The 57,671-nt window shown below is 69.5% G+C and carries 47 protein-coding genes (2 of these 47 only partly in view); 30 read left to right on the forward strand and 17 right to left on the reverse strand.

What is annotated here, in order from left to right; all coding sequences use genetic code 11:
* The 16 genes from ACLJO0_RS25830 to ACLJO0_RS25905 form a co-directional block, all read left to right on the forward strand.
* Nucleotides 1-506, forward strand: the 3' portion of a protein-coding gene (locus ACLJO0_RS25830) for a carbohydrate ABC transporter permease (protein ID WP_396564935.1). 334 nt of this gene lie to the left of the window's left edge; only the last 506 of its 840 coding nucleotides appear in the window; the start codon falls outside the window, past its left edge; its stop codon occupies nucleotides 504-506.
* Between the two features lie 32 nt (nucleotides 507-538).
* On the forward strand, nucleotides 539-1,876 hold the full coding sequence (locus tag ACLJO0_RS25835; protein ID WP_410580997.1) for a GH1 family beta-glucosidase: 1,338 nt from the start codon (nucleotides 539-541) through the stop codon (nucleotides 1,874-1,876).
* A gap of 612 nt (nucleotides 1,877-2,488) precedes the next feature.
* The gene (locus ACLJO0_RS25840; protein WP_410580998.1) at nucleotides 2,489-3,964 is read left to right on the forward strand and encodes an amidohydrolase family protein; all 1,476 of its coding nucleotides are present in this window, start codon (nucleotides 2,489-2,491) and stop codon (nucleotides 3,962-3,964) included.
* Nucleotides 3,961-5,103: a M20 family metallopeptidase gene (locus ACLJO0_RS25845; protein ID WP_410581000.1), complete on the forward strand. Its 1,143-nt coding sequence runs from the start codon at nucleotides 3,961-3,963 to the stop codon at nucleotides 5,101-5,103. The genes ACLJO0_RS25840 and ACLJO0_RS25845 overlap by 4 nt, the downstream gene beginning before the upstream one ends.
* A gap of 31 nt (nucleotides 5,104-5,134) precedes the next feature.
* Entirely contained in the window at nucleotides 5,135-6,019 is an 885-nt protein-coding gene (locus ACLJO0_RS25850; RefSeq protein ID WP_410581001.1) for a GNAT family N-acetyltransferase, read from the forward strand.
* Nucleotides 6,016-7,122, forward strand: a complete 1,107-nt coding sequence (gene menC / locus ACLJO0_RS25855) for an o-succinylbenzoate synthase (protein ID WP_410581002.1) — start codon at nucleotides 6,016-6,018, stop codon at nucleotides 7,120-7,122. The genes ACLJO0_RS25850 and menC overlap by 4 nt, the downstream gene beginning before the upstream one ends.
* A gap of 76 nt (nucleotides 7,123-7,198) precedes the next feature.
* A complete protein-coding gene (locus ACLJO0_RS25860) occupies nucleotides 7,199-8,869 on the forward strand; it encodes a PucR family transcriptional regulator (protein WP_410581004.1) in 1,671 nt (556 codons plus the stop codon).
* Nucleotides 8,870-9,009: 140 nt separating this feature from the next.
* A complete protein-coding gene (locus ACLJO0_RS25865; protein WP_410581006.1) occupies nucleotides 9,010-10,278 on the forward strand; it encodes an MFS transporter in 1,269 nt (422 codons plus the stop codon).
* Between the two features lie 143 nt (nucleotides 10,279-10,421).
* On the forward strand, nucleotides 10,422-11,333 hold the full coding sequence (locus tag ACLJO0_RS25870) for a serine hydrolase (protein ID WP_410581007.1): 912 nt from the start codon (nucleotides 10,422-10,424) through the stop codon (nucleotides 11,331-11,333).
* Between the two features lie 121 nt (nucleotides 11,334-11,454).
* On the forward strand, nucleotides 11,455-12,843 hold the full coding sequence (locus tag ACLJO0_RS25875) for a serine hydrolase domain-containing protein (protein WP_410581008.1): 1,389 nt from the start codon (nucleotides 11,455-11,457) through the stop codon (nucleotides 12,841-12,843).
* Nucleotides 12,840-13,727, forward strand: a complete 888-nt coding sequence (locus ACLJO0_RS25880) for a serine hydrolase (RefSeq protein WP_410581010.1) — start codon at nucleotides 12,840-12,842, stop codon at nucleotides 13,725-13,727. Before ACLJO0_RS25875 ends, ACLJO0_RS25880 begins: the two co-directional genes overlap by 4 nt.
* 24 nt (nucleotides 13,728-13,751) lie before the next feature.
* Nucleotides 13,752-15,350 (forward strand): ABC transporter substrate-binding protein, encoded by a 1,599-nt coding sequence (locus ACLJO0_RS25885; RefSeq protein ID WP_410581011.1) that lies wholly within the window; start codon nucleotides 13,752-13,754, stop codon nucleotides 15,348-15,350.
* A complete protein-coding gene (locus ACLJO0_RS25890; RefSeq protein WP_125795571.1) occupies nucleotides 15,350-16,330 on the forward strand; it encodes an ABC transporter permease in 981 nt (326 codons plus the stop codon). The genes ACLJO0_RS25885 and ACLJO0_RS25890 overlap by 1 nt, the downstream gene beginning before the upstream one ends.
* Before the next feature lie 24 nt (nucleotides 16,331-16,354).
* Nucleotides 16,355-18,253 carry a dipeptide/oligopeptide/nickel ABC transporter permease/ATP-binding protein gene (locus ACLJO0_RS25895; RefSeq protein ID WP_410581013.1) on the forward strand — a complete coding sequence of 633 codons (1,899 nt, stop codon included), beginning with the start codon at nucleotides 16,355-16,357 and terminating at the stop codon, nucleotides 18,251-18,253.
* Nucleotides 18,250-19,242, forward strand: a complete 993-nt coding sequence (locus ACLJO0_RS25900; protein ID WP_410581014.1) for an ABC transporter ATP-binding protein — start codon at nucleotides 18,250-18,252, stop codon at nucleotides 19,240-19,242. The genes ACLJO0_RS25895 and ACLJO0_RS25900 overlap by 4 nt, the downstream gene beginning before the upstream one ends.
* Nucleotides 19,239-22,550 (forward strand): serine hydrolase, encoded by a 3,312-nt coding sequence (locus ACLJO0_RS25905; RefSeq protein WP_410581015.1) that lies wholly within the window; start codon nucleotides 19,239-19,241, stop codon nucleotides 22,548-22,550. Before ACLJO0_RS25900 ends, ACLJO0_RS25905 begins: the two co-directional genes overlap by 4 nt.
* Here ACLJO0_RS25905 and ACLJO0_RS25910 read toward each other — a convergent pair.
* From ACLJO0_RS25910 to ACLJO0_RS25925, 4 genes are all read right to left on the reverse strand, one after another.
* The gene (locus ACLJO0_RS25910; protein ID WP_125782913.1) at nucleotides 22,547-22,741 is read right to left on the reverse strand and encodes a hypothetical protein; all 195 of its coding nucleotides are present in this window, start codon (nucleotides 22,739-22,741) and stop codon (nucleotides 22,547-22,549) included. The genes ACLJO0_RS25905 and ACLJO0_RS25910 overlap by 4 nt on opposite strands.
* A 482-nt stretch (nucleotides 22,742-23,223) precedes the next feature.
* Nucleotides 23,224-23,871 carry a response regulator gene (locus ACLJO0_RS25915; protein ID WP_410581018.1) on the reverse strand — a complete coding sequence of 216 codons (648 nt, stop codon included), beginning with the start codon at nucleotides 23,869-23,871 and terminating at the stop codon, nucleotides 23,224-23,226.
* On the reverse strand, nucleotides 23,859-25,058 hold the full coding sequence (locus ACLJO0_RS25920) for a sensor histidine kinase (protein WP_410581019.1): 1,200 nt from the start codon (nucleotides 25,056-25,058) through the stop codon (nucleotides 23,859-23,861). Before ACLJO0_RS25920 ends, ACLJO0_RS25915 begins: the two co-directional genes overlap by 13 nt.
* Nucleotides 25,059-25,087: 29 nt before the next feature.
* Entirely contained in the window at nucleotides 25,088-25,801 is a 714-nt protein-coding gene (locus ACLJO0_RS25925) for a TSUP family transporter (RefSeq protein WP_410581020.1), read from the reverse strand.
* 178 nt (nucleotides 25,802-25,979) lie between these two features.
* Here ACLJO0_RS25925 and ald point away from each other — a divergent pair, with 178 nt between their 5' ends.
* The 5 genes from ald to ACLJO0_RS25950 all read left to right on the forward strand — a co-directional run bounded on the left by ald (nucleotide 25,980) and on the right by ACLJO0_RS25950 (nucleotide 32,048).
* Nucleotides 25,980-27,095: an alanine dehydrogenase gene (ald, locus tag ACLJO0_RS25930; RefSeq protein WP_410581022.1), complete on the forward strand. Its 1,116-nt coding sequence runs from the start codon at nucleotides 25,980-25,982 to the stop codon at nucleotides 27,093-27,095.
* Between the two features lie 65 nt (nucleotides 27,096-27,160).
* Nucleotides 27,161-28,624, forward strand: coding sequence for a PLP-dependent aminotransferase family protein (locus ACLJO0_RS25935; protein WP_410581024.1), 1,464 nt, complete (start codon nucleotides 27,161-27,163; stop codon nucleotides 28,622-28,624).
* Nucleotides 28,625-28,735: 111 nt separating this feature from the next.
* A complete protein-coding gene (locus ACLJO0_RS25940; protein WP_410581026.1) occupies nucleotides 28,736-30,400 on the forward strand; it encodes an amidohydrolase in 1,665 nt (554 codons plus the stop codon).
* Nucleotides 30,397-30,609: a DUF3311 domain-containing protein gene (locus ACLJO0_RS25945; RefSeq protein ID WP_125795579.1), complete on the forward strand. Its 213-nt coding sequence runs from the start codon at nucleotides 30,397-30,399 to the stop codon at nucleotides 30,607-30,609. Before ACLJO0_RS25940 ends, ACLJO0_RS25945 begins: the two co-directional genes overlap by 4 nt.
* A complete protein-coding gene (locus tag ACLJO0_RS25950) occupies nucleotides 30,609-32,048 on the forward strand; it encodes a sodium:solute symporter family protein (RefSeq protein WP_410581028.1) in 1,440 nt (479 codons plus the stop codon). Before ACLJO0_RS25945 ends, ACLJO0_RS25950 begins: the two co-directional genes overlap by 1 nt.
* A 483-nt stretch (nucleotides 32,049-32,531) precedes the next feature.
* Here the strand turns inward: ACLJO0_RS25950 and ACLJO0_RS25955 are convergent, their stop codons facing one another.
* Both ACLJO0_RS25955 and ACLJO0_RS25960 read right to left on the reverse strand, forming a co-directional pair.
* Nucleotides 32,532-33,755 carry a polysaccharide pyruvyl transferase family protein gene (locus ACLJO0_RS25955; protein ID WP_410581029.1) on the reverse strand — a complete coding sequence of 408 codons (1,224 nt, stop codon included), beginning with the start codon at nucleotides 33,753-33,755 and terminating at the stop codon, nucleotides 32,532-32,534.
* Nucleotides 33,752-34,267 carry an OmpA family protein gene (locus ACLJO0_RS25960; protein WP_125782931.1) on the reverse strand — a complete coding sequence of 172 codons (516 nt, stop codon included), beginning with the start codon at nucleotides 34,265-34,267 and terminating at the stop codon, nucleotides 33,752-33,754. Before ACLJO0_RS25960 ends, ACLJO0_RS25955 begins: the two co-directional genes overlap by 4 nt.
* A 419-nt stretch (nucleotides 34,268-34,686) precedes the next feature.
* Here ACLJO0_RS25960 and ACLJO0_RS25965 point away from each other — a divergent pair, with 419 nt between their 5' ends.
* Nucleotides 34,687-34,986, forward strand: coding sequence for an antitoxin (locus ACLJO0_RS25965; protein ID WP_410581030.1), 300 nt, complete (start codon nucleotides 34,687-34,689; stop codon nucleotides 34,984-34,986).
* A gap of 34 nt (nucleotides 34,987-35,020) precedes the next feature.
* Here the strand turns inward: ACLJO0_RS25965 and ACLJO0_RS25970 are convergent, their stop codons facing one another.
* The 3 genes from ACLJO0_RS25970 to ACLJO0_RS25980 are packed head-to-tail and all read right to left on the reverse strand — an operon-like array spanning nucleotide 35,021 to nucleotide 38,448.
* Nucleotides 35,021-36,709, reverse strand: a complete 1,689-nt coding sequence (locus ACLJO0_RS25970; protein ID WP_410581032.1) for a cobaltochelatase CobT-related protein — start codon at nucleotides 36,707-36,709, stop codon at nucleotides 35,021-35,023.
* A complete protein-coding gene (locus tag ACLJO0_RS25975; RefSeq protein WP_410581033.1) occupies nucleotides 36,706-37,638 on the reverse strand; it encodes an AAA family ATPase in 933 nt (310 codons plus the stop codon). The genes ACLJO0_RS25970 and ACLJO0_RS25975 overlap by 4 nt, the downstream gene beginning before the upstream one ends.
* A 9-nt stretch (nucleotides 37,639-37,647) precedes the next feature.
* Complete coding sequence (locus ACLJO0_RS25980) at nucleotides 37,648-38,448, reverse strand: IclR family transcriptional regulator (protein ID WP_410581035.1); 801 nt, start codon at nucleotides 38,446-38,448, stop codon at nucleotides 37,648-37,650.
* A 143-nt stretch (nucleotides 38,449-38,591) separates the two neighbouring features.
* Here ACLJO0_RS25980 and xsc point away from each other — a divergent pair, with 143 nt between their 5' ends.
* From xsc to ACLJO0_RS25995, 3 genes are all read left to right on the forward strand, one after another.
* Nucleotides 38,592-40,400 carry a sulfoacetaldehyde acetyltransferase gene (gene xsc, locus ACLJO0_RS25985; protein WP_410581036.1) on the forward strand — a complete coding sequence of 603 codons (1,809 nt, stop codon included), beginning with the start codon at nucleotides 38,592-38,594 and terminating at the stop codon, nucleotides 40,398-40,400.
* Between the two features lie 258 nt (nucleotides 40,401-40,658).
* On the forward strand, nucleotides 40,659-42,023 hold the full coding sequence (locus tag ACLJO0_RS25990; RefSeq protein ID WP_410581037.1) for an aspartate aminotransferase family protein: 1,365 nt from the start codon (nucleotides 40,659-40,661) through the stop codon (nucleotides 42,021-42,023).
* Between the two features lie 70 nt (nucleotides 42,024-42,093).
* Nucleotides 42,094-43,083: a phosphotransacetylase gene (locus ACLJO0_RS25995; RefSeq protein WP_410581038.1), complete on the forward strand. Its 990-nt coding sequence runs from the start codon at nucleotides 42,094-42,096 to the stop codon at nucleotides 43,081-43,083.
* Here ACLJO0_RS25995 and ACLJO0_RS26000 read toward each other — a convergent pair.
* The gene (locus tag ACLJO0_RS26000; protein WP_410581040.1) at nucleotides 43,080-44,075 is read right to left on the reverse strand and encodes a YeiH family protein; all 996 of its coding nucleotides are present in this window, start codon (nucleotides 44,073-44,075) and stop codon (nucleotides 43,080-43,082) included. The two genes, ACLJO0_RS25995 and ACLJO0_RS26000, sit on opposite strands and share 4 nt — an antisense overlap.
* 72 nt (nucleotides 44,076-44,147) lie before the next feature.
* On the opposite strand from ACLJO0_RS26000, the gene ACLJO0_RS26005 reads away from it, so the two are divergent.
* The 4 genes from ACLJO0_RS26005 to ACLJO0_RS26020 all read left to right on the forward strand — a co-directional run bounded on the left by ACLJO0_RS26005 (nucleotide 44,148) and on the right by ACLJO0_RS26020 (nucleotide 50,130).
* Nucleotides 44,148-45,035, forward strand: a complete 888-nt coding sequence (locus tag ACLJO0_RS26005; RefSeq protein ID WP_410581041.1) for a LysR family transcriptional regulator — start codon at nucleotides 44,148-44,150, stop codon at nucleotides 45,033-45,035.
* A 194-nt stretch (nucleotides 45,036-45,229) separates the two neighbouring features.
* Nucleotides 45,230-46,618 carry an amino acid permease gene (locus ACLJO0_RS26010; RefSeq protein WP_410581253.1) on the forward strand — a complete coding sequence of 463 codons (1,389 nt, stop codon included), beginning with the start codon at nucleotides 45,230-45,232 and terminating at the stop codon, nucleotides 46,616-46,618.
* A gap of 196 nt (nucleotides 46,619-46,814) precedes the next feature.
* A complete protein-coding gene (locus ACLJO0_RS26015; RefSeq protein WP_410581042.1) occupies nucleotides 46,815-47,555 on the forward strand; it encodes an ABC transporter ATP-binding protein in 741 nt (246 codons plus the stop codon).
* Nucleotides 47,556-47,559: 4 nt separating this feature from the next.
* Nucleotides 47,560-50,130 (forward strand): FtsX-like permease family protein, encoded by a 2,571-nt coding sequence (locus ACLJO0_RS26020; protein ID WP_410581043.1) that lies wholly within the window; start codon nucleotides 47,560-47,562, stop codon nucleotides 50,128-50,130.
* 18 nt (nucleotides 50,131-50,148) lie between these two features.
* Here ACLJO0_RS26020 and ACLJO0_RS26025 read toward each other — a convergent pair whose 3' ends face one another.
* The gene (locus tag ACLJO0_RS26025; RefSeq protein ID WP_410581044.1) at nucleotides 50,149-51,498 is read right to left on the reverse strand and encodes a DUF2252 domain-containing protein; all 1,350 of its coding nucleotides are present in this window, start codon (nucleotides 51,496-51,498) and stop codon (nucleotides 50,149-50,151) included.
* A 51-nt stretch (nucleotides 51,499-51,549) separates the two neighbouring features.
* Nucleotides 51,550-52,317: a DUF1206 domain-containing protein gene (locus ACLJO0_RS26030; protein ID WP_410581046.1), complete on the reverse strand. Its 768-nt coding sequence runs from the start codon at nucleotides 52,315-52,317 to the stop codon at nucleotides 51,550-51,552.
* A 341-nt stretch (nucleotides 52,318-52,658) separates the two neighbouring features.
* On the opposite strand from ACLJO0_RS26030, the gene ACLJO0_RS26035 reads away from it, so the two are divergent.
* On the forward strand, nucleotides 52,659-53,012 hold the full coding sequence (locus tag ACLJO0_RS26035) for an antibiotic biosynthesis monooxygenase family protein (protein WP_410581048.1): 354 nt from the start codon (nucleotides 52,659-52,661) through the stop codon (nucleotides 53,010-53,012).
* Here the strand turns inward: ACLJO0_RS26035 and ACLJO0_RS26040 are convergent.
* The 5 genes from ACLJO0_RS26040 to ACLJO0_RS26060 all read right to left on the reverse strand — a co-directional run.
* Nucleotides 52,970-54,316: a DJ-1/PfpI family protein gene (locus ACLJO0_RS26040; RefSeq protein WP_410581049.1), complete on the reverse strand. Its 1,347-nt coding sequence runs from the start codon at nucleotides 54,314-54,316 to the stop codon at nucleotides 52,970-52,972. The two genes, ACLJO0_RS26035 and ACLJO0_RS26040, sit on opposite strands and share 43 nt — an antisense overlap.
* A 2-nt stretch (nucleotides 54,317-54,318) precedes the next feature.
* Complete coding sequence (locus ACLJO0_RS26045) at nucleotides 54,319-54,717, reverse strand: hypothetical protein (RefSeq protein ID WP_410581050.1); 399 nt, start codon at nucleotides 54,715-54,717, stop codon at nucleotides 54,319-54,321.
* Between the two features lie 98 nt (nucleotides 54,718-54,815).
* Complete coding sequence (locus tag ACLJO0_RS26050) at nucleotides 54,816-55,463, reverse strand: response regulator (RefSeq protein WP_410581051.1); 648 nt, start codon at nucleotides 55,461-55,463, stop codon at nucleotides 54,816-54,818.
* Nucleotides 55,460-56,563: a sensor histidine kinase gene (locus ACLJO0_RS26055; RefSeq protein ID WP_410581052.1), complete on the reverse strand. Its 1,104-nt coding sequence runs from the start codon at nucleotides 56,561-56,563 to the stop codon at nucleotides 55,460-55,462. Before ACLJO0_RS26055 ends, ACLJO0_RS26050 begins: the two co-directional genes overlap by 4 nt.
* 389 nt (nucleotides 56,564-56,952) lie before the next feature.
* A protein-coding gene (locus tag ACLJO0_RS26060; protein ID WP_410581053.1) for a LacI family DNA-binding transcriptional regulator crosses the window boundary here: on the reverse strand, nucleotides 56,953-57,671 show its 3' portion. Its footprint extends 280 nt past the window's final position; only the last 719 of its 999 coding nucleotides appear in the window; its start codon lies beyond the right edge, outside the window; its stop codon occupies nucleotides 56,953-56,955.

Genomic DNA, 57,671 nt, shown 5'->3' on the forward strand with positions numbered 1-57,671 from the left:
CGCAGATGTTCCCCGGCATCCTGTTCCTGCTGCCGTTGTTCCTCATCTTCGTCAACATCGGCAACACCACCGGCATCGTCCTGTACGGCTCGCGGCTCGGGCTGATCATCACCTACCTGACCTTCTCGCTGCCGTTCGCCATCTGGATGCTCGCCGGCTACATCGACTCGATCCCCAAAGAGCTCGACGAGGCCGCGATGGTCGACGGCACCGGGCCGCTCGGCGCGCTGATCCGGGTGGTCATCCCGGCGGCGATGCCGGGCATCGTGGCGGTGGGGATCTACTCGTTCATGACGGCCTGGGGCGAGGTCCTGTTCGCGTCGGTGATGACCGACTCGGGCACGCGGACCCTCGCCGTCGGGCTCCAGGAGTACTCCACCCAGGTCCAGGTCTACTGGAACCAGGTCATGGCCGCGTCCCTGATCGTCTCCGTCCCGGTCGTCGCCGGATTCCTCCTGCTCCAGCGTTATCTCGTCGCCGGGCTCACCGCCGGTGCCGTGAAATGACCCGCCCGTCGCTCCGTACAGAGAGGTCCGCCTTGAATCTGCACCTGCCCGCCGATTTCCTGTGGGGTGCGGCCACCGCCGCGTACCAGGTCGAGGGCGCCGTCGACGCCGACGGCCGCCTCCCGTCCATCTGGGACGACTTCGTCCGGGTCCCGGGTGCCGTCCTGAACGGCGACACCGCCGACGTCGCGTGCGATCACTACCGGCGCTGGCCGGAGGATCTCGCGATCATGAAGGGGCTCGGCCTGGACGCGTACCGCTTCTCGGTCGCTTGGCCGCGGGTGATCCCCACCGGCCGCGGCGAGGTCAACACGCTCGGCCTCGACCATTACGACCGGCTGGTCGACGCGTTGCTGGAAGCCGGGATCCGGCCGTTCGTCACGCTGTTCCACTGGGATCTGCCCTCGGCGTTGCAGGCGGACGGCGGCTGGCCCGAGCGCGACACGGCGTACGCCTACGCGGATTACGCGGCGGTCGTGGCGGCTCGGCTGGGTGACCGGGTGAAGGACTGGAACACCGTCAACGAGCCGCTGTGCTCGGCCTGGCTCGGCTATCTCGAAGGCCGGTTCGCCCCCGGGATCAAGGATCTCAAGCAGGCGATCCACGCGTCGCACCATCTTCTGCTCGCGCACGGTCTCGGGGTGCGGGCGATCACCGCGAACGCCGCCCAGCCCGCGAACGTCGGCCTGGTGGTCAACCTCAGCGGGATCGAGCCCGCGTCGGATTCCACCGCGGACGTCGAGGCGGCGGCCCGGATGGACGGGCACGTCAACCGCTGGTGGCTCGACCCGTCGAACGGGCGTGGCTATCCGGCGGACATGATCGAGGTCTACGGCGTCGAACCGCCCGTGCTCGGGGACGACCTCGAGGTGATCTCCGCTCCGGTCGGTTTCCACGGGCTGAACTACTACTTCCGCCAGATCGTCGAGGACGACCCGGACGGTCCGGCGCCCCACGCGCGGCAGGTGCCGGTCGAGGGAGCGGCGACGACCGCGATGGGCTGGGAGATCCACGGGCAGGGCCTCGCGGATCTGATCCACCGGCTCGCCAACGAGTACGGCGCCCGCGCCATCTACGTCACCGAGAGCGGGGCCGCCTTCGACGACAAGGTCGCCGAGGACGGTTCGATCGACGACGCCGACCGCATCGCCTACCTGGAAGAACATCTCGGCGCGGTAGCGGGCGCCGCCGAAGCGGGCGCGCCGGTGAAGGGGTACTTCGCGTGGTCGTTGCTCGACAACTTCGAATGGGACAGCGGGTTGAGCAAACGGTTCGGGCTCGTCCGGGTCGACTACGACACCCAGGTGCGCACGGTCAAGGCGAGCGGCCACCGGTACGCGGAGATCATCGCCGAGCACCGGAGCCGCTGACACGGGCCTCGTGAGTGGCAGGGACGGTTGTTGAGGGGTACGGCAAAGGTGGCAGGTGCGACAGGCGAGGTGAAGGGGACTTTCCCCTCATCGCATGCGAGGAAAGTCCCCTTCACCTCGTGGGCTAGCAGTCCTTATGGCTGACGGAGAATCGATGACGCCGCGAAGTGGCTTTCGCGACGCCCGAGGTCGATGCGTGGACGAGCGAGGCAACCCCGCCACCTTTGCCTCACCTCTCAATAACGGGGGTAAGGCAAAGGTGGCAGGTTGCGAAAGTGGCTTTCGCAACGTCGGGGGCAGGGTGCGGTAGCAAAGGAACCTTCGCTACGTGACCCCTCGCTGAACCCCATGGGGCCGAGATGTGTCGCGAAAGCCACTTTCGCGACGCCTGATGTCCCGAAAGTGGCTTTCGCGACACGGTCGCCCCAGGGCCACGAGCGAATCCCCGCGACCCGACACCTTTGCATCACCCCTCTTTAACCGTCCTCGCCACTCACGAGCGGTTCGTGCGGTCGGATGGACCGAGGGGGCCGGATTCGTCGCGCGGTACGAACGGACGTCCGCCGAAACCTCCTAGGGTCGCCATGAAGAGGCGATCCTAGGAGGCGAAGTATGCGGACAGTCTTGCGTGGCGGTCGTGTCATCGACCCGGCGACGGGCTTCGACGGCACGGCGGACGTGCTGGTGACGGACGGGGTGGTCACCGCCGTGGGGGAGGGTCTGCCTTCGGAAGCGGGCGACACGGAGATCGACGTCACCGGACTCGTCGTCGGACCGGGTTTCATCGACCTGCACAGCCACGTGCACACCATCGCGGGCCAGCGGCTGCAGGCGATGGACGGCGTGACGACCGCGCTCGACCTCGAAGCCGGGCTGATGCCGATCGAGCGGGCCTACGCCGAGGCCGCCGCGGCGGGACGTCCGCTGCACTACGGGTTCTCCGCGTCCTGGGGCGCGGCGCGGGCGCAGGTGCTGGCCGGGATCGAGCCGGACGCGAATATCGACAGCGGGCTGGCGGTCCTCGGAAACCCGGCCTGGCAAAGGACTTCGTCGCCGAAGGAACTGGCGGCCTGGCTGTCCCTTGTGGACGGTGAGCTGGCCGCGGGCGCGCTCGGCGTCGGTGTGCTCCTCGGTTACGCGCCCGACACCGACCCCGCCGAGTTCCTCGCGCTGGCCCGCCTGGCCAAGGAGGCGGGCGCACCGACGTACACCCACGTCCGTGAACTGGTCGAGGTGAACCCCGCGACGCCCATCGACGGTTCGGCGGAGATCGCGATCGTCGCGGCCGAGACCGGGGCCGCGATGCACCACTGTCACGTGAACAGCACGTCCGGCCACCAGATCGAGCGCGTGCTCGCGGCGCTCGAAGCGGGCCGCGCGGCCGGTTCGCGGGTGACCGTCGAGGCCTATCCGTACGGGGCGGGCAGCACCGGGATCGGCGCCGCGTTCCTCTCGCCCGAACGGCTGAAGATGAAGGGCCTGTCCCCGTCCAGCGTGATCATGCTGGAGTCGGGGGAGCGCATCGCCGACGAGGGCCGCCTGCTCCAGGTTCGCGCCGAAGACCCTGGCGCGCCGTGCATCCTGGAGTTCCTCGACGAGAGCAGCGCGCACGACCTCGACCTGCTGCGTCAGGCGCTCGCGTTCCCCGACGCCATCGTCGCCAGCGACGCGCTGCCCGTGTACTGGAAGAACGGAACCAGCGAGAGCACCGAATGGCCGTTGCCGCCCGGCGGCGCGACGCATCCGCGCACGTCCGGGACGTACGCGAAGACGCTGCGTTTGATGGTGCGGGAAAGCAAGGCCTGGACCTGGCTGGAGGCGTTCCGGCGCTGCTCCTATCTGCCGGCGCGTGTGCTCGACGAGGTCGCCCCGGGAGCACTGACCAAGGGCAGGCTCAACGTGGGTGCCGACGCGGACATCGTCGTGATCGACCCGAACACCGTCACCGACGCGGCGACCTACTTCGACTCGACCAGGCCGTCGGTCGGCGTCCGGCACCTGTTCGTCTCGGGGGTCCCGGTCGTCACCGATGGGAACCTGCGCACGGACGCCTTCCCCGGCCGGCCGCTGCGCGGTGAGCCGCGATGAGCGACCTGCTCGCCGACATCGAAACCCTGGTCCGCTGCGAGTCGCCGTCATCGGATCACGAGGCGGTGGCCCGCAGCGCCGAGGTGGTGGCCGGATTGGGCCGACGGCTCCTCGGCACGGAACCGGAGCGGATCGTCGTCGGCGGCGTCACCCATCTGCGCTGGCGCTTCGGAGAGGGGCCGACCCGGGTCCTCTTGCTCGGTCACCACGACACGGTGTGGCCGCACGGTTCGCTGGAGACGCATCCGTTTTCCGTACGGGACGGCGTGTTGCGCGGCCCCGGATGCTTCGACATGAAGGCAGGCGTCGTGATGGCGCTGCACGCCGCCGCGACCGTGCCCGACCGCGACGGACTGTCCATTCTGGTCACCGGCGACGAGGAGATCGGCTCGCCGTCGTCTCGCGCGCTGATCGAGGAGACCGCGGCGGGCTGCGACGCGGCGTTCGTACTGGAGGCCTCCGCCGACGGCGGCGCGTTGAAGTGCCGCCGTAAAGGTGTTTCCCACTACCGGGTCGAGGTGACCGGCCGGGCCGCGCACGCCGGCCTCGAACCGGAGAAGGGGGTCAACGCGGGAATCGAGATCTCCCACCAGATCCTCGCGGTGGCCGCCCTCGCCGACCCCGGGTCGGGGACCAGCGTGACGCCCACCGTCGTCTCGGCGGGAACGACCGTCAACACCGTTCCCGCCGCCGCGAGTGTGGCCGTCGACGTCCGCGTGTGGAACGAGGCCGAGCAACTCCGCGTCGACAGGGCCATGCGGGAGCTCCGTCCGGTACTGGAGAACGCCGTGGTCGGGGTGACCGGCGGGATCAACCGTCCGCCGCTCGAAGCGGGATCGTCGGCGGGATTGTTCGCGCTGGCCCGGGAACTCGCGGACGAACTCGGCCTCGGGGAACTGACTTCCGCGTCGGTCGGCGGCGCCTCGGACGGCAACTACACCGCGGGGATGGGCGTTCCCACCCTGGACGGCCTCGGCGCCGTCGGCGGCGGGGCACACGCGGATCACGAACACGTCGTCGTCGCGGAACTGCCGCGGCGTACCGCTTTGCTGGCCGCGCTCGTGGAAAACGTGCTCGCGAAGCGGGGTCCGTCCGGTGCGACGAATCCCGCGGGTGAATCTGGTACGGCACGACGGTGACTCCACCGCCGAGCCGGGAAAGGATCGTCCCGTGACGAATCTTGCGACGAACGCGGAAAGCCTGGTCACCCGGGAGGTGTGCGACGAAGCCGTCGCCGCCGCACGGGCCGCGGCCGCGGCTTCGGGCGTCGAAATCCGCGAACTCACCGAAATCGCCGATCTGGCCGCGGTGGTCGGCCTGTTCGAGTCGATCTGGCAGACCGCGCCCGGCGCCCGGCCGGTGAGCACGGAGCTGCTGCGGGCGATGTCCTCGGCCGGGAACTACGTCGCGGGCGCTTTCGAACACGGCGAACTGCTGGGGGCCTGTTTCGGTTTCTTCGGGAATCCCGGGAAGGCGAGTCTGCACAGCCACATCGCCGGCGTCGCCAAGGCGGGCGTCGGCCGGGGGATCGGCCACGCGCTCAAACTGCACCAGCGCGGCTGGGCGCTGCTCCAGGACGTCTCGGTGATCACCTGGACCTTCGATCCGCTGGTGCGGCGCAACGCCTACTTCAACCTGGGGAAGCTCGGCGCGCGTCCGATCGGGTACCTGCCCGACTTCTACGGTCCGATGGAGGACAGCATCAACGGTTCGGGCGACACCGACCGGTTGATGGTCGGCTGGGATCTGGCGAGCCCGGCGGTCCGAGCCGCCACTTTCGGTGAACCCGTCCTGATCGACGCGGAAGCGCTGGGAGCGGCGAAGGCGCTGTCGGTCGGCTCCGACGGCGGTCCGAGCATCGGTTCCCTCGACGCGCCGACCGTCCTCGTCGCCGTCCCGTCCGATATCGAACGGTTGCGCCGCACCGATCCCGGTCGCGGCAACGCGTGGCGTGTCGCCCTGCGCGAAGTCCTCGGTGGACTGATGGCGGACAACGCCAAGGTCGCCGGTTTCGATCGTGCCGGCTGGTACGTGATCTCGAAGGAGCAGTCGTGAAACTCAGCGGTGTGGAACTACGCCGGGTCCGGATGCCGCTCGTGGCCCCGTTCCGGACGTCGTTCGGAACGCAGGCCGAACGGGAACTGCTGCTCGTCCGCGCGGTGACCCCGGCGGGCGAGGGCTGGGGCGAATGCGTGGCGATGGAGGCGCCGCTCTACTCGTCGGAGTACAACGACGCCGCCGAGCACGTGCTGCGGAATCACCTGATCCCCGCCCTGCTGGCGGCCGACGACCTGACCGCGTACAAGGTGACGCCGTTGCTGGCGAAGTTCAAGGGCCACCGGATGGCGAAGGGGGCGCTGGAGATGGCGGTCCTCGACGCCGAACTCCGCGCGCACGACCGGTCGTTCGCGGCCGAACTGGGGTCCACTCGTGACTCCGTGGCCTGTGGGGTCTCGGTCGGGATCATGGACTCGATCCCGCAGCTGCTCGACGTCGTCGGTGGCTACCTCGACGAGGGCTACGTCCGGATCAAGCTCAAGATCGAACCCGGCTGGGACGTCGAACCGGTCCGCCGGGTGCGGGAACGCTTCGGCGACGACGTGCTGCTGCAGGTCGACGCGAACACCGCGTACACCCTGGGCGACGCGCCCCTGCTCGCCCGGCTCGACCCGTTCGACCTGCTGCTGATCGAGCAGCCGCTCGAAGAAGAGGACGTGCTCGGGCACGCCGAACTGGCGAAACGCATCCGGACCCCGATCTGCCTCGACGAGTCGATCGTCTCCGCCAGGGCGGCGGCGGACGCGATCAAGCTCGGCGCCTGCCAGATCGTCAACATCAAACCGGGCCGCGTCGGCGGCTACCTCGAAGCCCGCCGGGTGCACGACGTCTGCGCGGCGCACGGGATCGCGGTGTGGTGCGGCGGGATGATCGAGACCGGCCTCGGCCGGGCGGCCAACGTCGCGCTGGCCTCGCTGCCCGGCTTCACGCTGCCGGGTGACACCTCGGCGTCCGGCCGGTTCTACCGCACCGACATCACCGAGCCGTTCGTGCTCGAGGCCGGGCATCTGCCGGTGCCGACCGGTCCCGGCCTCGGCGTGACTCCGATTCCCGAGCTGCTGGACGAGGTCACCGTGGAGAAAGCGTGGATCGGTTCGTAGCGCTCTACGAATTCCGGGGTTAGATTTGGTCGGCTCGGACCAATCGGTTCGGCGAGACCGGGTTTAACTTCGGGGGGTGCTGACACCGGTGCCCAGCAAGCCGCATACGAGCCTGGGGCGCGTCCTCGAAGACCTCGGGGACGTGCTCCTGGAGCCGGTCGCGGTCGGCCGGACCACCCGCAGGCAACTCGGCGGGGTGGTCATCCACGATCCGCACGACGAATCCGACATCCCTGGCGGAGCCGTCGTGCTCGGCGTCGGGGTGCGGGAGCAGGACGAGGTCGTCCGCCTTTTGCACGACGTGGGTGCGAGGGGTGCGGCGGCGCTCGTCGTCCGGTCTCCCGTCACCCCGGCGCCGGAACTCCGGCGTGCCGCGGAGTCGTCCGGCGTCGCCCTGCTCGGGCTGGCGCGCGGCGCGTCCTGGGCCCAGCTCGCCGCCATGCTCAGGACCTTGCTCGCCGAGGAGGACGTCGGCGAGGTCTCGCCGCAGACGCTCGGCGGAATGCCGTCGGGTGATCTGTTCGCCCTGGCCAACGCGATCGCCGCGCTCATCGACGCGCCGGTGACCATCGAGGATCGCAACAACCGGATCCTCGCGTTCTCCGGACGCCAGGACGAAGCGGACCCGTCCCGGGTGGAAACGATCCTCGGCAGGCAGGTGCCGGAGCGGTTCGCCCGCAACCTGGAACGGGACGGCATCTTCGAGAAGCTGTACCGCGACCAGGCGCCCGTGTACGTCGACCCGGAACGCTATGACGCCCACGAGATCGTGATCCCCCGCGTGGCGCTCGCCGTCCGCGCGGGTGACGAGGTGCTCGGGTCGATCTGGGCGGCGGTGCGGGAACCGCTCAGTGACGAGCGGACCCAGGCGCTGATCGACGCCGCGAAGCTCGTCGCGTTGCACATGCTCCGGCTGCGCGCGGGTGCCGACGTCGAACGGCGGTTGCGCGCGGATCTCGTGAGCACGGCACTCGAAGGCGGCGCCGGGGCACCGGAGGCCATCGCCCGGCTCGGCCTGCTCGGCCAGCCGTCGGTCGTGCTCGCCATGGGACTGCTCGGCTCGCCCGCGCTCGAGGACGATCTCCGTCTGGTCGCGGACCGCCAGCGGGTCGCCGACGCACTGGCGATGCACCTGAGCGCCGTCCAGCCTCGTTCGGCCGTCGCGCTCGTGGGCGACGTCGCCTACGGCATCGTGCCGATGCCCGGCGGCCACTCCGACTGTCAGGAACGTTCGGTGCGGGTCGCTTCGACCTTCCTGGAACGCACCGGCCGCCGCGCGGCGGCCGCGATCGGCGTCGGGCCGCTCGCGCTCGACGCGTCCGGACTCCACGCCTCCCGTGATGGCGCCGACCGGGCGCTGCGCGTGCTGCTCACCAACGGTGGAGCCAAACGCGTCGCGACCGCCGACGACGTCCACGTCGACGCGCTCATGCTGGATCTGGCCGATCTCGCCGCGGCCAGGGGAGACGTCGCGACAGGACCTGTCGCGCGGTTGCTCGCCTACGACGCCCAGCACCAGTCACAACTGGTGCACACCCTGCGTTGCTGGCTGGACGCCTTCGGGGACATCGGTGCCGCGTCCGCCTCGGCCTACGTCCATCCGAACACCTTCCGCTACCGGCTACGGCGGCTCGCCGAAGTCGGCGAGATCGACCTCGACGACGCGGGGGAGCGGTTCGCCGCGATGCTGCAACTGCGGCTGCTGCCCCACGACGCGCGGACCGGGCCGCCTGGCATCGAAGACTGACGTTGGTCTGACCGCCCCGAAACGGCGGCCGATGTTCGTGTGATCGCACGAACTCCGCCCGCCGGACGCGTTTCAGAATGAGTGATCGGCGCCACGCTCGCGCCGTTCTCCTTCTCTCCCACAGTTTCCGCGGAGGCGCCATGACGGCAGTGGTCAACGAGGACACCTGGACAGCGCGGCGGATCAACCGGACGGCGCTCATCACCATGGTGGTGATGGTGTTCGCCTGGGCGGTCGACTACATCGACCGCTTCTCGATCGGGATGGCGCTGCCGATGATCGGCGCCGAATTCGAGCTCAGCAAGACCGAACAGGGCTGGCTCGTCACCGTGTTCGCGCTCGTGTACATGGTCTGCCAGATCCCGGCGGGATTCCTCGCCGACCGGTACGGCTCGCGGGGGCCGATGCTGGTCACGCTGCTGCTCTGGTCGGCGTTCACCGCGATGACCGGGATGGCGGGCACCTTCGGCATGCTGCTCGTCGTCCGTGGCCTTTTCGGTGTGTGCCAAGGGCTTTTCCCGGCGGCCTCGTTCAAGGCGATCGCCGAACGGACCACCCCCGGCAACCGCGCGACGGTGACCGGCGTGATGCTGTCCGCCGGCGGGATCGGTGCCGGGCTGGCGCCGCTGATCGTCGGCCCGCTGCTGATGGCGATCGGCTGGCGGCACACGTTCTTCTGGATGGCCGGGATCGGCGCGATCATCGGCGTGATCGTGTGGACGATGCTGCCCAAGGCCCTGCCCGAGAAACTCAGCAGCCTTCCGCGCGACGAGGTGAAAACCCCCGAGGTATCCCGCAAACAGGTGTTGAAGTCGCCGGTGATCTGGAAGTTCACCTTGCTGTTCTGCGTCACCAACATGCTCAACTACGGGATGATCACCTGGGTGCCCAGCTACCTGCTGGAGGCGAGGGGTCTGTCACTGAGCCAGACCGGGGTACTGGCCGCGATCCCGATGCTGGTCAGCATCGGCACGACCATCCTCGGCGGCTGGCTGTTCGACCGGTACTTCCACGATCACGGCCGCTGGTACCTCGGTTCGATCGCGCTGGTGACCGTGGTGCTGCTGACGTTGATGGTGAACGCGGACAGCACGACGGAGTTCACCGTCTACGAGACGCTCGCCCTCGCCGTCTTCGGCATGGCGACGATGGCCGTCTTCGGCCTTCCGCTGCGGGTGCTCCCCACCGCGGTCACCGGAATCGGCATGGGAGTGATGAACTTCGGCGGCCAGGTGGCGGGCGCGGTCGCGCCGGTGGCGATGGGCTGGCTCGCCGACACCTTCTCCTACACCGCCGCGTTCGGTTTCCTCATCGGCACCACCTTCCTCACCGCCGTGATGGCGTTCTGGGTGCCGCAGAACCCCGGCCAGTTCTCGTTCGCGCCGGCGAGTCCCAGCGCGGGGTCGTGAGTGGTGATCCGGGACTTTCCCGGCACCTCCCCTCCCGCGTCGCGAAAGCCACTTTCGCGACGCTGGGTGTCTCGAAAGTGGCTTTCGCGACACCCTCGCCGGCCCCAACGCAACCTTCTCCCTCCAAAGTAGACAGGAGCCCCATGCCCACCGCGTCCGAAGTCATCGAAACGATCAACGACCGCGCGAAGGAGGTCGGCGTCCGGGTCCGGCTGCACGCGGCCGAAGTCGACGGCACCCGGCGGATCGGCGTCGATGAGCACACCCCCGTCGTGACGGCGTCGGTCTTCAAGGTCCCGATCGCGCTGGAGCTGGCGAGGCAGGCCGCCGAGGGCGGGCTCGACCTCGGTGAGCGGATCACAGTCCCGCCGGGGCATCCGACGCCGAGCCCGTACGGCCTTGCCACCTTCCGGCACGACATCACGATGTCGTGGTACGACCTCGCGCTCCTGATGATCGGCATCAGCGACAACGTCGCGACCGATCTGATCCTCGACCGGGTCGGGAAGGAATCGACGGAAAAGTCGTTGCGGCGGCTCGGTTTCGAACAGACCACCGTGCCGCAGGACTGCGGGGAGGTGCTCGGCAGCATCGGGGAGGACCTCGGGATCTCTTACGAGGACGACGAGAGGCTGCTGGCGGACCTCCCGATGGAGCGGATCGCCGCGTTGCGCGCACTGCGCCCTGAGCACACCTGCGCCACGACCGCCGAAGAGATCACCCGGCTGCTCGGGCTGATCTGGCGGGACGAGGCGGCGTCGCCGACCGCGTGCGCGGACGTCCGGCGCTGGATGGAACTCCAGGTGTGGCCGCATCGGCTGCGGTCCGGGTTCCCGGACGACGAGATCCGCGTCAGCGGCAAGACCGGGACCCTGCCTTCGGTGCGCAACGAGGTCGGCGTGGTCGAGTACCCGGATGGCGGCCGTTACGCGGTAGGGATTTTCACCGAAGCCGTCGACGGGCGGTCGAGGGTGCCGGAGCGGGACGCGTTCATCGGGTTCGCCGCCGCGCAGGCCGTCGAATGGCTCAGGCTTCCCGAGGCCGGGAGCGAATGATTCGTCCGCCCGGATGAATTTTCCCGCCGCTCTCGTCGTTCCGCACGAACCGGTGACGCCTGTCACCGTCCTAGCATTCCGGGAACCGCCGGACCGCCCTTTCCACGGACAAGAGGTGCGCATGTCGAAACTTTCCGAAATCGAGACCTGGCTCGCGGAGAACTTTTCCGCCCTGGTGGAGAAGCATCAGGTGCCCGGTGCGGCCGTCGCGGTCTTCGCGGGCGGTGAGGTGATCGACCACGCGGCAGGCGTGCTGAACAAGAGCACCGGCGTCGAGTCCACAGTGGACTCCGTTTTCCAGATCGGGTCGATCACCAAGGTGTGGACGACCACCCTGGCGATGCAGCTCGTCGACGAGGGCAGGCTGGACCTCGACAAGCCGGTCCGTGACTATCTTCCCGAGTTCACCCTCGCGGACGACGACGCGGCGTCGCGGATCACCGTGAGGCAGCTGACCTGCCACACCTCCGGCTTCGAGGGTGACATCTTCACCGACACCGGGGTCGGCGACGACTGCGTCGCCAAGCTCGTGGCCACGCTTTCCGACGTGCCCCAGCTGTTCGGCCCGGGGGAGATGTTCTCCTACAACAACGCCGGGTACTGCGTGCTCGGCAGGATCGTCGAGGTCCTGCGCGGCAAATGCTACGACGACTGCCTGCGCGACCACCTGTTCATCCCGCTCGGGCTGACCCACGCCGCGGCCGGACCGTACGACGCGATCCGGTACCGCGCCGCGATCGGCCACGTCCAGCCGTCGCCGGACGACGAGCCGGTGGCCGCGCCCGTCTGGGCGCTGACGCGCTCGAACGTCCCGGCTGGTTCGCATCTCGCGATGCGCCCGCGGGACCTGCTCACCTTCGTGCGCATGCACCTCAACGAGGGACGTGCCGACGACGGCACCCAGGTGCTCAAGCCGGAAACCGCGCGCGCCATGTGGGAACGCCAGGTCGAACTGCCCTACCTCGGCCTGATGGGCGGAGCGTGGGGGCTCGGCTGGATGATCTTCGACTGGGACGGGGGCCCGGTGATCGGCCACGACGGCGGCACCATCGGCCAGTCCGCGTTCCTGCGGGTGGTGCCGGGCAGCAACGTCGCGGTGGCGCTGCTGACCAACGGCGGCAAACCGCTGCACCTCTACCGGGACGTCTTCCGGAAGGTGCTGGGCGACCTGGCGGGTGTCGAGGTCCCGCCGCTGCCGGAGCCCAACGCCGCGGAGGCCCCGGCGGACCCGTCGCGTTATGTGGGCGAGTACTCGTCGCAGGTCGCGGACATCGTCGTGAGCCAGGACGAGGACGGTGGCCTGTGGCTGGAACGGACGCCGAAGGGCGTGTTCGCCGAGCTCGGTGCCGGGCCGGAGAAGAATCGGCTGCTGGGCTACAAGGGCGACACGCTGGTCGCCGAACACGGTGAGCTCGGCCTGCACCTCCCGCACGCCTTCGTCGGCGACGACGGCAACGGACGGGCGCTGTACGTCCACACCGGACGGGCGGACCGGCGGGTGAGCCGGTGACCGGAATCGGCGCCGAGATCGAGGCCGTCTTCGCGAACGCGGGGGCGCGCGGATTCGTGCACGCGCGCGAGGTCGGCGTCCCCGATGGTCCCGAAGTCGGTGTCGGCGCCGACGACCCGGTCGTACTCGCGTCCGTGTTCAAGATCCCGGTGGCGGTCGCCTTCGCCCGTGAGGTGGCCGCCGGACGGCTCGACGAGACCGAGCGGATCCGCGTCACCGCGCGATACCGGATCGGCGGGATCGGGACCGCCGGCTGCGCGGACGACGTCGAGATGAGCTGGCGCGACCTCGCGCATTTCATGTTGACGATGAGCGACAACGCCGCGACCGACGTCGTCTACCACCGGGTCGGGCAGGAAGCGGTGGACCGGGTCCTGACCGACCTCGGACTCACCAGGACCCGGCTGATCGGCTGCTGTGAAGACCTCTTCGCCTCGGTGATCGCCGACCTCGGCGCGAAACCGGACGACGATCTGGAAGCCGTCTTCGCCGCGGCCACGCCGGAACAGCTCTGGAAGCTTTCGGTACTCGACCCGGAACGCACCACGGCGTCGACCCCGCGCGAGATCACCACGCTGCTCGACGCCATCTGGACCGACCGCGCGGGCGACCCGGCCGCCTGCGAACGCGTGCGGACGATCATGGCCCAGCAGATCTGGCCGCATCGGATCTCGTCCGGTTTCCCGGCCGGGGTGACGATCGCGGCGAAGACCGGGACGCTGCCCGCCGTCCGCAACGAAGCGGGTGTGGTGACCGATGTGGACGGTCGCCGGTACGCCGTCGCGGTGTTCACCCGTGCCGAATCCCTCGCCGACCGCCTGCCCGCGGTCGATTCCGCCATCGGCGAGGCCGCCCGCCTCGCCGTCGCCCACCTCCGCGCGTAGAGCGCGACCCAGTAGGAGAACCGCATGAAGAAAGCCCGGCTCACCGCCGCGATCACGAGCGTGGTGGCCTTGACCGTGAGCGCGTGCGGGGGGACGTCGCAATCCGGACAGGACCGGACCGCGAACCAGAAACCGGTCGAAGGCAAGACCTTCACCATGGCGATCGGCTCCGACCCCGGAGCGCTGGACCCGGCGATGACCGTGCTCTCGGTCGCGCTGGACATCGGCCGCTACCTCTACGACAGCCTGATCAACCTCGACGAGACCGGCAAACCGATCGCGGGGCTCGCCGAGAAATGGGAGGCCGGCACCACAACGGCCTCCTTCACCCTGCGCAACGGGATCACCTGTGACGACGGCACGCCGCTGACCGCGAGCGACGTGGCGGCGAACATCGGCTTCATCGGCGACCCCGCGAACAAGTCCCCGATGGCCGGACTCGCGATCGCGCCGGGTACCAAGGCGACCGCGGACGACGCGTCCCGGACGGTCACCATCACCAGCGGGGCGCCCGACGCGTTCTTGCTGCGCAACGCGGGCGGCCTGCCGATCGTCTGCGGCAAGGGCGTCACCGACCGGCAGGCGCTGGCCAAGGGGAAGTACGCCACCGGCATGTACACCATGACCGAAATCGTGCCGAACGACCACTACACCCTCACCCGGCGGAAGGACTACGCGTGGGGGCCGGGGGAGTGGCAGCGTGAGCAGCCGGGACTGCCCGAGAAGGTGGTCTTCCGGGTCATCCAGAACACCACGACCGCCGCGAATCTGCTGCTGTCCGGTGAACTCAACAGCGCGAGGATCACCGGTCAGGACCAGCAGCGCCTGCGCGCCCAGAAGCTGTATCACGGCGAACAGGTCGTGCCGATGGGCGAGATGTTCTTCAACCAGGGGCCCGGTCGCCCGGGAGCCGATCTCGCCGTTCGCCGCGCGCTGGTGCAGGCACTCGACCTGCCCCAGATCGGCAAGGTGCTCACCGGTGGTTCCGGGGCGCCCAGCCAGGGAATGGTCACCACCGAACCCAGGGCGTGCACCGGCGACGCGGTGAGCGGGAAGCTTCCCGCGTTCGACCTCGCCGCCGCCAAGGCGGGTCTCGACGCGGCGGGCTGGAAGCCGGGAGCGGACGGCGTGCGGGTGAAGGACGGCAAACGGCTCGCGCTGACCGCCATCTACGGCACCCAGGTGGGGCCGACGATGGCGCCCTCCGCCGAACTGATGCAGCAGTCGTGGAAGGCCGCCGGCGCGGAGGTCACGCTCAAGGGCCTCGACAGCCCGGGGACCAGCCAGGTGCTGTTCAACACCGGCGAGTGGGACATCTCGCTCGCGCCGGTGACCCTGCTGCTGCCGAGTCAGGCCGTCCCGTTCGTCTCGGGGCCGAAACCGCCGGCCGGCACGAACTTCGCGCATATCGAGAACGAGCGGTACACGGCACAGGCCGCACAGGCGGCGCGGATGCCGGGTGATGCGGGCTGCGCGACCTGGCTCGCCGCGGAGACGGCGCTCATCGAGCGGCTGGACGTCGTGCCCTACGTCAACTCGGTCATCCCGACCTTCGGCAGCAACGCGCGATTCAAGGTCAGTTTCGGCTCGGTCGAGCCGTCGTCGATCCGGATGTACGGCTGATGGCGGTCGCGGTCGCCCCGTCCGGGTTGCGCGGCAGTCCCTGGCTGTCGTTCGCCGTGCGTCGGCTCGGCCGGTTCGCGGTCTCGCTGTGGGTCTTGATCACCACGGCGTTCCTGATGATCCAGCTGATCCCCGGCGACCCGGTCCGGGCGGCACTCGGGCTGACCGCGCCGGTCGAGCTGGTGAACGCGCGACGGGCGGCACTCGGCCTCGACGATCCGCTGTGGCTGCAGTACGTCCACTACCTCGGAGGAGTGGTCACCGGTGACTTCGGGACGTCGATGACGAGCGGGCAGCCGGTCTCCGAGGTGATCGGCGACCGGCTGCCCGCCACCCTCCAGCTGGCCTTGCCCGCCTTCGCGGTGGTCATCGCGGTGGCGATCCCGCTGGGCCTCCTGTTCGCCGTGCTGACCCGCGGCGGACGACGGCGGGGCGGCGAGCTGGCGTTCACGTCGACGACCGTGCTGCTCGCGGCCATCCCGGAGTTCCTGCTCGCGGTCGCGCTGGTCGCGTTCTTCGCGGTCCGGCTCGGCTGGTTCCCGGTGGCCGGGAGCGACGGGGCGAGTTCGCTCGTGCTCCCGGTGATCGCGCTGGCGCTCGGCCCGGCCTCGGTGCTCTCCCGCATCGTCCGGGTGGAGACGCTTTCCGTGCTGGGCCACGACTTCATCCGTACCGCGCGGGCGAAACGGCTGCCCGCGCGGCTGGTCTACCTGCGGCACGCGCTGCCGAACGCGCTGACCGCGACGCTGACCATGGGCGGGCTGATGCTGACCGGGATGGTCGCCGGGACGGTGCTGGTGGAGAACGTGTTCGCCTGGCCCGGTCTCGGTTCCACCATCGCGCAGTCGATCCTGCAGAAGGACTATCCGCTGGTGCAGGGCATCGTGCTCGTCTACGGCATCGGGGTCCTGCTGGTGAATCTGACGGTGGACGTGCTGCTGGCCGTCCTCGATCCGCGTTCGACGATCCGGGAGAACTAAGTGGTCACCAGCGGAAGCACTGACATGGCGAATCGGCGCGGAGCGAAATGGGCCGCGGCCCTGCGCACCCCGGTGGGCGGGTTCGCGGCGACCCTGCTGCTGGTGGTGATCGCGGTCGCGGTGCTGGCCCCGATCCTGTGGCACGACAACGCCTTCGCGATCGACACGGACGCGATCGGCCAGGGCCCGTCCGCCGCGCATTGGCTGGGCACCGACGATCTCGGCCGCGACATCCTCTTCCGTGTCCTGGTGGCGACCCGGCTTTCGGTGCTGCTGGCGCTGCTCGCGACGGTGATCGGGGTGGTGACCGGACTCGTCCTCGGCACCCTGCCTTCGCTGCTGCCCCGGCCGGCCGCCCGGCTGGTCACCTCGGCGGTGAACATCGCGGTCGCGTTCCCCGGGCTGCTGCTGGTGCTGTTCTTCTCGGTCATCTTCGGGGTCGGGACACACGGCGCGGTGCTGGCGGTCGGTTTCGCGCTGGCCCCGGCGTTCGCGCGGCTGGCGCAGACCCTGTCGGCTTCCGTGGCGGGCCAGGACTTCGTGTCCGCCGCGCGGATCTCCGGCGTCGGGCGGATCCGGTTGCTGGTGCGGCACATCCTGCCCAACATCGGTGAACCGCTGGTGGTGAACGCGACCATCGGCGCGGGCGCCTGCCTGCTGGCGTTCTCCGGGCTGTCGTTCCTCGGCATCGGCGTGCAGGCACCGGATTACGACTGGGGACGGCTGCTCGGCGAAGGGCTCAACGGGATCTACGTCAACCCGGCGGCCGCGCTCGCGCCCGGCGTCGCGGTGGTGCTGGCCGGGCTCGCCTTCAACCTGGTCGGCGAGACCGTGGCCGGCGTGATCGGCGTCCGGACCGGGCTGCGCAAACTCGCGCCACGGCCGGTCTTCCCGGCACGGGAGTCCTTCGAGCGCGACGAAGACGCCGTGCTGGTCGTGGAGAACCTCCAGGTGGCGTTCCCGCGTCCGTCGGGCTGGACCGTTCCCGTGCGCGGGGTGAGCTTCACCGTCCGCGCGGGCGAGGCGATCGGCGTCGTCGGCGAGTCGGGTTCGGGGAAGAGCCTGACCGGTCTGGCGGTGTCACGGCTGGTCGAAGCACCGGCCGTGGTCACCGCGGACCGGCTCGAATTCGCCGGGAAACCCCTGCTGACGACGCCGGAACGGGAGTTGCGCGGCCTGCTCGGCACGTCGCTGGCGATGGTGTTCCAGGATCCGATGACCTCCTTCAACCCGACCAGGCGGATCGGCCGCCAGCTGGCCGAGGTCGCCGAACAGCATCAGGGACTCCCACGCGCCAAGGCCTTCGAACGCGCCGTGGACCGGTTGCGCGCGGTGCGGATCCCGGCGGCCGAACGGCGTGCGCGGCAGTACCCGCACGAGTTCTCCGGCGGGATGCGGCAGCGCGCGATGATCGGCATGGGCCTGATGGGCGACCCGAAGCTGATCATCGCCGACGAACCGACCACGGCGCTGGACGTCACCGTGCAGCGGCAGCTGCTGCGGCTGCTGGCGCGCACCAGGACCGAACGGGACACGGCGATCATCCTGATCAGCCACGACATCGCGGTCGTTTCGCAGACTTGCGAGCGGATGCTGGTCATGTACGCCGGCCGGGTGGTCGAGGATCTGCCGTCGGCCGGGACGCCGCGGCATCCGTACACGCGGGCTCTGCTGGCGGCGACGGTCGACCTCGAGACCGATCGTGACGCGCCGCTCGCGGTGATCCCCGGCCGTCCGCCGGAACCGGATCGCGTGCCCACCGGCTGCGCCTTCGCCGACCGGTGTCCGGCGGTGACCGACCGGTGCCGTCTCGAAGACCCGGTGCTGGAGCGCGTGGAACCAGGGCATCGCGTCGCGTGCTGGCACCCGGCGCCGCTTTCCCGGCCCGCCAAGGAAACCGTGACCGCCGGAGGTGCGGAATGAGTGATCTCGTCTTCGACACGGTGAGCGTGCGATACGGCGGGCGGCGTGGACTCACCGCTGTCGACCGGGTCGGGCTGACCGTCCCTTCCGGACAGGTCGTCGGACTCGTCGGCGAATCGGGTTCGGGGAAATCGACGTTGGCCCGTGCCGCCGTCGGGCTCTCACCGATCAGCGAGGGACGGGTCCTGCTGGGCGGTGTCGACGTCCGGAAGCTGCCCCGGCGCCCTCCGCTGCAGATGGTGTTCCAGGATCCGTATTCCTCTTTGGACCCTCGGATGAGCATCGGGGAGTCGATCACCGAAGCGATTCCGCGTGGCGTGCTCCCCGGTCGCGCCGCGCGCCGGGAGGAGGTGGCCCGGCTGCTGGAGCTGGTGAACCTCGATCCCGAACGCGCGGGCCATTTGCCGGGGCAGCTTTCCGGCGGTCAGCGCCAGCGCGTGGCGCTCGCCCGTGCGCTGGCCGGACGGCCCGACGTGCTGATCGCCGACGAGATCACCTCCGCGCTCGACGTCTCGGTGCAGGGCGCGGTGCTCAACCTCGTCCGGTCCGTGCAACGGCGGCTGGGCCTGTCGATGCTGTTCATCTCGCACAACCTCGCGGTGATCCGCTATCTCAGCGACATCGTCGCCGTGATGTACCTCGGCCGGATCGTCGAGGTCGGCCCTGCCGAACAGGTGCTCAGCGATCCGCAGCATCCGTACACGCGCGATCTACTCGCCGCGGCGCCTTCCGCGCACACGTCGCTGTTCGACACCGGCGCGGACGAGGCGACCGCAGACACCGAGCCCGCCGACCCGCACCACCCGCCGTCCGGATGCCGCTACCACACCCGCTGCCCGGTCGGCCCGCTCGTCCGCGCCGACCGCGAACTCTGCCTCCAGGCGGACCCTGCCGACGACGCGGCACACCGACGTCATTCGGCGGCCTGCCACTTCAGCGAAAACGAGAGCCGCCGGCTCACGATCCCCCGAGGAGCGACCGCATCATGACCCGACGTCTCGGTCTCGACGACCTGTACGGAATCGCCGTCCCCAGCCAGCCCGCGCTCTCACCGGACGGCGACCGGATCGTCTACGTCCTGCGTACCGCGAACCGCGACGAGGACCGGAACGAGCACACGCTCTGGGAGATCGGCGCGACCGGCGGCGAAGCGCGACAGCTCACGCGCGGAACCACGGACCTGGCGCCGATGTGGGCGCCGGACGGTACGCGGATCGCGTTCCTCCGTGCCGAGGACGGCCCGCCGCAGGTGTGGTTCCTGCCGTCGTCGGGCGGGGAGGCCGAACGGATCACCGAACTCCCGCTCGGGGCGGGTGCCCCGGTCTGGAGCCCGGACGGCGGCAAGATCGCGTTCTCGGCCGCGACCGACCTGGCGGGCGGCGAGCCGGCACCGAACGCCCCGGTGGTGGCGGACCGGCTGGACTTCAAGGCCGACGGCGCCGGGCTGATCAAGACCATCCGCAAGCATCTGCACGTCCTCGACGTCGCCACGCGTGAAGTCCGGCAGGTGACCTTCGGCGATTGGCACGCGGGCGATCCCGCCTGGTCACCCGACGGCACGCTCCTGGCGTTCTCGGCCGGACGGGACGCCGACGCGGACCTGACCTTCCGGTCCGGCGCCTATGTTCTCGACGTGACCACGAAGGCCGCGGAACCGCGGCTGATCGGCTCCGGCGAGGGCATGGTGGGAACGGTCACTTGGACCGCGGAAGGGAGCGAGCTCCTGGTTGCAGGCCGGGTCGACACCGAAGTCGGCCACATCGGGTTGCTGCGGGTCCCGCTCCACGGCGGTGACCTCGTCGATCTGGCGTCCACTTTGGACCGGAACGTGATGGTCGGCGGCGCCGGCTATCCGGGCGCGCTGCCGAAGCTGACCGCGGACGGCGGTTCCGTGCTGTTCGGTCTCCGCGACCGAGGCTGCACCCATCTGTACCAAGTGGACACCGATGGCGGGAACCCGCGCGCGGTGTTGGCAGGCGCGGATCGCGTCGTGTCCGGAATGGACACAGCGAACGGGAGGATCGTGGTGGCCCTTGCCACGGCCACGTCGTTCGGCGAGATCGCCGTCGTCGATCAGGCCACCGGCGCCGTCGACGTGCGGACGAACCACGGTGCCTCGGTCGCCGAGGTGGAACTGTTCCGCCACGAGGAGCGGGAATTCACCATCGCGGACGGCACCGTCGTCCACGGCTGGCTGCTGCGTGACCCCGCCAGGTCGGTGGCGGCGCCGCTGTTGCTCGACATCCACGGCGGCCCGCACAACGCCTGGAACGGCGCGGCCGACTGGATCCACCTCTACCACCAGGCTCTCGTCGCGCGAGGCTGGGCGGTGCTGCTGCTCAACCCGCGCGGCAGCGACGGCTACGGCGAGGATTTCTACACGGGCGCCGTCGGCGGCTGGGGTGTCGCCGACGCCGCGGACTTCCTCGAACCGCTGGACCACCTGGTCGCCGAAGGGATCGCCGACGCCGACCGGCTCGCCGTGGCCGGGTACAGCTACGGCGGTTTCATGACCTGCTATCTGACCAGCCGCGACAACCGCTTCGCCGCTGCCGTCTCCGGCGGCGTGGTCAGTGACCTGACCAGTATGGAAGGCACCTCCGACGCCGGGCATTACCTGGCCGTCCGCGAGATCGGCGACCGGTCCCAGGGTTACGCGGAGTTCTCACCGTTCGCCAAAGTCGACCAGGTGCGGACGCCGACCCTGGTCGTCCAGGGCGCGGAAGACGAGCGCTGTCCGGTCGGCCAGGCCGAGCAGTGGTTCGGCGCGCTGCGTGCGCGTGGCGTCCCGACCCGGCTGGTGCTGTACCCGGGCGCTTCGCATCTGTTCGTCCTCGACGGCCCGCCCTCGCACCGCGTCGACTTCAACCGGCGCGTCCTCGAATGGGTCGAGCAGTACGCGGCTCCGGCGGACGGGGTGTCGCGCGTGCCGATCGAGGCCGCGCACTGGCAGCGGCGGCTGGCCGAACTCGCGCGCAAGTACCGCGTTCCCGGTGCGGCGCTGGGCATCACGCGGATCGGGGACGACGCGGAGACCCATGTGTCCCATGGCGTGCTGAACACGGCGACCGGCGTCGAAGTCACCGAAGACTCGGTGTTCCAGATCGGCTCGGTCTCCAAGGTGTGGACCGCGACCGTGGTGATGCGACTGGTCGACGAAGGACTCCTCGACCTGGACGCGCCGATCGCCGACGTCGTCCCCGAACTGCGGCTGGCCGATCCGGACGTCGCCAAACAGGTGACCATGCGGCATCTGCTGACGCACACCAGCGGGATCGACGGAGACGTCTTCACCGACACCGGGCGCGGCGACGACACCCTCGAGCGCTACGTCGAGATCCTCGACCAGGCCGCGCAGAACCACCCGCTCGGCGAGACTTTCTCTTACTGCAACTCGGGTTTCGTGCTGATGGGCCGGGTGATCGAGAAGCTCACCGGGCAGACCTGGGACGCGGCGATGCGGGAGAAACTGTTCACGCCGCTCGGCCTCACCCACACCGTGACGCTGCCCGAGGAAGCGTTGATGTTCCGCGCCGCCGTCGGTCACGTCGCCGGTGAGGACGAGGAACCGCGGCCCGCACCGATTTGGGGTCTCCCGAGGAACATGGGCCCGGCGGGTTTGATCACCGCCACAACCAAGGACGTGCTCGGCTTCGCCCGCCTGCACCTGACGGGCGGCCTGACTCCCTCCGGCGAGCGGATCCTGACCACGGCGTCCGTCGCCGCGATGGCCGAAAAGCAGGCCGACATCCCCGACAAGCACTCGCTCGGCGACTCGTGGGGTCTCGGCTGGATCCGCGACGACTGGAGCGGACGGCGGGTCATCGGCCACGACGGCAACACGATCGGGCAGTCCGCGTTCCTGCGGCTGCTGCCCGATCAAGGGCTCGCCGTCACCCTGCTCACCAACGGCGGCAACACCCGCGACCTGTTCCAGGAGCTGTACCGCGAGATCTTCGCCGAACTCGCCGACGTGGCGATGCCGCGGCCGCTGGAGCCGCCCGCGACACCGGTCACCGTCGACGGTTCGAGGCACGTCGGTGTCTACGAACGGGCCGGCGTGACGATGGAGGTACTGTCCGAAGGGGACGGACTCCGGCTCCGGCAGACCGTCACCGGGCCGCTCGCCGAACTCGTGCCGGAGAAGACGCAGGAGTTCGACCTCGTCCCGGTGACCGACTCGCTCTACGTCTGCCGTGAGCCGGGCGCGCGGACCTGGATGCCGGTCACCTTCTACACGTTGCCGACCGGGGAGCCGTACCTGCACCACGGAGTGCGTGCGACACCGAAGGTCTAGCTGCGACGCCGTGCCACGTAACGGATGACCAGAAGCACGATGCAGACGACCGAGACGCCTCCCGCGATCATGCGGAGGGTCCAGTCCATTCCCGCGAACTGTCCGATCGAGTTGGCGGCGGCGCTGACGAGGAGGACGAGCCAGAGGGAAGCGGTGACCATCGTGCCGCCGGCGTTTTTGGTGTCGTTCATGGGAAAGACGTTATGGAACGGCGCGGCGGGGGAACAGGGGAGTGACCCCCGTCGCGGGGTGGTGCTGGCGCTACCCCGCGACGCGTGCTGGGTTCCCAATGTCGCATTCGAGACCCTCAGCGTCTCGAATGCGACATTGGGAACTTGCCTGGCTGCCGGATCGCCACTTACGGCCCGTGGGGCGGCCAGTCACCTCAAGCCCTCAACGGTCATGTCGCGAAAGCCACTTTCGGGACGCTGGATGTCCCGAAAGTGGCTTTCGCGACATCTTGGCCGGGCGGTCGTGAGTGATTTGGGCCGTTAGGGCCAAGAGGGCGGGGTCCGGAACGCCACCTTGAGCCTCAGTAGCACCACCCACCACAACGGCAGCGCATGAAGGCCCCCTTCCCTCGGCTCAGCCGAGGGAAGGGGGCCTTCACGCCTTGCCGAGTACAGGAAGAGGCCTTCACGGACCGACCACCTGGCACGAGCCCGACGGGCGCTCAGCCCTTCCCGCTCAAGTAGGCGAGCACCGCCAGAACCCGCCGATGTCCGCTGTCCTCCGGCAACCCGAGTTTCGCGAAGATGTTCCGGATGTGCTTGTGCACGGCGCCATCGCTCACCACCAGCAGTTCGGCGATGGTCGTGTTGTTGTAGCCCTCCGCCATCAGCCCGAGCACCTCACGCTCGCGCGCGGTCAGCCCTTCGAGGGGATCGGTCGCCCGACGGTGCGCCATCAGCTGGGTGATCACCTCGGGATCCATCGCCGTTCCGCCCTTGACGACCCGGTCCAGCGCGTCGAGGAACTTCTCGACCTTCCCGACCCGCTCCTTGAGCAGGTACCCGACAGCGCCTTTGCCGTCGGCCAGGAGTTCCGCCGCGTAGCCGGTTTCGACGTGTGCGGACAGCACGAGTACGGGCAGTCCGGGATGCATCTTCCGCGCCTTGACGGCGGCACGGAGGCCTTCGTCGGTGTGGGTCGGCGGCAGCCGGACGTCGGTGATCACCGCGTCGGGACGGTCGTTGGTGACCAGTTCGAGGAACTCGTCCACATCGTCCACCGCCGCGGCGACGTCGATGCCGGATGTGTTCAGCAACATCACCAGGCCTTCGCGCAGCAGCGCGTCGTCCTCGACGATCACGACCCGCATGGCAACTCCACTTTCAGTACGGTCGGCCCACCGGCGGGGCTGGACAACTGCAAGGTCCCGTCGAACGCCTCGGCGCGTTTGCGGATCCCGGACAGGCCGGAGCCGCCGGATTCGTCGGCGCCGCCGTGGCCGTCGTCGCGGATTTCGATGAGCAGGGTGTCGGCGGTGCCGTTGAGGGTGATCCAGGCGTGTTCGGCGCCGGAGTGCTTGGTGATGTTGGTCAGCATCTCGGCGACGACGAAGTAGGCGGCCGCCTCCACCGCCGCGGGACGGCGGCTGCTGCTCAGAACGTCCACTGTGCACGGAACGGGGCAGCGATCGGCCAGCGCCGTGACGGCGCCGTCGAGACCGCGGTCGGTCAGCAGCGGCGGGTAGATGCTCCGTACGACGCTGCGAAGTTCGGCCAGCGCGCCGGTCGCGGTGTCCTGCGCCTTGCCCAGCAATTCCCTGGCCCGCTGAGGATCCCTGTCGAACAGCGAATCGGCGATTCCCAGTTGCAGTACCACCGCGGCGATCCTCGCCTGCGTCCCGTCGTGCAGATCGCGTTCCAGCCGCCGGAGTTCGGCGCCGTGCGCCTCCAGCGCGGCGGCACGTGACGCGGCCAGTTCGACGACGCGGTCGGTCAGCACGACACCGGGTGCGGGCGCGAGCAGCTTGCGCGCGATGGACGCCTGCCACCTGGCCAAGCGGGGGTACAGGAAGACGAGCGCGATCATGCCGACACCGGTGATCAGGCTGAGGGCGGCCATCGGCCACGACGTCACCATGAAACCGAGCGAACTCTGCACCCCACCGGGTATCGCCGGCCAGATGAACGCGGTGACCACCTGGCGGACCCCACCGAGCGGAAAGGCGATGGCGAAGATGCCGATGACGAAACCGGTGGCGGCGTGGAAGGCGAGCCACCCCAGGTCCCGTCGCGATGCCGGGTCGGTCACCGGGTTCCCGGACCGGTAAGGCTCGGGGATCGGCTCGTCGAGCAGGCGCGCCGCGCGACGGCGTTCGAAGTTGACCGGGTACCTGATCAGCTTGAGCGCGTGCGGCACCGCCGGGATCCCGACGCCGAACGGGCACATCAGCAGCACGAACAACATGCCGACGAGAACGAACCAGGAGACCATCGAAGAAGCCGCGCCGACCGCCAGGAACCGGATCGCGGACCAGCAGGACCGGAGCCGGGTGATCACCCGGACAGTCTCCCATCCGGGCCCGGGGGTCAGAACGCGGCGTGCCCCAGCGTCAGCACGCCACCGGCCGCCGAGAGGACGAGGACCGACCAGCGGACGGACCGGTCGCCGACGCGGCGGCTCAGCGCTCTGCCCAGCAGATCGCCCGCGAGAGCCGAGCCCGCGACCGCGAGGAGCACGCTCACGGGCACCTCCACCCAGCCGAGGCTCGGCAGCGCGACCACGCCGAGCAGGAAGAAGTAGATCGACAGCGTCCCGCGTGTCTCGTCCGCGCCCCAGCCCGCGCTCGCCCCGTACACCGCCACGGCGGGGCCGGAGAGCCCGGCGACGGAGTTCATCGCCGCGCTCAGCACGCCCGCGCCGATCGCACCCGTCCTCCCTGCCAGCCGTCTGCTGGTGACTCCGCTCGCAAGCACACCGACGGCGAGGACACAGCAACCGCCCGCGGCGAGCAGCAGTGGACGTTCGGGAGCGTTGCGCACCAGGAGCGCGACGACCGGCGTGCACACCACCGCGGGCACGGTCAACCAGACGACCTGCGCCCATCTGATCGACCGCCGATGCGTGATCGCGACCGCGAGATAGACCGGGAAACCGAGCAGCAGGGTGAGCCGGACGGCATCGAGCGGGCCGAGTGTCAGCGCCAGGAACGGCACGCACATCAGGGAAAGACCCATCCCGGAGAGGCGCTGGGCGACGACCCCGGCCGCCGCCGCCAGCGAAGTGATGGCCAGGGTTCCCACCCGTCCATGATGCGGGCCCGTGCGCACGCGGCGGTAGCCGGTGCCTGACGAGGACCTCATAGCCCGCGGCTATGACCACGAACTGGACCCGTCGATCGCGCGGATTCTGGCCCTTCTTGCCGTTCCAGTCGTGCCGCACGCTCAGCGTCACTGCCTTTGGAACAGACGGGAGCGTGAGATGAAGATCGGTGTCCCTCGTGAAGCCAAGAACCACGAGTACCGGGTCGCGGTGACGCCTGCGGGCGTACACGAGTTCACTTCGGCCGGGCATGAGGTGTTCGTCGAACGCGGCGCCGGGGAAGGGTCGTCCCTCCGCGACGAGGACTACGCCGCGGCCGGGGCGAAGGTGCTCGACAGCGCCGACGACGTCTGGGCGACCGGTGAGCTCGTGCTCAAGGTCAAGGAGCCGATCGCCGAGGAGTACCACCGGCTGCGGCGCGACCAGCTGCTGTTCACCTACCTGCACCTCGCCGCGAGCGAGCCGTGCACGCGGGCGCTGCTGGACGCGGGCACGACGTCGGTGGCGTATGAGACCGTGCAGCTGCCGAACGGTTCGCTGCCCCTGCTGTTCCCGATGAGCGAGGTCGCCGGTCGGCTGGCCCCGCAGGTCGGCGCGCAGACGCTGATGCGCGCCAACGGCGGGCGCGGGGTGCTCATCGGCGGCGTCTCCGGGGTGGCACCGGCGCGGGTGGTCGTCCTCGGCGCCGGTGTCGCGGGGATGAACGCGGTCGCCGGCGCGGCCGGGACCTGGGCCGACGTCGTCCTGTTCGACAAGAACGTCGACAAGCTCCGTGCCGCGGACCGGATGTACCAGGGCCGGATCCGCACCGCCGCGGCCAACGCGTACTCGATCGAAGAGGCCGTGCTCGAAGCGGACCTCGTGATCGGCGCGGTACTCGTGCCCGGTGCCAAGGCGCCGAGCCTGGTGTCGAACGAGCTGGTGTCCCGGATGAAGCCGGGCAGCGTGCTCGTCGACATCTCCGTCGACCAGGGCGGTTGCTTCGAGGACACGCGGCCGACGACGCACGCGGAGCCGACGTTCGCCGTGCACAACTCGGTGTTCTACTGCGTCGCCAACATGCCCGGCGCGGTCCCGCACACCTCGACGTACGCGCTGACCAACGTCACGCTGCCCTACGCGCTGGAGCTGGCGAACAACGGCCTCGCCGGGGCTGTCGCGCGGTGCCCGGAGCTGCGTGGCGGGGTCAGCACGGTGGACGGGCGGCTGACGTCCGCACCGGTCGGCGAGGCGCTCGGGATCGGCTCGGTCGCGCTCGACGACGTGCTCGGTTAGGTGGTGTCGGCCGGGATCTGGAGCTAGGTTCAGATCCCGGCCGAGTCGCCGTGAGGGAGGTGCCGTTGCCGCGAACATTGATCGAAATCGACCGGACGTCCGCCGAGCCGCTCTACCGGCAGGTGCGACGCGCGATCGAGCACGGCATCGCGATCGGCACGTTCGACCCGGCCCACCGGCTGCCGAGCTCGCGTGAGCTGGCCGCCGAACTGAGCGTTTCCCGCAACACCATCAACCTCGCGTACCAGGAGCTGGTCGCCGAAGGGTTCGTGGAGAGCCGCGAGCGCAGCGGGCTGTTCATCAACGCGGAGATGCGGCCGCACTGCGCGGTGCAGGAGCGGGGCACCAGCCCGGCCATCGACTGGAGCGCGCGGGTGCGCCGGTATCCGGACGCCGGAGTGCCGCACGTCGAGAAACGCGTGGACTGGCACACGTACCCGTATCCGTTCCTCGCCGGGCAGGTGGACGTCACGGCCTTCCCCGCGAGGTCGTGGACTCGCTGCCTGCGTGACGCGCTGTACCGGCCGCACGTGTTCCCGAGCCTGCAGGACAGCGTCGGTTCCGACGACCCGATGCTGGTCGACCTGATCTGCCGTCAGCTGCTCACCGCGCGGGGAATCGAAGCCGACCCGTCCGAGGTGCTGATCACCGTCGGCTCGCAGCAGGGGCTCGATCTGCTCGGCCGCGCGCTGCTCGGCCCGGACAGCGTCGTGGCGATGGAGAACCCGGGCTACCTCGACGCCCGGCACATCTTCCTGCGCACCGGCGCCGAACTACGCGGCCTCGACGTCGATCAGAGCGGCCTGCGCCCGCCGGAGACGCTCGACGGCGTCGATCTGCTCTACCTCACCCCGAGCCATCACCATCCGACGAACGCGACGTTGAGCATCGGCCGCCGCCGACGGCTGCTCGATCTCGCCGCGAGCGCGGGCACGGTGCTCGTCGAGGACGACTACGACAGCGAATTCCGGTACCACGGCAGCCCCACGCCCGCGCTCAAGGCGCTCGACGGCACCGGGGACGCGATCTACCTCGGCACTTTCTCCAAGTTCCTGTCACCGGGCCTGCGGCTGGGATACCTGGTCGGACCGCGCGAACTGGTGAAGGAGCTGCGCGAGATCCGGCGGTACGTGCTGCGGCATCCACCCGGTCACCTGCAACGGGCACTGGCGTTGCTCATCGACAGCGGCGAGTACCACCGTTCCCTGCGGCGCTACCGCACGAAGCTGATGCGGAAATGGGAGGCGACCGGCGCCGCGGTCGCCGAGCATCTGCCGTGGGCGCAGACGGCGTATCCGCCGGGCGGGGTCAGCCTCTGGATGACCGGACCGTCCGAACTGGACTGCCGGGCGCTGATGGACCGCGCCGAGCGCGACGGCGTCCTGATCGAGCGCGGTGACATCTTCTTCGTCGGGGAAAGCCCGCCGCGGAACCACTTCCGGATCGGTTTCGCGGCCGTGCCGTTGCGCGACATCGATCCTGGTATCCGCCTGCTCGGCGAGGCCTGCCGCGATCTCCTCGGCGGCTGAGCGGTAACTGGTACCACCGCACCGGAGCGTTCTGGACCTGTTCAGGCGGCCAGATGTGCCGCACTGTCTGGGGATCCTTCGTGAGCCAGGACACGTCGCCAGGAGGTCCGTGTGGTGGAGTTCGTTCGAGAAGATCCCCGGGGTGCCGCCGATTTCGTCGCCCTCGGTGGCACCGTGCTCACCCTCGACCCGGCGGGGAGACGGGTCCGCGCGCTGGCCGCGAGCGGTGGGCGGGTCACCGCGCTGGGCTCCGAACGCGAAGTATCGAAGCTGATCGGGCCGGGAACCACCGTGCTCGATCTGGCCGGGCGCACGGTGATCCCCGGTTTCGTGGAGTCCCACAACCATCCGGCGTTCTTCGGCATGACGCTGGCCGCGCCGGTCGACGCCGGCAGCCCGCCCAACGACACCATCGCCGACATCGTCGGCCGGGTCGCCCAGGCGGCCAAGGATCTCGGGCCGGGGGAGTGGATCCGCGGTTTCCGGTACGACGACACGCTGCTCGCGGACGGTCGTCACCCGACGCGCGCGGACCTCGACCCCGTCTCCGGCCGCAATCCCGTGGTCCTCACCCACGTTTCGGGGCATTTCTGCACCGCGAACTCGCTCGCCCTGCACGAAGTCGGGATCACCGCCGGGACACCGGATCCACCCGGCGGGCTCATCGTGCGTGACGCCAGGGGCGAGCCGACCGGGGTGCTCGTCGAGACGGCGGCCTTCCTGGTCACGTCCCGGCTGCCCGGCCAGAGCGCCGGCGAACTCGCCGAAGCCCTGCTCCTGGCGGACGAGGAATACCTCGCCAACGGCGTGACCTCCGTGCACGACACCGGCATCGGGCTCATCGGCGGCGGCGCCGAGCTCGAGGCGTACGCGCTGCTGCGGCGGGCCGGGAAACTGCGTGTCCGGGTGCGCGGGTACCTGTTCGACGGGCTCCTCCCCGGCCTGGACGAAGGCAGGCCGGAAGCGCCGGACGTCAGGGGCGCGGACGACAAGTTCGCGATGACGGGCGTGAAGATCGTCGCGGACGGGTCGATCCAGGGCAAGACCGGCTGCCTCGCGGAGGGCTACACCTGCGACCCGGACGAGCACGGCATGATGCTGCTCGAACCCGCCGACCTCGGCCGCCGGATCGCCGCGCTCGACGCGGCGGGCTGGCAGGTCGCCGTGCACGGCAACGGCGACGCGGCGATCGACGCGATCATCGACGGCTACTCGCGGCTGGGCTCGCCGCACGGCAGCGGCAGGCGGCACCGGATCGAACACTGCCAGACGGTGCGCGAAGACCAGCTGGACCGGATGGCCGCCCACGACGTCCTCGCGTCGTTCTTCGTCAAACACGTCTACTACTGGGGCGACCGGCATCGTGACGTCTTCCTCGGGCCCGAACGGGCGCGTCGGATCAGCCCGCTGGTTTCGGCCCGCTCGCGGGGAATCCACTTCGGACTGCATTCGGACACGCCGGTGACCCCGGTGCCGCCGCTGGAAGGGATCTGGTGCGCCGTCCGCCGGATCACCAGACAGGGCAAGGTGCTCGGCCCCGAGCAGGCGGTCGACGTCGACGCCGCGTTGCGCGGCTACACGATCGACGCCGCGTACCTGGCGGGCGAGGAGGACATCAAGGGCAGCCTGGAGATCGGGAAGCTCGCCGATCTCGCGGTGCTGTCCGGCGACCCCACCATGATCGACCCGGACCGGATCCGCGAGCTGACCGTGGACGCCACCGTCAGCGGCGGTGAGGTCGTCTGGCGGCGCGAGACGACGGGAGCACGCCGATGATCCGGAGCTGGCCAAGTGTCCTTATAGGACTGTTTGTCCCCGCTTTCGCCCTGCTGGCCGGAATTCTCCTGCTGTCCGGATCGACGGCATCGGTGTTCGGTATCCCGGTGCTGTTCTTCTGGGTGTTCTGCTGCTGCCCGCTGACCACGCTGTGCCTGTGGATCAGCTGGCGTTTCTTCGACCGTGCCCACTACCCGGAGGACGACTGATGCTGATCGCGATCGTGGCGGTGGTGATGGCGGGTTCGATCGGGCTCGCGGTGTGGGCCGGGAGGTCCACGCGTGGCGGCGGGATCTCCGAGTTCCTCGTCGGCGGCCGGTCGTTCCCGGCGTGGCTGGTGTACTTCCTCGCGGTCGGCGAGGTGTACAGCATCGGGACGATGATCGGCTTCCCGAGCGGGATCTACGCGCACGGCGCGAGCTACGGGATCTGGTTCCTCGGCTACATCCTGCTCGCGTACTCGCTGGGCTACTTCCTGGCCCCGCTGGTGTGGCGGGCGGCGAAACGGTACGACGCGATGACCGTGCCGGACGTGTTCGGACGGCATTTCGGCAGCAGGCGGCTCGAGCTGATCACCTGTGTCACGATGCTGATCGCGCTGATCCCGTGGGGGCAGTACCAGTTCATCGGTCTCCAGGTGGTGTTGAGCAATTTGGGGCTGCGGTTGGATCCCCTGCAGTGCGTGGTGCTGGCGGGCATCGTGGCGTTCGTCTACATCGCTGTCTCCGGGGTGCGGTCGCCCGCGTTCGTGTCGATCCTCAAGGACGTGTTCATGCTGGTCGGCGTGGTACTCGTCGGGGTGGCGGTGGTACTCGCCGCCGGCGGGACCGCCAAGGTCAGCGGACCCGAGGTGCTCAGCGCGGCCCAGACCACCATGGGCGGTTCGGATCTGACGTTCGCGATGACGACGATCCTCTTCCAGAGCGTCGTGTTCTACCTCGGTTTCGGTGGGGCGTACGTGTTCCCGGCCCGTTCCGAACGCGCGGTGAAGAGCTCGACCGTGTGGATGCCGATGTACATGCTGATCTACCCGTTCCTGGTGCTGGCCGCCTACTACGGCGTGCGCGCGCATCCGGATCTGGACAACCCGAACACCGTGTTCATGGTGACCGCCAAGGGTTTGCTGCCCGACTGGTTGCTGGGCCTTGTCGCCGCCGGAGCCGCGCTGTCGGGCGTGCTCGTACTCGCCGCGACCGCGCTCACCATCGGCGGGATGGTCTGCCGCAACCTCGCGCCGAACATCCCCGCCGCGGCGCAGCGCCGGTGGACCGTCCTCGCGGTGGCGAGTTTCCTGGTGCTGGCGGCGGTACTGACGCTCGTCGCCTCGACGTTGATGCTCACCATCCTGAACCTGACCTACAACCTGCTGGCGCAGGTCGTCCCCGGCTGGCTCGCGATCCTGTTCGTGCGCCGGGTGCGGACGGCCGCGGTCGCGGCGGGGATGGTCACCGGGGTGATCACCGCGATCGTCCTGTACGTCACCGGCGCGACGTTCGGCGGTGTCAACGCGGGTCTGGTGTCGCTCGGGGTGAACCTGGCCGTGGTGCTGATCTGGAGCCTGATGGCGCCGGACCAGGCGCGGACCCCGGTGGCGCGGTCGGCCGAAAGCGCTCCGGCCGCCGAGGCGGTTCCCTCACTCAGCCGGTGATGCGGTGGTCCGTGAGGGCCTCCTTCCCTACTTTCAGGGTAGGGAAGGAGGCCCTCACGGACTTTGCGACCAGCGACCCTAGCGCGATGAACGTGCCTACGGGGGTGGCCGCGAGTGGCGACTCGGGTTCTATTGAGGGGTAAGGCAAACGTGTCGTGTACTCGCGTGTTCAGACACGCGACTCACGCCTTACCGAAGTACATGAAGGCCCCCTTCCTTGCGCCTAGCGCAAGGAAGGGGGCCTTCATGTACTTCACGACCGGCCGCCGAGGTCACTACCGTCCCATTGTCACCAGGGATCACATCTGACGGTAGCGAAAGCCTCCTTCATTACCGTCAGAGTAGGCAAAGAGGCCCGCATTACCAGGAGAACGCATACGCAGAAGCGGACACCGGCCCAACGCCACGACACGTTCGACTTCTCCCTCAATAGAACCACCCTTGCCACTCGCGACCCCGGCAAGTGCCCACCGAGACCAGCGGCTAACTCGACCGGGTCCGCCACGAGCGCAGGGTGAGGCGTCGGGGCGCGGGCTGAGCGGGCTCGGCCGCCTGGCGTCCGTACACCGCCTCCGCGACCGACCGTTTCAGGTCGCGGCACCGCCTGAGGACGTGGGGCGGGAACCCGGTTCCGGTCGGCCGGTCCGGTGTCCCGCCCGCCTCGGCGTCGAATGACGTCCACCCGGAGCCGAGGTCGATCAGGCTGCGGTGTTTGGTCGTGTAGTACCCGCGCGACACGCTGACCGCGAGACCGGTCGCTCCGGCGGCCGCGGCGGCGAGGTGCAGGTGGTAGCGGCTGGAGATCCAGGTCTGGCCGGGCGCCGACGGCAGCCCGTTGCGCCAGATGTCGCGGAACGGGTGGAACTCCGCACCGGCGATCTCGTGTTCCAGCAGCGCCGGAACGGCACGGTCGATCCGGGGGATCCCTTCGACGATCGCGAGTTGTTCGGGATGGACCTCCCACGCCCGCAACAGACCCAGCACTTGGGAGGCAAGCATCGACGGCTCGAAGGCGCCGATGTCGGACTGGATGCACAGCACGAATTCGCGCGTCTGCGCGGAGGGCGTCGGCTCGGGGGGATCGAGGAAGACGTCGTCGCACGTCCGGACGACTCCGGGGAGTAGTTCGGCCGACGGGTCGTCGCGCACGTCGACGACGTCGAAGCGGTCGGTGAGGGAGCGGAGAAGGTCCACGGCACCGGGCGGGAACGGGGTCAGGCCCTGTCCGGTCATGGCCGTGCGGGCCCCCGAGCGCCGGGCGGCGGCCGCGGCGCCCGCGATCAGCCCGATATGCCGGGGCCACAGCGCGTTGAGGTAGCCGCCACCGATCAGATGGATCACGTCGGTCCGGCCGAGCAGGTCGATGCCCGCGTCCCATCGCGGCGCTAGCCCGGGGTCGTTGACCGCCGACTGCACCCAGCCCGCGACCTCCCACGGATCGTCCGACGGCGCCTCACCGCAGAGCCGCCACAGCGTGTCCGTGCAACGCAGGCGCGGGTGCAGATCGTTGAGCAGCAGTTGCGCGGGGCCAGGCGAGTGGGTGTCGAGCCAGACGTCGGCCTCCGGATCGGTGCGCGCCAAGTAGCGCAGCCACGTCGCCGCGATCAGTTCGTCGCCGTAGTTGGGGAAACCGCTCGGGCCGATCAGATAGTGACAAGCGCGGACGGGCGGATCGTTCCGCCCGTCCGCGCTTCCGCCGTTGGTCACTGCGCGACGGTGATCTGCGTGTTCAACGCCTGATCGCCCTGCGCCTTCTCGTTGCCGGTCGCTTCGGTCTTGACGCGATCCTTGGCCACGCCCGCTCCTTCGAGCGCGGCGGTGATCGCTTCCGCGCGCTTCTCGGAGAGAGCCTTGGACTTTTCCGCGTCGGGGTAACCCGCGTGGGTGGCGACGGTGATCTTGACGTCGTTGCCCTGCATGGCCTTGGCGATCTCGCCGAGTGCCGTTTTGCTCTTCTCGGACAGTTCGGCGCTTTCGGTGGTGAAGGTGATCGGTGACTGCTGCTGCGCCTGTTGGATCGCCGCCGTCACCTTCTGGGCCGCCTCCCCGCCCGCTTGCCCCGCGTCCCCGGTGCCGGCGCCCGAGGAAGCCGGGGCTCCGGCGCCGGGCGACGACGCGGCGGCCGCGCTTGAAGCGGTTCCATTCGCGCCAGATGCGCCATTCGCACCGTTCTCGCCCTCAGAGCCGCAAGCGGTCACCAGGCCGGCCACGATCGCCACACCCGTTACCGTCCGGACAATTGTCCTGCGCATGAAGTTCAAACTCCCTTTGGCCGTCTCCGCTTTGGCTGACGCCACGGATACGAACACGAAAGGGCTAAAAGCGCCAACCGTGATCGAGTGTGACCGACCTCTATCGTGCCGTGGTCACCGTGTAGTGAAATGGCGTCGACCAGGAGACCCCTCGTCGTGACAGACCCGAGTGTCGCATCCGTACGACTGCGAAGAGACGGCAAGTCCACCCAAGTGAGCGACAGCGGGTGCACCTCCGTGCCCTGGCCGAGGCTGTTTTCCCTGACTGGGAAGGGGAACTCGCCGACTCACCCAACCGTCGCGTTCAAGTTGCCGCATTCCGCGAATGGACTTTGATGGAGGTACGCGCCGGTCATCGGCGCATTCGAACCAGGTGAGGAGTTCTCGTGGGTATCGACTTCGAAGGAATGAAGGACAAGGTGAGCGGAGAGCACGTCGACAAGGCCGCCGATTTCGCGAAATCGCGATTCGGCGAACACTCCGACAAGATCGACTCGGCCGCTGACAAGGCGAAAGGCTTCCTCGGCGATTCCGGTGGCGAGCAGCAGAACGAAGAGCAGCAGCAGGGTGGCGGCTTCGGTAACGACGCCCCCGGCGGCCAGGCGGGCAATGAATACGGCGGCGATGAAGGTCAGCGCGCCGAGTTCGGTGGGAACAGCGGCGAAGAGGGTGGCTACGGCCGCTGACCCCACCCACGGACCAGGACGGGAACCGCGGCGTTCACCCTCGGGAAAGTAACTCGAGGACGTCCCGGAACGGCGCGTACCCGGACGTCACCGAGGTGTCGAGAACCCGGGACCGGCGATAGAACGGGCTGAGGTCGAGCCCGACGCCGATCCCGCGGATCTCGACGGTGTTTTCCTGTAGCAGCACCGTTTCCCGTAGATGCTCGTCCAGGTAGTGTGGATCGTTCGCCAGGCTCGTCGCGCTGTCCATGGGGCTGCCGTCGGAGAGGACGAGCAGGATCCGGCGCTCCTCCGTCCGCGCGCGCATCCGGTCGCAGGCCCAGGCCACGGCCTCGCCGTCGATCCCTTCCCGGAACAGATCGGCTTTCAGCAGTGCCGCGAGATCGGGGCGCGCCCGGCGCCACGGGGTTTCGGCGTCCTTGAACACGACGTGAAGTCGTTCGTTGAGCCTGCCGGGATGCCGTGGCCGTCCCGCCCGGATCCACTCCCGCCTCGGCCTGCCGCCGTTCCAGGCGCCGGTGGTGAAGCCGAGGACTTCGCACGCGGCGCCGGCGAGTTTGAGCGAGCGCGCGAAGAGGTCGACCAGTGCGGCGACGGGTTCCGCGTGCGCGGTCATCGAACCCGAGCAGTCGATCAGGAACGTCACGAGCGTGTCCGCAACGGGTTCGATCCGCTCGGTGCGGAAGATGCGGCGCTCGGTGGGTGAGCTGATCAGCTGCGCCAGGGTGCGGCCGTCCAGGTGGCCTTCCTCCTGCCCGCCGTCCCAGCCGTCACGGGTGGGTACGGCGAGCACCGCCTTGAGGTCACGCGCCAGCCGCCCCGGGCCGACGCCCTGCCTTCCGACGCGCTGGTCGAGCCGTTCCCGGAGTTCGGTCAGCAGCCCCGGGCGCACCAGGTCCGACGCGCGTCGTTCGCTGTCGTACGCGGTGGTGAAAACCCGGTACACCGCACCGGATTCACCCAGCGTACGACTGGTTCCGGCGGTCGCGGACGGGATCTGATCGCCCTGGCTCGCGTCGAAGTCGATCAGGAGGCTGAGGCGCGCGTCGGTGGGGTCGCCGTCGTCTTCGGCGTCCCGCTCGGTCGCGGTGAGCAGCCCGCCGGCCGTCCGGGCGATCGCGAGCGCGTGTTCGGCGAACGCCTTCTGATCGGTCCGGTGCCGTCGCAGCCCGGCGAGGTCGTGACCCAGCCTCGGCGCCAGCGCGAATCGGGTCGCCTCGATCAGGTCCTCGGTCTCCTCGACCACGGGTTCTCCGGTGATCCGCGACCGGCAGATCTGCGCGACCGTGTACAGCAACAGCCCACGGGCGGTCTCGGTCAGCCCGGATCGGTGGAATTCGAGGGACCAGCGGAGGTGGCGAAGGCGAAGGTTCCGCTGCATGCCCGGCAGCTCCGGGGGCGGGAGCGACTCGACGCGGAACTGTTCCAGCAGCTCGAAGATCCCGCGTTCGGCCGGATCCGGCGGGCACAGGCTCCGATGCAGGGCGGCGTCCGAGGCCCTCAGGCGCAACGCCATCCCGTCGGCGATCCCACGTGAGGTCACCAGGTCGTCGTCGGCGGAGTGACGCAGATGTGGTGCGTGCAGCGGCAGTGGTTCGCGTCCCCGATGCAGGCGCCGCGCCCGGAAGTGCAGCGCCGGATCGCCGCTGAGTGCCCGGACCGCGGCCGCGCACAGCTCCTCGACCTGGTGGCGGCGCCGGGTTTCCGTCTGCCCGGCCGTCATGCCGAGAGCAGTTGGAGCTCGTCGTCGAAGCAGCGCTGGAAGTACTCCGCCACGAGAGCGCGCTCGGCTTCGTCGCATTTGTTCACGAAGGACAGCCGGAACGCCGTCGCCGGATCGCCGAAGATCTCGATGTTCTCCGCCCAGGTGATCACCGTGCGCGGGGACATCAGCGTGGACAGGTCCCCGGCCTGGAAACCCTTGCGGGTCAAGGCGGCCACCGCGACCAGTGACGCCGCCAGCGTTTCCGGAATGCCGGGAACCCTGGCCCGAACGATCGCGATCTCCTCGGCGGCGGGCAGGTAGTTCAGCGACGCCACGATGTTCCAGCGGTCGATCTGCGCGTGGTTCAACCGCTGCGCGCCGTGGTAGAGCCCGTTGAGGTTGCCGAGCCCGACCGTGTTGGCGGTGGCGAACAGCCGGAAGGACGGATGCGGCCGCAGGACCCGGTTCTGGTCGGTGAGGGTGAACTTGCCGTCGCGTTCGAGGACCCGTTGGAGCACGAACATGACGTCCGGACGGCCGGCGTCGTACTCGTCGAGCACCAGCGCGACCGGTCGCTGCAGCGCCCACGGGAGGATGCCCTCCTGGAATTCGGTGACCTGCTTGCCCTCGCGCAGCACGACGGCGTCGCGGCCGACGAGGTCGAGGCGGTTCAGGTGGCCGTCCAGGTTGACCCGCATACACGGCCAGTTGAGCCGGGCCGCGACCTGTTCGATGTGGGTCGACTTGCCGGTGCCGTGCAATCCCTGCACCAGCACGCGGCGGTCGCGGGTGAACCCGGCGAGCAGGGCCAGCGTCACGTCCGGGTTGAAGCGGTACGCCTCGTCGATCTCGGGGACGTGCTCGCCGCGTTCGCGGAACGCGCCGACGACGAGATCCGAATCGATGCCGAAGAGGTCGCGCACTGGGAGCCGAAGCTCGGGGACCATGAGAACTCCTTACGACGGAACACTTTCCGGTTCGGACCCGCCCTCGGCGTCGACGCGGCTGATCGCCTCGGCCGCACGCTGCAGCGCCGGGAGCGTCTGGAGCGCCTTGTCCGGGGTCAGCCGCATGACCGGCGCCTGCACCGCGACGCACAGGTTGGCGCGGCCCGGGACGAGCACCGCGACGCACACGAGGCCCGGGAGGAACTCCTCGTCGTCGAGCGCGAAGCCGTCGCGGCGGATGCGGGCGAACTCGGCCTCGAGCGTGTCGAGGTCGGTGATGGTCTTGTTCGTGTACTGCTTGAGCGGCGCGTGCGCGAGCAGTTTCCGCCGCTGTGAGGGGCTCATCTGCGCGAGGATCATCTTGCCGCTGGCCGAACAGTGGATCGGCACACGTGAGCCGGGCCGGAGGTAGAACCGCAGCGGTTCCGGCGTCTCCACCCGGTCGAGGTACACGATCTCGTTGCCCGACAACGTGGTGACGTTGCAACTCTCGCCGAGTTCGTCGACGAGGTGGCGCAGGACCGCGTGCCGGGCGCCGTGGTGGGTCGCGTTGAGGAGCAGGTTCTCCGCGAGCCGTCGCAGCCGGTGGCCGGTGCCGTAATGGCGACCGTCGGCCTGGCGGATCAGCAGACCCGCGCCTTCGAGTTGCTGCAGCATGCGGTGCAGGGTCGGTTTCGGCAGGCCGGTCTCCTCGACGAGGCCCTGCAGGGAGACCAGCTGATCCTTGGCGGCGATCAGCTCGAGCAGGGAGAACAGCCGCATGGTCGGCGTGTCCCCGTTGATCGGATCGGGTTCGCGAAGCAGCTCCATGTTCCGAAAACTAGCACAAAGCGTCTCGGTTTTCAGAATCTGACGTTGACGCTCGGCGATCCGCGTCCTATCGTCGGTCGCATCCTGATTTCAGGAACGCCACGTATCGTTTTTTGTAAATCTGCCTGTCGAAGGAGCGGAACATGACGGAACGGAAGACGGGTGACGGCCGTGTGGTCGTCAGCGGCCGGAAGAAGATGACCCCGTCCGAGGCCTTCGTCGAGACGCTCGTGGCCAACGGCGTCACCGACATCTTCGGCATCATGGGGTCGGCGTTCATGGACGCGATGGACATCTTCGCGCCGGCGGGCATCCGGCTGGTACCGGTCGTGCACGAACAGGGCGCCGGGCATATGGCCGACGGCTACGCCAGGGTGAGCGGCAGGCACGGCGTCGTCATCGGGCAGAACGGCCCCGGCATCAGCAACTGCGTCACCGCGATCGCGGCCGCCTACTGGGCGCACAGCCCGGTCGTCATCGTGACGCCGGAGGCGGGCACCATGGGCACCGGCCTCGGCGGCTTCCAGGAAGCCAATCAACTGCCGATGTTCCAGGAGTTCACCAAGTACCAGGGGCACGTCAACAACCCGAAGCGGATGGCGGAGTACACCGGCCGCTGCTTCGACCGGGCCCACTCCGAACTCGGCCCGACGCAGCTCAACATCCCGCGCGACTTCTTCTACGGCGAGATCGAAGCGGAGATCCCGGAGCCCGCCAGGCTCGACCGCGGTCCCGGCGGGGAGCGGAGCCTCGACGAGGCAGCCGCGCTGCTGGCCACGGCGGAGTTCCCGGTGATCATCTCCGGCGGCGGCGTCGTGATGGCCGACGGCGTCGAGGAGTGCAGGGCCCTCGCCGAACGCCTCGGCGCGCCCGTGGTGAACAGCTACCTGCACAACGACTCGTTCCCGGCGAGCCACCCGCAGTGGTGCGGGCCGCTGGGCTACCAGGGTTCGAAGGCCGCGATGAAGCTGATCTCGCAGGCGGACGTCGTGATCGCGCTCGGCTCGCGGCTCGGCCCGTTCGGCACGCTGCCGCAGCACGGTATGGACTACTGGCCCAAGGACGCGAAGATCATCCAGATCGACGCGGACCACAAGATGCTCGGCCTGGTCAAGAAGATCACCGTCGGCATCTGCGGCGACGCCAAGGACGCGGCGGTCGCGCTGACCCGGCGCCTTGCGGACCGGACGCTGGCCTGCGACTCCACAAAGGACGCCCGCGCGGCGAAGATCAAGGCGGAGAAGGACGCGTGGGAGGCCGAACTCGACGCCTGGACCCACGAGACCGACGCGTTCAGCCTCGACATGATCGCGGAGCAGGAGACCGAGGAGGGCAACTGGCTGCACCCGCGGGAAGTGCTGCGGGAACTGGAGAAGGCCATGCCGCCGCGGGTGATGGTGTCGACCGACATCGGCAACATCAACTCGGTCGCGAACAGCTATCTGCGCTTCGAGGAGCCACGCAGCTTCTTCGCTCCGATGAGCTTCGGCAACTGTGGGTACGCGCTGCCGACCATCATCGGCGCCAAGGCCGCCGCCCCCGACCGGCCCGCGATCTCCTACGCCGGTGACGGCGCGTGGGGGATGAGCATGGGCGAGATCATGACCGCGGTCCGCCATGACATCCCGGTCACCGCCGTGGTGTTCCACAACCGGCAATGGGGCGCGGAGAAGAAGAACCAGGTCGACTTCTACAACCGCCGGTTCGTCGCGGGCGAGCTGGAAAGCGAGAGCTTCGCGGGCATCGCGAAGGCGATGGGCGCGGAAGGCATCGTCGTGGAGAAGCTCGACGAGGTCGGCCCCGCCCTGCAGCGCGCCGTCGACGCGCAGATGAACGAGGGCAAGACCACCGTCATCGAGATCATGTGCACCCGCGAGCTCGGCGACCCGTTCCGCCGGGACGCGCTGTCCAAGCCCGTGCGCTTCCTGGAGAAGTACAAGGACTACGTGTAGGTCGCGGTTCGCGCGTGAAGGCCTCCTTCCCTCGGCTCAGCCGAGGGAGGGAGGCCTTCACGCGCTTTGGGCGGAGGGCGGGGTGGCGCGTGTCGCGAAAGCCACTTTCGCGACGTCCAGCGTCCCGAAAGTGGCTTTCGCGACACGCCGCCGGGACGGCCAACTGGACCCATCGAACGCCGCCGCTCTGGTGCTGGGCCGGTGCCGGCCGGGTTGCGAAAGTCAAAGCACAGACTCGTGTCTCGAAGGAGGTCTCCGGTGGACGTCACCCAGCTGCGAACGCAGGCCCGCAGGCATCTCGGCCCGCACTTCACCCGCAAGGACACCTGGGCCTCGGATTTCCCGGTGTTCGTACGCGGCGAGGGAAGCTACCTGATCGACACCGAGGGACGCCGCCACCTCGACGGTCTCGCCGGGCTCTTCTGCGTCAACATGGGGCACGGGCGGGCCGACATCGCCAAGGCCGCCGCCGACCAGGTCGGCACGCTCGCCTACGCGAGCAACTGGGGTTCGGCGCACACCCCCGCGATCGAGGCGGCCACGTTGCTGGCCGAGCTCGCGCCGGGCGACCTCGGGACGACGTTCTTCGTCAACTCCGGCTCGGAGGCGGTCGAAACCGCGTTGAAGTTCGCCCGCCAGTACCACCGCAGCCAGGGCAGGCCCGAGCGGACGAAGATCATCAGCCGCGACATGGCCTATCACGGCACGACCATCGGTGCGCTCTCGGTGACCGGGCTCGCGAAGATCAAGGAGCCGTTCGGCCCGCTCATGCCCGGCGTCCGGCACGTGCCGAACACGTTGGGGCTGCTGGGCGACTGCGGTCCGGCGGCCGAATTGGACTGTGTCAGGGCGATCGAGCAGGTCATCCTGGAGGAAGGGCCGGAGACCATCGCGGCGCTGTTCGCCGAGCCGGTGCAGAACGGCCGCGGCGCGCTCGTCCCGCCGAAGGGGTACTGGCCCGCTTTGCGTGCGCTGTGCGACAAGTACGGAATCCTGCTCGTGTCGGACGAGGTCATCTGCTCGTTCGGCAGGCTGGGGCACTGGTTCGGGCATGGTCTCACCGGGGTCGTGCCGGATCTGATCACCTTCGCCAAGGGTTCGACGTCGGGGTACGCGCCGCTCGGTGGCGTGATCGTGCGCGAGAAGCTGGTCACCGAGCTGTACGACTCGCCGAAAGGCGGCGTCTTCACCCACGGCGCCACCTGGGGCGGGCATCCGGTCGCGACCGCCGTCGCCGTCGCGAACCTCACCGCGATGCGGGACGAGAAGGTGCTCGACAACGTGCTCACCGAGGGCCCGGAACTGTTCGCCGCGCTGAACTCGCTGAAGTCGGCGCACCGGTGCGTCAAGGATGTCCGCGGGACCGGGTTCTTCTACGCCATCGAGCTGATGGCCGATCGCGACAGCGGTCGTGAGCTCACCGAGGCCGAATCGCTGAAGGTGCTCCGCGAGGTGCTCCCGGAGGCGTTCCGCCGCACGGGCGTCATCCTCCGCGGCGACGATCGCGGCGCGACGATGCTGATGATCTCGCCGCCGCTCGTCGCCGATCGCGAAGTGCTGACCGAGCTGCTCCACGGCGTCGACGCGATGCTCAACGACGTCGAGAAGGCCGTCCAGCCCTGAACCAGCCCTTTTCGCCCGGTGGGGGTCGCCGTCTTCCGGCGGCCCCCGCTTCGTATGTGGAGGTACTTCGATGAGCCTGACCACCGAGGCCACGCCGGACGCGACGCTCGGCAGATGGCGGAAGGCGTTGCGCGGCAGGGATCTCCGTGTCGCCCTGCCGGACGGCGACGACGACCGCGCCGTCCGTGCCGCGTTGGCTCTCCGCGCGGAGGGTGTCGTGCGGCCGCTCCTGTTCGGTGACGGGCCGCGTCTCCGTGCCGCGGGCGTCCCGGAAGACGTGATCATGGGCGTCGCGGACGCCCTTGCCGACGGCCGGACCGCGGATGCATTGACGTCGGGTTTCGCCGGTCGCCCGGAAAAGCTCGCTACCGCCCGGCGTGATCCGGTGTTCGTGGCGGCGGCCGCCTTGCGGGCGGGCCGGGTGGACGCCTGTGTCGCCGGGGCGACCCGGCCGACCGCCGACGTGTTGCGCGCGGGACTGCGGGTCGTGGGCCTGGCGCCGGGAGTGTCCACTTTGAGCAGTTGCTTCCTGCTGCTGCTCCCGGACGGGCGGCGGCTGACCTTTTCGGACTGCGCGGTGGTGCCTGAGCCGGGGGCGGCGCAGCTGGCGGACATCGCCCTTGCCGCCGCGGCCACCCATCGCGGTCTGACGGGCGAGGATCCCGCGGTCGCGATGCTGTCGTTCAGCACGCAGGGGAGTGCCGACCATCAGCGCGTCGAGGTTGTCCGCGAGGCGACTTCCCTGGTGCGGCAACGGGAACCCGGCCTCCCCGTGGACGGCGAGTTGCAGTTCGACGCCGCGCTGGTGGCCTCCATCGCGGCGGCGAAGGCACCCGGATCCGCGGTCGCCGGACGCGCGAACGTCCTGGTGTTCCCGAATCTGGACGCCGGCAACATCGGCTACAAGATCGCCGAACGGCTCGGGGGCGCCGTCGCGCTCGGCCCGATCCTCCAGGGCCTCGCGGCCCCGCTCAACGACCTTTCCCGCGGCTGCTCGGCTTCCGACATCGAGACGCTCGCGCTCCTGACCGCCGCTCAGGCCCTGGACGTTCCGTGCTAGCCGAGCAGAGCCAGCGCGACGTAGGCGATGGTGCCGACCAGCAGCGTGGAGAGCAGGCCGAGCAGCAGCGCCCGGCCACCGGTGCGGACCAGGGTGCCGATCCGGACCGCGCAGCCCAGCCCGAACAGCGCTCCCGCGAGCAGCAGCGTGCAGATCACCTTGGCTACGTCGAGTGCCACGCCGGGCAGGATCCCGGTACTCCGCACCACGACCATCGCCAGGAAACCGAGGACGAACAGGGGGACCAGCGGGGTGCGCTTCCCGGCCGCGGACGGGCGGCGACGGCGTTCGTGCACGCTGACCGCGGCGACCATCGGTGCCAGCAGGACGACGCGGCTCAGCTTCACCACCACGGCGACCGCGACGGCGGCGGTCCCGGCGGGGGTGGCGGCCGCGACCACCTGGGCGACCTCGTGCACGCTCAGCCCGGCCCAGCCGCCGATGCGCAGCGCGTCCATCCCGAGCCGGCCACCGAGGAGCGGGACGGCCGCGATCGCCAGTCCACCGTAGAAGGTGACCAGGGCGACGGCGGTCGCGACGTCGGAGTCCTCGCGTTCGACGACGCCTTCCATCGCCGCGATGGCGGAAGCCCCGCAGATCGAGAACCCGGTCGCGACCAGCATCGCGAGCCCGCGCGGAACACCGATCAGCCTGCCGAGGCCGATCGTGCCGAGGAAGGTGAGGCCGACCGTCAGCACGACCGCGAGCAGTGTGCCGGGGCCGAGGGAGAGCACCGCCGGGAGCGCGAGTTGAAGGCCGAGCAGGACGACACCGGCGCGCAGCAGCTTCTTGGTCACCTTCGCGATCGCCTGCCGCGTGCCGTCCGAGAGCACCGGAAGCGAGCCGGCGAGCACCCCGAGTACGACCGCGAGGGTGAGCGCGCTGAGCACGGGAACGGCGGTGCTCAGCAGGTACGCGACAGCCACCCCGAGGGCGGTGACGGCCAGACCGGTCAGGTGCGGCTTCGTTCGCCGCGCAGACATGGTGCTCATGGTGACGAGCGTCGTCCGGCGACGGCCACGCCGGTAGCCGGGAGAACACCGGGTAGGTCATGCAGTTTGGCTATGACAGCACCGGAACTGGACGCCTTGCGACTGCTCGTGCTCGTCGACGAACTGGGCAGCATCGGGCAGGCCGCCGCCACCCTCGGGATCGCACAGCCGTCGGCGAGCAACCGACTGTCCTCAGTAGAACGACGGCTCGGGCTGGTGCTGATCGACCGGACGCGCCGCGGTTCCGCGCTCACCCCGGACGGCCGTGTGATCGCCGGCTGGGCGTACCGCGTGCTCGCCGAACTCGGCGGACTGCTCGACGGCGCCGAGGCCCTGCGGACCCGGCACGCGGGCGAACTCCGCGTCGCGGCCAGCATGACTCTGGCCGAGCATCTGGTCCCCGGCTGGATCGGCGAGCTCAACCGCGCGAACCCTCGCCTTCACCTCGGCCTCGAGGTCACGAATTCGGGTCAGGTCGCCGAACTGGCGCGTGCGGGCAAGGTCGACATCGGCTTCGTCGAGTCGCCAGGGACACCGGCCGGGCTCGCGTCACGGACGGTCGCCGTTGACCATCTCGTGGTGGTCGTTCCCGGCGCGCATCCCTGGGCACGGAAAAGTCGCCCGCTGACCCCGGCGGACCTGGCGCAAACGCCGCTCGTGGTGCGTGAACACGGCTCCGGAACCAGGGAGACCGTCGACGCCGCGTTGCGCAAGGCCGGGGTGGGGCCGGTGAAACCCTTGCTGGAACTGGGTTCCGCGTCCGCCGTCCGGAACGCAGTCGTCGCGGGCGCCGGCCCCGCGGTGATCAGCGCGCTGGACGTCACGGACCGCGAGCTGGTGCGCGTCGCGGTGGAGGGCGTCGACTTCTCCCGGGTGCTGCGCGCGGTGTGGCCCGAAGGACGGCGTCTCACCGGACCGGCCGCGGAACTGCTGGCCTTGGCGGTACGGCGACCGTCCTGAGTGGTATCTGGACCCCTTTCCCACATCGTAACTGGCACTCGCAAAGGGCCGGACTTGTTCCTACGGTGACCGGAACCACAATGGAGCTCCCAGCGCGACCGCTCCGGCGGTGCGTGCGAGAAGGAGGAGACGTGACTTCAGCGTCGGACCCGGCACAGACCAGCGGCCTGAAACCAGGGCTCAAGCAGCGACATATGAACTTGATCGCCCTCGGCGGCGTCATCGGAGCGGGGCTGTTCGTCGGCAGCGGCGTGGTCATCCAGTCGGCGGGACCGGCCGCGGTGGTCTCGTTCCTCATCGCGGGCCTGATCACCGTGCTCATCATGCGCATGCTCGCGGAGATGACGATCGCCAAACCCGCGCTCGGCTCGTTCTACGTCTACGCCAGGGAAGCGCTCGGCAACCGCGCCGGTTTCGCCGTCGGCTGGATGTACTGGTACTTCTTCGTCATCGTCGTGGCGGTCGAAGCCGTCGCGGGCGGCCGGATCCTGCAGCTGTGGGTACCGGATGTGCCACTGTGGGTGCTCAGTCTCGGCCTGCTCCTGATCCTGACCGGTACCAACATGGTCTCGGCGCGGTCGTACGGCGAGTTCGAGTACTGGTTCTCCTCGATCAAGGTCGTCGCGATCGTCGTGTTCCTGGTCGTCGGCGGCCTGTACCTGTTCGGCTTCTGGCCGGGCGCCCAAGGCGGCGTGACGAACTTGGTCTCCCACGGCGGATTCGCGCCACTCGGTATCGGCGCCGTGCTCGCGGCGGTGGTCCCGTGCATCGGTTTCTACACCGGCGCGGAGATCGTCACCATCGCCGCCGCCGAATCCGCGGAGCCGAAGCGGGCGGTCGCGAAGGCCATGCGGTCGATCATCCTGCGGGTGGTGCTGTTCTACGTCGGTTCCGTGTTCATCGTCGTCGCGATCAAGTCCTGGGACGATCCGGCGACCGCGGTCAGCCCGTACGCGGCCGTGCTGGAGGTGCTCGGGATCCCGGCGGTGGCGACGATCATGAACGCGATCGTCCTGACGGCGGTGCTGTCCTGCCTGAACTCGGCCCTGTACACCTCGTCGCGGATGCTGTTCGCGCTCACCAGCAAGGGCGACGCTCCGAAGGCGTTCACGCGGCTCTCCCGCAGCGGTGTGCCGAGGCGCGCGATCCTCGCCGGGACGGCCATCGGGTACGTGTCCGTCATCGCCGCCTACACGTCACCGGACCTGATCTTCCAGTTCCTGGTCAACTCCTACGGCGCCGTCGCGCTGTTCGTGTACCTCTCGATCGCGCTCGCGCAGGTCCGGCTCCGCCGGCGCCTGGAACGCGAGGATCCGGAGAAGCTCACGCTCAAGATGTGGCTGTTCCCTTGGCTGAGCTACGCGACCATCGCGCTGATGGGCGGGGTGATCCTGGCGATGGCGCTGCTGCCGTCGACCCGGTCGCAGTTCTGGCTCAGCGCGGTGACGCTCGTGCTGATCCTCCTCGGGTTCGAGATCCGCAGGCGGCGCGGCAAACCCGTCGACCAGGTTCCGGAGGCCCCCGTCGATCCCTTGCCCGATGAGTCCAAACGGGACGCTGCCCCGGCCGCCGTCAGGGATTGACAAGCCCCGCAACGGCCGTGTCGCGAAAGCCACTTTCAGGACGCCAGACGTCCCGAAAGTGGCTTTCGCGACACGGCGCCGGTCCGCCGCATGGTGGTGCCAGCGCTACCACGAGTCTTCCCTCACGCGGGATCGTTTCCACCCCTTGACGGCCGTAGGTTCAGACGGGAGAGATCACCACCGTTAAGGGGAAACAATGAATGCAGGGGGCGCGTGCGCCTTGAAGCTGGAATCCGTGAGCAAGGTCTACGGATCCGGTGATGGCGCGGTCACGGCGTTGAACGGGGTGACCGTCGAGGTGCGCAGAGGCACGTTCACCGCGGTGATGGGGCCGTCGGGTTCGGGCAAGAGCACCTTCCTGCACTGCGCGGCAGGGCTGGACAAGCCGAGCTCGGGCCGGGTGCTGCTGGGGGACACGGAGCTGAGCCGGATGCGCGAGAAAGCGCTCACCGAGCTGCGGAGGACCCGCGTCGGGTTCATCTTCCAGGCCTACAACCTGTTGCCGTCGCTGAACGTGCTGCAGAACATCACCCTGCCGACCAGGCTGGCCGGGCAGAAGCCCGACCCGCAATGGCTGCGTCAGATCGTCGAGAGTGTCGGCATCGCGAAGAAGCTCGAACACCGCCCGTCGGAACTATCCGGCGGCCAGCAGCAGCGGGTGGCGATCGCCCGCGCGCTGATCACCCGGCCCGAGGTCGTCCTCGCCGACGAACCGACCGGAGCGCTGGACACACGTACCGCGCGCCAGGTGCTCGACCTGCTCCGGTCCATTGTGGACGAAATGGGGCAGACCGTGCTGATGGTCACCCACGACCCGGTGGCGGCGTCGGCCGCGCACGGTGTGCTGTTCCTCGCCGACGGCAAGCTGGCTGGCCACCTCTCGCAGCCGACGCCGGACCGGGTCGCCGAGCGCATGACCCACCTCGGGGAGTGGTGACGTCATGTGGGATTTGGCATGGCAGACGACGAAGACCCGCCTGAGCGGTTTCATCGGCGCGTTCATCGCGATCCTCTGTGGGACGGCGCTGGTCGCCGGATGCGGCATCCTGATGGAATCCGGTCTGCGGGCCGGTGTCCCGACCCAGCGGTACGCCGACGCGGCGGTCGTCGTCGGTGGCCGGCAGACGGTCGACCCGCCCGGGGCGGGCCCGCTCGAAAGGAACCAGGTCGCCGAGCAGGCTTCGGTGCCGGTGACGCTCACCGGAGCGATCACCGCGGTGCCAGGGGTCCGCGGTGTGGTGGCGGAGCAGAGCTTCCCGGCCAACGTGGTGACGGCCGACGGCCGGGCGCTGAACGGTCCCGAAGGCGGTCAGTCCTTGGGCCACAACTGGGACGCCGCCGCGCTGGCCCCGTTCTCGCTGCGTGACGGCCACGCGCCCGCCGGCGCCGACGAAGTGGTCCTGGACGCGGAACTGGCGTCACGGAGCGGCGCGGCGGTCGGTCAGCGGGTGAAGATCGCCATCCGCTCGTCCCCGGTGGAGTTCCGGGTCTCCGGTATCGCCGCCCCGAAGTCGGGTGACGGCCTCACCCGGCAGTCCGCGGTGTTCTTCTCGCCGGAGAAGGCCGCCGAGCTCGCCGGGACACCCGGTCAGGCGCACGCGATCGGTGTGCTGGCGGACCCGGGCGTCACGCCGGGCGACCTCGCCGACCGGATCCGCGACGCGGTCGGCACCGACAAGGTGACGGTGACGACCGGGGTCGAGCGCAGCACGGTCGAGTTCCTCGACGTCAGCCAGACCCGGATGCTGCTGATGGCGCTCGCGGGCTCCTTCGGCGGCTTCGCGCTCCTCATCGCGGTGTTCGTCGTGGCCAGCACCTTGGCGCTGGTCATCAACCAGCGGCGCCGGGAGTTCGCGTTGCTGCGGGCGATCGCGGCGACACCGCAGCAGATCCGCAAGCTCATCGGCGCCGAGACGATGATCGTCGCGGTGGTCGCCGGGGTGCTGGGCAGCGGCCTCGGCGTGGCGGTCGGGTTCGGGCTGCGGAACGCGTTCGGGGCCGTCGGGGTGATCCCGCCGGACTTCGAACTGGCGATCAGCCCGATCCCGCTCGTCGCCGCGCTGGCGCTCGGTCTCGGCACGGCGCGCCTGGCCGCCTGGTCGGCCTCGCGGCGACCGTCGTCGATCCGCCCGGTGGAGGCGCTCGGCGAGGCCGCGGTGGAGCGGCGTGAACTCGGGCGCGTGCGCGTCATCATCGGCTGCGCGCTGGTGGTGGCCGGTTTCGGCGGATCGATGGTCCCGATCTTCCTCCGCGGTGACGCGGGGCTCGCGGCTTCGGGCGGTTCGTCGCTGATCATCGTGATCGGGCTTGCCGTGGTCAGCCCGAAGGTGGTCGCCGTCATGACGCGGCTGATCGCGCCGGTGCTCAACCGGACGTCGCGGATCAGCGGCTACCTGGCCGCCGCGAACAGCCAGGCCAACTCGCGCCGCCTCGCCGCCGCGGTGACGCCGGTGATGCTGGCGGTCTCGTTCGCGCTGACGATGTTCTACAGCCAGACCTCCGCGGCCGCCGCGCGGCAGGAGGAGACCGTCGAGTCGACCACCGCGGACCACGTGCTCGCCAGTGGCACGGGCGGGCTCTCGCCGGAGGTCGCCGAGGCGGCGCAGCGGATCCCTGGCGTCGCCGCCGCGACCTCGGTCGTGCGCACCGAGGTGATCAACACGGTGCAGGAACAGGACAGCGTGCGTGTCGAGCGGTACGCGGCGCAAGGACTGGACGGCGCGCAGATCCGCGGGAACCTCGAACTGGGCGTCGTGTCGGGCAAGATCACCGACCTGACCGGGAACACCGTGGCGATGAGCGAATCGGAAGCCGGCTGGTACGAGAAGAAGGTCGGCGACGAGGTCGAATTCTACTTCGGTGACGGCGCTCCGGCGAAGCTGCGGCTGGTCGCCACCTACACCCGCGACCAGGCTTTCGGCCGCTACGTGCTGCCCGCGGAACTGGCCAGGGCGCACACCGGCGACCGGATGGACGATTCGGTGCTGGTGCGGGAGCAGCCCGACGCGGATTCCGCGACCGTGACGGCCGCCCTGAACGACCTCGCGAGCCGCTATCCGGGCCTGGTCGTGACGCCGGGATCGGCGGTGGCCGCGCCCGCCGGCGGACAGCAGCAGGCCCAGTTCTACGTGAATCTGGTCGCGGTCGGCGTGATCCTCGGCTACGTCGTGATCTCGGTGGCCAACACGCTGGTGATGAGCACGGCGCAGCGCTCGCGGGAGTTCGCGCTCCTGCGGCTGATCGGCACCACGAAGCGGCAGGTCATCCGGATGATGCGGTTCGAAGCGCTGGCGACGGTGGGGGTCGCGACACTGCTGGGGACCGTGGTGGCGGGGATTCCCTTGGTGCTGCTGAACCTCGGCCTGCGTGGGACACCACTGCCGTCCGGAACGGCGACCGTCTTCGGCGGGGTCGTCGCCGGGGCGATCCTGCTCGGCCTGGTCTCGCTCGGTCTCGCTACCCGCGTGACGCTGCGGTCGAAGCCGATCGAGGCGATCGGCCTCCGCGAATAACGGATTCTCGCCGTCCGGTCAGCCCTCCGCGGCGGGCCGGACGGCGGGGATCTTCCCGCCGCGGAAGGCGTCCACGAACAACCGGTGGTCCTCCCGCGACTGCTCGGCGTAAGCCATCCCGAATTCGGTCAGCGCGCGGACGAACTCGTCCTCACGGTCGCCGATGACCCCGGCGATGGCCTCTTCGCTCTGGAAGCCGACCAGCGTCTGCTCCGAGTCCGAATCGGACACACAGTGCATCTTCGCGGTGGCCCTTCCGAGATAGTCGAGCACCGGCCCCATCTCCGACGGCTCGGTCAGATCCGACCAGTCGAGGTCGTTGACGTAGGGCGACAACTCCGAGACGACGAACCCGATTCCGTCGATCTCCGTGTACCCGAGCCAAGGATCGGCGTGCGCCTGCAACGCCCGCTGGGACACGGCGGTGCGGTGGCCCTCGTTGGTGAAGTAGCCGCGGATGCTCTCCTCGGCCACGATCCGGCTCGGCGCCGCCACGTTCCCTTGTTTCATCGACAGGACGACGTCGTTCTCGAGTGCCTGTGTACGGCCTTCGACGAGGATGTTGTACGCGGGCAGCCCGGCCGAGCCGATGCCGAAGCCGGTCCGGCCGACGATGTCCTTGACCCGGTAGGTGATGCTGCCGAACCGCTTGTTCTCCGGGATCGTGTCCAAGTAGGACTCGAAGGCCTTGGTCGCGATCTCGTGTTCGGCCTTCTCCAGCACCCGGACCCCCGGCCCGTGCCGGAACCTGCGGTCGTAGTCCTCCACCACGGTCAGCTCGTCGAGCAGGTCGATCCGCGTCTTGAGCCGCGCCCGGAGCAGGATGTCGTGGAGGACGCCCTCGGTGCTGTCCAGTTCGAGCCGGACGAGTTCGTCGCCGGGCCGCTCGGCGTACTCCCGGACCTGCTTGACGTAGGCGCGCAGATAGGTGCCGATCAGTGTCTCGATGTCGTCGTCGGAGATCGCCTTGCTCCATGCCAGCAGCGCGACACTGGCGGCCAGCCGTTTGAGGTCCCAGGTGAAGCACCCGAGGTACGCCTCATCGAAATCGTTGACGTCGAACACCAGCGTCCCGGACGAGTCCATGTAGCTGCCGAAGTTCTCGGCGTGGAGGTCACCCTGGATCCACACCCGGCTGGTCTTCTCGTTCGCCCACGGATCGTCCTCGTGCGCCATGTCCGCGTAGAACAGGCACGCCGAGCCCCGGTAGAAGGCGAACGGAGCGGCGGCCATCTTGCGGAACTTGCGGCGGAACGCGTCGGCGTCCGCGCGCATGAGGTCCTCGAAGGCCTCCACCAGCACTTCGACGATCCGCGCCTGCCGATCGTCCTCGCCCCGCTCGCGGATCTGCTCGACCACACCTGTCATCACGACCTCCAGACGTCTGTCACGGTGCCACAGGTCGGTTCGCCGGGCAGATCAGATCTTGCGGAAACGCGCGTCCAGCATCGCGAAGGCGCCGAAAGCGGCGATCCCGGCCGCGAGGGTGAGGAGCATCGGGCCGCCGTAAGGCTGAGCGACGAGCGTTTTCAAGGCGGCGTCGAGTCCGCTCGCCTTGGCCGGGTCGAAGGTGACCGCGGCGATGACCGTCAATACGCCGATGGTGCCGTACGCGGCGGAGAGCGCGATCCAGCCGATCTGCCCGAGCCGGATCGTCGTGGTCCTGGTCGTGCCGGACGCGCCGCCGAAGTCGAGCTCCCGAACGAACGTCTTCCGGAACCCGCGCTGGGCGAGGAAAACCGCCACCGCGACCACGGCGACCCCGGCGGAGGCGATCAGAACCTGTCCGTACGACTCCGCGAGGATCCCGGCGACGAAAGAACCTTGCCCGTCGTCGGCGCCCGCGATGGCCATCTTCACCGCGCTGTAGGACACGAGGCCGTACAACACGACTTCGATCCCGCTGACGATCCGGCGCACCGTCCGCCGCCGCGCCTTCACGTGCCGATGGCCCGTGATCGCCTCACTGAGCTGCCACAACGCCAGCACGGCCAGCCCGGCCCCGATCAGCCAGAGCAGCCACGCGCCACCCTCGGCGACCACCACCTGCAGTGCGCCCGCCTTGTCCGCCTTTGCTTTGTCGCCGAGCGCAACCTGTGCCGCGAGCCAGGCGACGAGCAGGTGCACGACCGCGTAGCAGACGAGCCCGCCTCGGGCGATCAGATCGAACGTCTTGCTGTCGCGCATCGGGCGATCCTTGCCGAGGGGACCGCTTTTCGCCAGGCCCGGCCGGAGCAATATTGAGGGGTAAGTCAAAGGTGTCGTGGTCGTGGGGCGGGCCGGCGGTGAGGTGAAGGCGTCCTTCGTCGCGTCTGATGCGGTGAAGGGCGCCTTCGCCCTTGGTCTGTGGTGCGTCGCGAAAGTGGCTTTCGTGACACGGTCGCCCCACGGCCCGCGAGCGAATCCCCGCGACCCGACACCTTTGCCTTACCCCTCAAAATGTCCGTCGTGTCGGGGCAGGTCACTCTTGATCTCCACCGAGGTCGAGGGTGAATCCTGGGGTTCACCGACAGTTTCGAGGAGTGAACATGAACGAGGACAAGGGTTTCTACTCGATCATCGAGTACGCCGTCGACGGACCGGAGACCCAGGCGGCGCTGGTGGAGGCCTTCGCCGAGATCCAGGACCGCTGGGTCCGGTTCTACCCGGGCTACGTCTCGGCACGGTTCCACGCGAGCGTGGACGGGACCCGGGTCGTCAACGTCGTCAGCTGGGCGAGCGAGGCGGACTACCGGCATTTCGAGGAGACCTCGGACACCGCGGGCAGACTCGCGGCCATCCAAACGGCACTCGACGGCCTGCCCGGCGAGGTCGAGTCACTGGTGACCGCGAATCCGCGCTACCGCGTCGTCCGGGAGACCGGCCCCGGTCCGCGGCGGTAGAGGGCGCGGAGCCCGAAGGCGGCGAGCAGCCCGAGGACGGCCAGCCCGATCGGCCGGAGCGTCACCGTCCACGGCCACGCCGCGCCGCCGAGCGCGAGGTGCTCGGTCCGGTACTCCAACGTCCTGGCCGTCCACCGCGTGGTCGCGGTGTCCGTGGTGCGCACCAGGTCTTCGAGCACGGCGTCGAACGGGAACCCGGGCCCGGCGTGCAGGTACACCGGTGAGAGCTCGGCGTACCGATCGGCCGCGTGCGTCGCCGCCGCGTCGGCGCCGGGCACGATCAGCCGGTCGAAGTCGCCCGCCACCGGCGTGCCGCGCGGGGCGAAGGTCAGTCCGTGCCGGGACCGGATCGGCGCGCCGTCGAGACCGACCGCCGTCGTCTCGACCGCCAGGGACTGGCCGTAGGTGTCGAACACGGCGGCGAGCTCCAGTTCCCGGATGCCGCCGGTCAGCAGGACACCCAGCGTCGGCTTGTCCCAGCGGAAGGCGGTGTTGAACCCGACGACGGTGTCCGCCGCTTCGAAGGTGTTCTGCGCCATCGGCGGGCTGGAGCCGGGGGAGTAGTGGGACCAGCCGACGGCTTGGGCCGTCTTCCGCGCGGTTTCGGTGCCGGCGAACCGCTCGGTGATCCGCAGCGCCCCGTCGATCCCGGAGAGGATCCCGGCCGTGGTCACGATGTTCCCGTCGTCGACGTAGCGGGTACCGCGAATCCAGTCCACGGCGGGGAATTCGTCGCCGAAGCCGCCGATGCGGAGCCAATGCGCGGTGGCCTTCCGCCCGTCAAGCAGCCCGGCCGAGGCGAGGACGCCCGAACCGTTGCAGACGCTCATGAGCAGCGCGCCCCGCGACGACTGCCGCCTCAGCCAGTCGGTCACCGGTCGCGTGGTCGGCTCGCCGAGGTCCGGCAACGCGGGCACCACCACGACGTCCGGGGCGGCGGGGAGCAGCTTGTCGAGCTCGGCGAAACCCAGGTCGGGGATCAGGTCGAGGCCGCCGGTCAGGGTGACCGGCCTGGCCACCGGCGCGACGGTGTAGACGTTGAACGCGCCGGTCGCGGCCAGGATTTCGTACGGGACGAGCGTGTCGGAGACGACGGCGCCTTCGTTCCCCACGACGACCACCGCGGTGGGTTTGGCGGGATCGTGCGCCCGGCGTACCGGCTGCGGCGAGATCCCGTCGGTTCTCTGTGCGTAGCGGTTTTCGAAACTGGCGCTGAGTGTGACGGCGCCGAGAGTGAGCGGCAGGGCCAGCGCGGCGACGGTGAACGCCAGCACGGTCAGCGTGACACGGACGACGGTGCGCATGGTCAGGCTCCGTACTCGGCGCGACGGCGGAGCATGGCGGCGAGCATCGCGGGCACCATCAGCACGTGCCCGGCCGTCATCAACGTCGACCCGGACACCAGGCCGGTCCAGTAGAACGGCATGAACAGCAGGTATGGCACGTACATCGCGGCCGACATCTCCGCGATCGACGCCCAGCCGTGGCGCCGGATCCGCATCCACAGCGCCATGCCGAGCGACATGTTCGTCGCCATCACCAGCGCACTCGCGGTCACGTTCCCGGCGAGGCCGGGCCACAGGAACGACCAGACCGGTTCAAGGACGATCATCCCGGCCACCATCGCGAGAAGCATCTCCACGGCGTGGCGGGTGAAGTGCACGATGGCCTGCTTGCGGGTCTTGGGTTCTGTCGTGTGGTGCATTCCGGCTCCCTCGATCGGTGCGACGGGAGCAATGTTCGGCCGCGACGGGGCACGAGGGCAGGTGCCGGAAGTCATGCGCGAGGTCATGTGACCAGGGTTCAGAACAGGCCGAGTTCCCTCGCGCGCAAGGCGGCCTGGGTCCGGTCCCGCACCTGGAGCTTGGACAGGACACTCGTCACGAGGTTCTTCACCGTTCCCTCGGCGAGGAACAGCGTCTTGGCGATCTCCCGGTTGCTGCGGCCGTCCGCGAGGAGCCGGACCACCTCCAGCTCCCGTTCGGAAAGCGGGGTCACCAACGGCTGTGCCCGCGGTGTCTCGGCGGGCAGCCGCGCCACCCTGGCGACGAGTTTCGCCGCGACCGACGGCTGCAGCACCGACTCGCCCCGTTCGGCCGCGACCAGCGCTTCGACCAGCCGCGTCGACGAGACGTCCTTGAGCAGATAGCCGACGGCACCCGCCCTGAGCGCGGCGAACACGTCCTCGTCGTCATCGAAGGTGGTCAGAGCGAGGACACGTACGCCGGGCTGCTCGGCCCGAAGCCGGGCGGTGGCCGCGATCCCGTCCAGGACCGGCATCCGCAGATCCATCAGCGCGACGTCGGGCCGGAGTTCGGCGCACAGCCGGACCGCCTGCTCTCCGTCGGCCGCCTCGCCGACGACTTCGATCCCCGGCTGGACTTCCAGCAGGGTCGCCAACGCTTCGCGGAACAACGCCTGGTCGTCGACGATCAGCACGCGGACGCTCATCCCGGCACCTCCACGGTGAGCGTCAAGCCTTGGCCTTCCGCGGAGTCGACCGAAACCCGGCCGCCAAGTCCGGCGACCCGCTCGCGGAGCCCCACGAGCCCGAAACCCTTGTCCGGCGGGGGATCCCCAGCGATTCCGAGACCGTCGTCGCGGACCTCCAGCCGGACTCGATCGGCCTCGGCGTAGTCGAGCACCACGGTCGCGGCCTTGGCACGCGCGTGCTTGTGCACGTTGGTCAGTCCCTCCTGGGCCGCCCGGAACAGCGATTCCTCCACCTCGGCACGGGTTTCCCGCGCCGCGCCCTTGACCTCGAACGCGGTCGGCACGCCGGCCGCGGAAGCCTCGTCGGTCAATGCCCGCAACACTTCCGCGAGCGGCTCGGAGCGCGGTTCCCGCAGTGCGGAGACCGAGCGGCGGACCTCCGCCAGCGCCTCCCGCGACTGGTCCTGTGCCTTGGCGAGCATCCCGTCGACCCGTTCGGTGTCGCCGGTGCCGATCACCGCGCGGGCGGCCTGCAGCATCATCTGCACGACCGTGAGGTGATGACCGAGCCCGTCGTGGATGTCGCGCGCGAGCCGGTTGCGTTCCTGGATCGTGGCGAGCTGTTCGGCCTGCGCGGCTTGGTCGCGAAGACGTTCGTGCGCGTCGGCAAGCTCCTCCCGCGCCCGCTTTTCCCGGACGACGAGCTCGGTGACCACGGCCGCGAAGATCATGACCGCCAGCGTCCCGAGCCCTTCACGGAGCCCGTCCATCGGCGCCATCGGCAGATGGATCAGCGGGATCAGCACCGCGACCCCGAAAGCCACGGGCAGCGGCAACAGCAACACGGTGTGGCTGACAAGGACCACGAGAAGCAGGACGGACCCGACAGCGGCGCCCGAAAGCGAGAACAGGGTGAAGCCGAGCGGCAACTGAACGCAGACATACGCGATCGCCCACGCACGTCCGTGCTTCTGGACCCAGGGGAAGCCGATGACCGCGATCGCCGCGTAGACCAGCCCGGCGACGAGCGTCGGGAGCACGAGCGTCTCGTACTTGGCCGAGCCGAGGGGCAGCGTCACGTACGCGACGAGGGTCAGCACGGCCAGGGCCCGGTTCACGGACACACAATGCTCGACTGCGCGTGGTCGTCGCAAGCGACTCCCGCAATTAGTCGTCTGGATGCGGTGGTTGCGCGCGCAACCACCGCATCCAGACGACTAATTGCGGCAGGGCGGGGGCTGGCGACCTGGCGTGAGCGCCTGGTGAAGTACATGAAGGGGTCCTTCACGGACTAGACACCTCCTTGACTGTCCATTCGGGACACTTGTCGAGATGGCAATGCCCGATTTAAGGCATTTGCGCGGGTTCACGACCCCTACGCAGAATCGCCTAGCCGGGGACCAACCGGGCATTCAGTCGGAGAATGACGTCCCCCGTGGACACTCGGGCCCCGCCACCCACGTGGAGCGCCCCGTCAACCCCCGCAATTCGTCACCTACTTGCGGGGTCAGGTGATCGTGCTGTTCCGGATCTCCAGCGAGAACGGCGTCTGGACGTCTTCCGGTTCAAGGTCGATCCCGCCCGCGATACGCCGCCGCAGCAGATCGACCGCCGCCCGCGCGATCGCCGCCTTGTCCGGGGCGATCGTCGTGAGCGAGGGCAGGCTGTACGCGCTCTCCTCGTTGTTGTCGAAGCCGACGATCGCCATGTCCGACGGCACCTGGACGCCGCGTTCGGCCGCGGCGCGAAGGGCGCCGATGGCGAGGAGGTCGTTGAAGCAGAAGACGGCGTCGGGCGGTTCCGGCAGCGCGAGGAGATGTGCCATCGCCTCGGCGCCGTTGGCGCGGTGGTAGCGCAGAGCGGGCAGGACGAGTTCCGGAATGGGTGTGAGCCCGGCCTCTTCGAGCGCGGAGTGGTAGCCCTCCAGCCGTTGCGCGGCCGTGTGGCGCTGCGGATGCGCGCCGATCGCGGCGATCCGGCGGCGGCCGAGTGAGATCAGGTGCCGCACGGCGATCCGGGCGGCCTGGACGTTGTCGATGCCGACGTGGTCTATCGGGACGTCGACGACGTGCTCGCCGAGCATCACCAGCGGGACGCCCGGCGCCAGGTCTTCGAAGTCGTTGGTGTGCAACGCTTCCGGGCTGATGATCGCGCCGTCGATCAGATGCGGCCCCAGCGCGGACAGGGCGTTGCGCTCTCGCTCCCTGGTGCCGAGGGTCTGTTCGA

This window comes from Amycolatopsis sp. lyj-108 (assembly GCF_046549005.1).
Classification (GTDB): domain Bacteria; phylum Actinomycetota; class Actinomycetes; order Mycobacteriales; family Pseudonocardiaceae; genus Amycolatopsis.

Excerpts from the sequence above, each read along its gene's own strand:
- ACLJO0_RS25840 (WP_410580998.1), top strand. The coding sequence starts at position 2,489 with ATGCGGACAGTCTTGCGTGGCGGTCGTGTCATCGACCCGGCGACGGGC.
- ACLJO0_RS25845 (WP_410581000.1), top strand. The coding sequence starts at position 3,961 with ATGAGCGACCTGCTCGCCGACATCGAAACCCTGGTCCGCTGCGAGTCG.
- ACLJO0_RS25865 (WP_410581006.1), top strand. The coding sequence starts at position 9,010 with ATGACGGCAGTGGTCAACGAGGACACCTGGACAGCGCGGCGGATCAAC.
- ACLJO0_RS25870 (WP_410581007.1), top strand. The coding sequence starts at position 10,422 with ATGCCCACCGCGTCCGAAGTCATCGAAACGATCAACGACCGCGCGAAG.
- ACLJO0_RS25875 (WP_410581008.1), top strand. The coding sequence starts at position 11,455 with ATGTCGAAACTTTCCGAAATCGAGACCTGGCTCGCGGAGAACTTTTCC.
- ACLJO0_RS25885 (WP_410581011.1), top strand. The coding sequence starts at position 13,752 with ATGAAGAAAGCCCGGCTCACCGCCGCGATCACGAGCGTGGTGGCCTTG.
- ACLJO0_RS25890 (WP_125795571.1), top strand. The coding sequence starts at position 15,350 with ATGGCGGTCGCGGTCGCCCCGTCCGGGTTGCGCGGCAGTCCCTGGCTG.
- ACLJO0_RS25895 (WP_410581013.1), top strand. The coding sequence starts at position 16,355 with ATGGCGAATCGGCGCGGAGCGAAATGGGCCGCGGCCCTGCGCACCCCG.
- ACLJO0_RS25900 (WP_410581014.1), top strand. The coding sequence starts at position 18,250 with ATGAGTGATCTCGTCTTCGACACGGTGAGCGTGCGATACGGCGGGCGG.
- ACLJO0_RS25905 (WP_410581015.1), top strand. The coding sequence starts at position 19,239 with ATGACCCGACGTCTCGGTCTCGACGACCTGTACGGAATCGCCGTCCCC.
- ACLJO0_RS25910 (WP_125782913.1), bottom strand. The coding sequence starts at position 22,741 with ATGAACGACACCAAAAACGCCGGCGGCACGATGGTCACCGCTTCCCTC.
- ACLJO0_RS25915 (WP_410581018.1), bottom strand. The coding sequence starts at position 23,871 with ATGCGGGTCGTGATCGTCGAGGACGACGCGCTGCTGCGCGAAGGCCTG.
- ald (WP_410581022.1), top strand. The coding sequence starts at position 25,980 with ATGAAGATCGGTGTCCCTCGTGAAGCCAAGAACCACGAGTACCGGGTC.
- ACLJO0_RS25945 (WP_125795579.1), top strand. The coding sequence starts at position 30,397 with ATGATCCGGAGCTGGCCAAGTGTCCTTATAGGACTGTTTGTCCCCGCT.
- ACLJO0_RS25950 (WP_410581028.1), top strand. The coding sequence starts at position 30,609 with ATGCTGATCGCGATCGTGGCGGTGGTGATGGCGGGTTCGATCGGGCTC.
- ACLJO0_RS25970 (WP_410581032.1), bottom strand. The coding sequence starts at position 36,709 with ATGACGGCCGGGCAGACGGAAACCCGGCGCCGCCACCAGGTCGAGGAG.
- ACLJO0_RS25975 (WP_410581033.1), bottom strand. The coding sequence starts at position 37,638 with ATGGTCCCCGAGCTTCGGCTCCCAGTGCGCGACCTCTTCGGCATCGAT.
- ACLJO0_RS25980 (WP_410581035.1), bottom strand. The coding sequence starts at position 38,448 with ATGGAGCTGCTTCGCGAACCCGATCCGATCAACGGGGACACGCCGACC.
- xsc (WP_410581036.1), top strand. The coding sequence starts at position 38,592 with ATGACGGAACGGAAGACGGGTGACGGCCGTGTGGTCGTCAGCGGCCGG.
- ACLJO0_RS25995 (WP_410581038.1), top strand. The coding sequence starts at position 42,094 with ATGAGCCTGACCACCGAGGCCACGCCGGACGCGACGCTCGGCAGATGG.
- ACLJO0_RS26000 (WP_410581040.1), bottom strand. The coding sequence starts at position 44,075 with ATGAGCACCATGTCTGCGCGGCGAACGAAGCCGCACCTGACCGGTCTG.
- ACLJO0_RS26005 (WP_410581041.1), top strand. The coding sequence starts at position 44,148 with ATGACAGCACCGGAACTGGACGCCTTGCGACTGCTCGTGCTCGTCGAC.
- ACLJO0_RS26010 (WP_410581253.1), top strand. The coding sequence starts at position 45,230 with ATGAACTTGATCGCCCTCGGCGGCGTCATCGGAGCGGGGCTGTTCGTC.
- ACLJO0_RS26015 (WP_410581042.1), top strand. The coding sequence starts at position 46,815 with ATGAATGCAGGGGGCGCGTGCGCCTTGAAGCTGGAATCCGTGAGCAAG.
- ACLJO0_RS26020 (WP_410581043.1), top strand. The coding sequence starts at position 47,560 with ATGTGGGATTTGGCATGGCAGACGACGAAGACCCGCCTGAGCGGTTTC.
- ACLJO0_RS26025 (WP_410581044.1), bottom strand. The coding sequence starts at position 51,498 with ATGACAGGTGTGGTCGAGCAGATCCGCGAGCGGGGCGAGGACGATCGG.
- ACLJO0_RS26030 (WP_410581046.1), bottom strand. The coding sequence starts at position 52,317 with ATGCGCGACAGCAAGACGTTCGATCTGATCGCCCGAGGCGGGCTCGTC.
- ACLJO0_RS26035 (WP_410581048.1), top strand. The coding sequence starts at position 52,659 with ATGAACGAGGACAAGGGTTTCTACTCGATCATCGAGTACGCCGTCGAC.
- ACLJO0_RS26040 (WP_410581049.1), bottom strand. The coding sequence starts at position 54,316 with ATGCGCACCGTCGTCCGTGTCACGCTGACCGTGCTGGCGTTCACCGTC.
- ACLJO0_RS26045 (WP_410581050.1), bottom strand. The coding sequence starts at position 54,717 with ATGCACCACACGACAGAACCCAAGACCCGCAAGCAGGCCATCGTGCAC.
- ACLJO0_RS26050 (WP_410581051.1), bottom strand. The coding sequence starts at position 55,463 with ATGAGCGTCCGCGTGCTGATCGTCGACGACCAGGCGTTGTTCCGCGAA.